Raw genomic sequence first — 57671 nt, 5'->3', positions numbered from 1 at the left:
CAGGCCACCGGCGGGGACCGCGGGCAGGCGGTCGCGGCCGCCGCGGCGGCCCGTCAGCTCGCCCAGGACCTGCGCGCGTCCGGCGCGTCCGCCGTGGTCGTGGCCCGGGCCGACGACTTCGCGGAGCGGATCCAGGGCGCCCTCACCAGCGGGGGCGACGTCGACCAGGCGCTCGCCGCGACCGCGCCGCCGCAGGGCGTCGCCGTCGGGCCGTTCCCCGCCCCGCCGACGGTCAGCACGCTGCCCTACGTGATCACTGAGGGCTTCCGGCGGACCGCGGGCGGCGCGCCCGGCATCCCCGGCGTCCCCTGGGCCCCGAGGAGCCCCACGGCCGCGCCCACCGCGTCGCCGGGCAGCTCGACCCCGCCCGCGGAGGCGCCCTCCAGCAGCGTCCCGGTGCCGTCGCCGTCCTCGACGGCCGTCGTCCCGGCGCCGCCGCGCTCGGAGCCGGCCCCCACCCGCACGGGCGGCGGTTCGTCCTCCTCCTCGGGCGGGTCGTCCGCGGGTCCCACGTCGCCCGCGCCGGCCCCGTCCTCGTCGTCGCCCGTCGTGACGCCTCCCACGCCCACGACGGAGGCGCCGGTGCCGACCTCGGAGCCGGTGCCGCCGACGTCGGACCCGGTGGTGACGCCGCCGCCGCTGGCGACGGAGCCGCCCCCGACGACGGAGCCCGAGCCGACGACGCCGACCGCCCCGCCGACCGCCGTCGAGCCGTCCCCCACGGACGCCCCGCCGGTCTCCTCGGAGCCGACCCCGTCGGAGGTCCCCGTGCCCACGGAGGAGCCCCCGGCGCCGTCGGAGGACGTCTCCACGACCTCCTGAGCGGGACGTACCATCGTCGGGTGAGCGAGCAGCCCCGCAGTGACGAGACGTCGGCCACCGGATCGCCCGCCGAGGGGGCCGGGCCCTTCGGGCTGATCGGCCTCACCTACGACGACGTGCTCCTGCTCCCGGGGGAGTCCGACGTCATCCCCTCCGAGGTCGACGCGTCCACGCAGGTCTCCAAGCGCGTCTCGCTGCGGATCCCGCTGCTGAGCTCCGCCATGGACACCGTCACGGAGTCGCGCATGGCCATCGCCATGGCGCGCCAGGGCGGGCTGGGCGTCCTGCACCGCAACCTGTCCGCCGAGGAGCAGGCCAACCAGGTCGACCTCGTGAAGCGGTCCGAGTCGGGCATGGTCACCTCGCCCATCACGACGACGCCCGACGCGACGCTCGCCGACGTCGACGTCCTGTGCGGGCGCTACCGCATCTCGGGCGTCCCGGTCGTCGACCCCGACGGCACGCTGGTCGGCATCGTGACCAACCGCGACCTGCGCTTCGAGTCCGACTTCAGCCGGCCCGTGCACGAGGTCATGACGCGGATGCCGCTGGTCACCGCGCCCGTGGGCGTCTCGCCCGAGGACGCGATGCAGCTGCTGCGCACCCACAAGGTCGAGAAGCTGCCGATCGTGGACGCCCGCGGCCGCCTCACGGGCCTCATCACCGTCAAGGACTACGTCAAGAGCGAGCAGTACCCGCTGGCCACGAAGGACGCCGACGGCCGGCTGCGCGTCGCCGCCGCCATCGGCATCTTCGAGGACGCCTGGAAGCGCGCGATGCTCCTGGTCGACGCCGGGGTCGACGTGCTCGTCGTGGACATGGCGCACGGGCACTCCCGCGCGGTGCTGGAGATGATCTCCCGCCTGAAGTCGGACAGCGTGGCCGCGCACGTGGACGTCGTCGGCGGCAACGTCGCGACGCGCGCCGCGGCGCAGGCGCTCGTGGACGCGGGTGCGGACGGCATCAAGGTCGGCGTCGGCCCGGGCTCGATCTGCACCACCCGCGTCGTGGCCGGCGTGGGCGTCCCGCAGGTCACCGCGATCCACGAGGCGTCGAAGGCGGCCCGCCCCGCCGGGGTGCCCGTGATCGGCGACGGCGGCCTGCAGTACTCCGGCGACATCGCCAAGGCCCTCGTGGCCGGGGCCGACACCGTGATGCTCGGCTCGCTGCTCGCGGGCTGCGACGAGAGCCCGGGCGACCTGGTGTTCGTCAACGGCAAGCAGTTCAAGTCCTACCGGGGCATGGGCTCCCTCGGCGCGCAGCAGACGCGCACGGGTGGCCGCTCGTTCTCGAAGGACCGCTACTTCCAGAACGACGTCGCCTCCGACGACCGCTTCGTGCCCGAGGGCATCGAGGGCCAGGTGCCCTACCGCGGCCCGCTCGCGGCCGTCGCGCACCAGCTGGTCGGCGGGCTGCGGCAGTCGATGTTCTACGCGGGCGCCCGCACCGTCCCGCAGCTGCAGGACGTCGGCCGCTTCGTCCGGATCACGCCCGCGGGGCTCAAGGAGAGCCACCCGCACGACATCCAGATGACCGTCGAGGCGCCCAACTACTCCGGCCGCTGACGCGGACGGGGCGCTCGCGGCCAGCGGGTAGCCTTCCCTCTCGTGCATGAGATCGAGATCGGCCGCGGCAAGCGGGGCAGGCGTGCGTACAGCTTCGACGACATCGCCATCGTCCCCAGCCGGCGCACGCGCGACCCCGAAGACGTCTCGACGGCCTGGCAGATCGACGCGTACCACTTCGAGATCCCGGTGCTGTCCGCGCCGATGGACTCGGTGGTCTCGCCCGCCACGGCGATCGCGATGGGCCGCCTCGGCGGTCTGGGCGTCCTCGACCTCGAGGGCCTCTGGACGCGCTACGAGGACCCCGAGCCGCTGCTGGCGGAGATCGCCTCGCTGGACGCCGCGGTCGCGACCCGGCGCATGCAGGAGATCTACGCCGAGCCCATCCAGCCCGAGCTGATCACCCGGCGCCTGGCCGAGGTCCGCGACGCGGGCGTCACGGTCGCCGGCGCGCTGTCGCCGCAGCGCACGCAGGAGTTCTGGAAGGTCGTCGTCGACGCGGGCGTGGACCTGTTCGTCATCCGCGGCACGACGGTGTCGGCCGAGCACGTCTCGGGCCGCAGCGAGCCGCTGAACCTCAAGCGCTTCATCTACGAGCTCGACGTGCCCGTCGTCGTCGGCGGCTGCGCGACGTACACCGCCTCGCTGCACCTGATGCGGACCGGCGCGGCCGGCGTCCTCGTGGGCTTCGGCGGTGGCGCGGCGCACACGACGCGCACCACGCTCGGCATCCACGCGCCCATGGCCAGCGCCGTCGCGGACGTGGCGTCCGCACGCCGCGACTACATGGACGAGTCCGGCGGCCGGTACGTGCACGTCATCGCCGACGGCGGCGTCGGGACCTCCGGCGACATCGTCAAGGCCGTGGCCTGCGGTGCGGACGCCGTGATGATCGGCGCCGCCCTGGCCCGCGCCACGGAGGCCCCCGGCCGCGGCTGGCACTGGGGCCCGGAGGCGCACCACGCGGTGCTGCCGCGCGGTGAGCGCGTGCACGTCGGCACGGTCGCCCCGCTGGAGGAGATCCTCAACGGGCCGGGCCGCGCCGCGGACGGCACGACCAACCTCGTCGGCGCGCTGCGCCGCTCGATGGCGACCACGGGCTACTCCGACGTCAAGGAGTTCCAGCGCGTCGAGGTCGTCGTCTCGCCCTACCAGCCCACCTGAGGCGCGTCAGCGCCCCAGCGCGGCGGGCAGCCGCCCGAGGTCGCTGACGACGACGTCGGGGGCGGTGCACACGGCCGGCCACGGCGCGCCCGCGCGATCCACCCACGCGGTGCGCAAGCCGACCTGCGCGGCGCCGTGCAGGTCCCAGGGGTGGACGGCGACGAGCAGCGTCTGCTCCGGGGTCGTCCCGCAGACGTCCAGGGCGTGGCGGTAGGCCGCCGCGGCCGGCTTCCAGGTCCCGGCCTCGTCGAAGACGCCGACCACGCGCTCGACGTGCTCGCGCACCCCGGCGCGCGCCAGCACGGCCTCGGCGACCGCGGGGGAGCCGTGCGAGAGCGTGGCCAGGCGCAGCCCGGCTCCGGCCAGGGCGCGCAGCCCGGGCGCCACGTCGGGGTGCGGCGGCAGCTCGCCCAGGGCCGCGACGAGGCGGTCCGCCGCGCCCGGCAGCGCCGCGTCGTCGACCACGCCGTGCAGGACGGTGAGCGCCGCGGCCCGGGCGACGTCCGCGAACGGCGCGGGCGTCCCCGCCGCGAGCAACGCGAACCCGTCGCGCAGGACCGCCGCGAACCACGTCGGGGCCAGGTGCGCGGAGGCGCCGAGCGCGGTCAGCGCCGCCCCCAGGGCCGCGGTGTCCGACAGCGTCTCGTTGACGTCGAGCAGGACGAGGCGGACGTCGCTCAGGGGGTTCACGCCCCCACCCCACCGCGCGGCGGGTCCTCCTGCCAGTCAGCCGCCGTGTCGCTCAGCCGCCGTGCCAGGACCGCCACAGCCGGGCGTACGGGCCGCCCGCGTCCACCAGCTCGTCGTGCGTGCCCAGCTCGGTGATCCGCCCGGCCTCGACGACCGCGATCCGGTCGGCGTCGTGCGCCGTGTGCAGCCGGTGCGCGATCGCGACGGTCGTGCGGCCCTCCAGCACCGCCGCGAGCGTCCGCTCCAGGTGCCGGGCCGCGTTCGGGTCCAGCAGCGACGTCGCCTCGTCGAGCACGAGGGTGTGCGGGTCGGCCAGCACCAGGCGGGCCAGGGCGACCTGCTGCGCCTGCGCGGCCGAGAGGGTCACGCCCTTCTCCCCGACCGGCGTCTGCAGGCCCTCGGGCAGCGCGCGCGCCCACTCCAGCGCGTCGACGGCGTCCAGCGCGGCCTCGACGGTCGCGTCGTCGGCGTCCGGCACGGGCAGGGCCACGTTGTCGCGCAGGGTCGCGGCGAACACGTGCCGCTCCTGGGTGACGAGCGCGACCTGGCGGCGCATCTCGTCCAGCGGCAGCCCGGTGACCTCGGCGCCGCCGACGCGCACGGAACCCCGCGTGGGCGGGGTGATGCCGGCCAGCAGCCGGCCCAGCGTGGACTTCCCGGCGCCGGTCGGCCCGACGACCGCGAGGCGCTCGCCGGGGGTCAGCCGCAGCGAGACGCCGTGCAGGACGGGGCGTTCCGGGGTGTAGGCGTAGCCGACCTCGTGGGCGGTGACCTCGTCGGAGACGGGGGAGTCGCCGCTGACCGTGCGGTCCGCGTCGACGGCCGAGAGCCCCACGACGCGGGCGAAGGACGCCTGGCCGACCTGCAGCTCGTCCCACCAGATGAGCAGCTCGTTGATCGGGCCGACGAGCTGGCGCAGGTACAGGACGACCGTCGTGACCTGCCCGACGGTCGCGAGGTCGTGGCGGACCAGGAACCCGCCCCAGACCAGCGCGGTCACGACGGGCAGCAGGTAGGACATCTCGATGGTCGGGAACCACACGGTCCGCAGGCGCAGCGTGTACCGCTCGCGCGCCACGGTCCGGCCGATCACCCGGTCCAGCAGCCCGATGCGGTGCTCGGCGAGGGACAGCGCCTCGACCGTGCGCACGTTCTCGACGTTCTCGCCGAGGGTCGTGGAGATCCGGCCCCACGACGCGCGCTCGGCCGCGTAGGCCGGCTGCGCCCGGCGCAGGTACCAGCGGGTGCCCAGCAGCAGGCCCGGCACGCCCGCCACGATCGCGAGCGCCACCAGCGGCCCGGACAGGAACGCGGCCACGACCGTGAGGGCGGTCGTGATGGACGCGACGAGGATCGCGGGGGCGCCGTAGCGCACGGTGTAGCTGAGCGCGTCGACGTCGTTCGTGGTGCGCGAGACCAGGTCACCCGTCCCGGCCTGCTCCACGACCGACAGCGGCAGCGTGGTGGCGCGGTTCAGGAACTCCTCGCGCAGCTGCGCGAAGACCTGCTCCGCGAGGACGAGGGAGCGCTTCCGGGCGACACGGGCCAGGACGGCCTGGACGACGACGGCGGCCACGAGCAGCGCCACGGCGACGTCGATCGCGCGCAGGACGCCGTCGGCGTCGGCGCCCGGACGGCCCGACCGGACCGCGCCCACGACGTCGTCGACGAGCCCGCCGAGCAGCCACGGCCCGGCGAGGCCCGCGAGCGCGGCGGCGGAGTGCAGGGCGAGCATGACGAGCCCCGCCCGGCGGTGCTGGCGCACCAGCCGCCGGACGTCGCGCAGGACGTGCGCCCGGTCGGCGACGGGCAGGGTCGTCGCGTCGGGGGTCAGGTCGAGCGGGTCGGAGTTCCTCTGGTCGGCGGTCTTCGGGTCGGGGGCGCTCACGCGTGCTCCTCGGTGCGGGGGCGGCGGGCGGCCTGCGCGGGGACGGGGGCGCCGGCGTCGCGGGTGACGAAGCGCCGGTAGTCGGGGCGGGTGGCGAGCAGCTCGTCGTGGCGGCCGGCCGCGACGACGTGGCCGTCGCGGACCCACTGCACGAGGTCGGCGTGCGGCAGGACCAGCGGGCTGGCCGTCGCCACGACGGTCGTGCGGCCGGCGCGCGCGGCCCGCAGCCGGGCCGCGATCCGGCCCTCGGTGTGGGCGTCGACCGCGCTGGTCGGCTCGACGAGGACGAGGTTCTCGGGCTCGCGCAGCAGCACGCGGGCCAGCGCGAGGCGCTGCCGCTGCCCGCCGGACAGCGACCGCCCGCGCTCGGTGACGGCGGCCGCGAGCCCGCCGTCGACGGCGTCGAGGACGTCGGTGCCGTCGGCGACCTGCAGGGCCCGCAGCACGTCGGCGTCGGGGTGGGCGTGCTCGGGATCGACCTGCTCGCGCAGGGTCCCGCTGAACAGCTGGGCGTCGTCCTCGGCGAGCAGGACGCGGCTGCGCACGGCGGCGACGGGCAGCTCCCGCAGCGGGACCCCGCCGAGGGTGGCCTCGGTGTCGTCGTCGAACCGCGTCAGCCGGCGGCCCAGCTCGGCGGCGAACTCGGGCGGGTCGCTGACGACGGCGGTGAACCGGCCCGCGGGCGCGCTGACCCCGGAGACGGGGTCGGCGAGCGCTCCCGCGGGGGCGGTGGCCATGCCGGTGTCGGCGAGCAGCGGCGCCACCCCCAGCAGGGTCGTCAGGCGCCGGGCGGCGACGAGGGCGCGCGCGTACTTGTCGGCGGCCTCCACGAGCATCCGCAGCGGCGAGGTGAGGAACGCCGCGTAGCCGTAGAGGGCCACGAGCTCGCCGGGCGTGACCTCGCCGCGCACGGTCGCGCGCGCGCCGGCCCACACGAGCGCGGCGACGAGCAGCCCGGGGACGAGGATCTGCAGCGCCTCCAGCGACGCCTCCCAGGTGGCGACGCGGACGCCCGCGGCCCGCACGCGCTGGCTCTGGCGGTGGTAGCGGTCGAGGAACATCTGCTCCCCGCCGACCCCGCGCAGGATCCGCAGGCCGCGCACGGTGTCGGTGCCCAGGGAGGTGAGCTCGCCGCTCAGCGTGCGGTGCAGGCGCTGCCGGGCCTGCAGCGGGCGCAGGACCAGCAGCAGCACGACGAGCACGACCGGGATCCCGACGAGCACCAGCAGCCCGAGCGGCACCGAGGTCTGCAGGACGAGGACGGCGACGACCACGACGGCCGCCAGCGAGGCCACGGCGCGCTGGGTGACGTCGTAGGCGTCGGCCAGGCGCGGCCCGTCGGAGGCGATGCTCGCGAGGACCTCGCCCTGCGGCAGCTCGTGGGAGACCGCGGTGCCGGAGCGCGCGGTGTGGCGCCCGACCTGCTGCAGCGTCCGGAAGCAGGCGGTCAGCCAGTTCGTGACGCCGTAGCGGTGCCGCACGACGGCGGAGACGGTGGTGACCACGGCGAGGGCCAGGACGACGCCCGCCCAGCGCAGCAGCGCGCGGTCGTCGCCCGTCAGGACGCCCTCGTCGAGCGCGCGGCCGATCGCGGCGGGCAGGACCGCCTGCGAGAGCAGCCAGACGACGCCGAAGAGGGTGCCGACGAGCAGGGCGCCCCACTGCTGGGCCGCGGTGCGCAGGAGCAGGCGCACGGGGGAGCGGGCGTCGGGGACGCCGGGGTCGATCAGGGGGAGGTGCCGCACGTGCATCGACGGTAACCGTGTTCCGCCGCCGCCTCCACGCGGTTTCGCGCCGCCCCGTCCCCTCCGCGATCATGCAGGTAGTACCTGCATGATCACGGAGGGAGCGGGTGGGACGGGGGGCCGGTGCCGGGCGGATAACCTGGGGCCCGTGACCCAGGACGCCGGACGCGCCGCCGAACCCCCGAACTTCGACCCCCCGCCCGGGTCCAGCCCGGAGGACGTGGGCCGGGACCTGCCGGTCGTCGGGGAGGCCTCCGCGGAGGCCGCGGCCGAGCGGGAGCACCGCCCCGTCCTGGTCGTCGACTACGGCGCCCAGTACGCGCAGCTCATCGCCCGCCGGGTGCGCGAGGCGGACACCTACTCCGAGATCGTGCCGAGCTCGATGTCGGTGCAGGCCATGCTCGCCAAGGACCCGGCCGCGGTGATCCTCTCCGGCGGCCCCGCCAGCGTGTACGCCGAGGGCGCCCCGCAGGTCGACCCGGCGCTGTTCGAGGCCGGCGTGCCCGTGCTGGGCATCTGCTACGGCTTCCAGGCCATGGCGGCCTCCCTCGGCGGCGAGGTCGCGCAGACCGGCCGCCGCGAGTACGGCGGCACGACCGCCCGCGTCGCGGACTCCTCGGCCTCGACCCTGCTGCGCGACCAGCCCGCCGAGCAGTCGGTGTGGATGTCGCACGGCGACTCCGTCGCGCGCGCCCCCGAGGGCTTCCGCGTCGTCGCGCAGTCCGAGGGCGCCGAGGTCGCGGCGTTCGAGGACGACGAGCGCCGCCTCTACGGCGTGCAGTGGCACCCCGAGGTCAAGCACTCCGCGCACGGCCAGGACGTCCTCGTGAACTTCCTGCGCCACGGCGCGGGCATCCCCGCGGACTGGACGACCGGCAACGTCATCGAGGAGCAGGTCGCCCGCATCCGCGCCCAGGTGGGCGACGGCAAGGTCATCTGCGCCCTGTCCGGCGGCGTCGACTCCGCCGTCGCCGCGGCGCTGGTCCAGCGCGCGGTGGGCGACCAGCTCACCTGCGTGTTCGTCGACCACGGCCTCCTGCGCGCGGGCGAGGCGGAGCAGGTCGAGCAGGACTTCGTCGCCGCGACGGGCGTGAAGCTGCACGTCGTCGACGCGGTGCAGCGCTTCGCGGACGCCCTCGCCGGGGTCAGCGACCCCGAGCAGAAGCGCAAGATCATCGGCCGCGAGTTCATCCGCGTCTTCGAGGTCGCGGCGCGCGACGTCGTCGCGGAGGGCGCGGCCGACGGCGGCGAGGTGAAGTTCCTCGTGCAGGGCACGCTCTACCCCGACGTCGTGGAGTCCGGCGGCGGCGAGGGCGCGGCGACGATCAAGAGCCACCACAACGTCGGCGGCCTGCCCGACGACCTGGCGTTCTCCCTCGTCGAACCGCTGCGGGCGCTGTTCAAGGACGAGGTCCGCGCCGTGGGCGTGGAGCTCGGCCTGCCCGAGGCGATGGTGTGGCGCCAGCCGTTCCCTGGCCCGGGCCTCGCCATCCGCATCGTCGGCGCGGTCACCCCCGAGCGCCTCGCGACGCTGCGCCTGGCCGACGCGATCGCCCGCGAGGAGCTGACGCGCGCCGGCCTGGACCGCGAGATCTGGCAGTGCCCGGTCGTGCTCCTCGCGGACGTCCGCTCCGTCGGCGTCCAGGGCGACGGCCGCACCTACGGCCACCCGATCGTGCTGCGCCCCGTGAGCTCCGAGGACGCGATGACCGCGGACTGGACGCGGCTGCCCTACGACGTGCTGCAGCGCATCTCGACCCGCATCACCAACGAGGTGCCCGAGGTGAACCGGGTCGTCCTCGACGTCACGAGCAAGCCGCCGGGCACCATCGAGTGGGAGTAGGCGCCGCAGGCGCTCAGGCGTCAGGCGTTCCGGCGGCAGGCGGTCAGACGGCGACGAGCAGGTCGTCCATCTGGTCCATGGCGAGGCGCATGCCCTCGGCCATGCCCATCTCGACGAGCTGCTGCATCTGCTCCGCGTTCGCGAAGCGGGAGACGCCGGTCATCCGGCAGCCCTCGTCCGTGGCCTCGAGGTCGACGCGCGTCCGGGTCACGGGCATCGCGTCGTCGCGGGTGCCGTCGGGGTGGGCGAAGCCGTCCTCGAACTCCAGCGAGCGCGGTTCGTCGACGGCCGTGACGTGCCACCACCCGTGCGCCTCGCGCCCCTCGGGCCCGGTCATCCAGTAGTGCGACCGCCCGCCGACGGCGAGGTCGTGCTCGGCGAAGGTGGCGGGCCACGTCGGCGGCCCCCACCACCGCTCGAGCCGGCGCGGGTCGGCCCACAGCCGCCAGACGGCCGCCGGTGGCGCGGCGAACTCCGCGACGATCGTGAACGTCAGGGATTCGGGGTCGGGGGTGGTGCTGAGAACGGTCACGGCGCGTCCCTCCGGGTCGGTGGTGCTGCGGGTGCGGTGCGGGCCTCCTCGGCGAGGAGGCCCTCCATGCGGTCGATCCGGCTGCGCCACAACGCCTCGAACTCCGCGAGCAGGTCCGCGGCGGAGCGCAGGGTGCCCAGCTCGGCGCGCACCACCTGCTCGCGGCCGCGGCGGGTCTTGGTGACGAGGCGGGCCCGCTCGAGCACGGCGACGTGCTTGGCGACGGCGGCGAAGCTCATGGCGTAGCGCTCCGCGAGCACGGAGACCGAGGCCTCCTGCTGCGTCAGGAGGCGGCGCACGATGTCACGCCGGGTGGCGTCGGCCAGGGCGGCGAAGACGCGGTCCACGGCCTGCGGCCCCTCGGACCGGTCGACCCCATGTACAACCATGCGGTTGAACGTAGCCCTGCGGGCTCGTCGGGACAAGGCCTCGGCGCCCGCGGGAATGTTTGAACCTGCAAAGATGCTGGTCCGGCCATGAGCGCACCGAGCACCACCGCCACCGCCGTCGTCGCCACCGCCTTCGGAGGGCCCGAGGTCCTCGCCGTCGTGACCCGGGACGTCCCTGCGCCCGGCCCGGGCGAGGTCACCGTCGAGGTCCGCGCGATCGGCACCAACCCGATCGACTACAAGCTGTTCAGCGGCGCGATGGGCGCCGACCCCTCGACGCTGCCGCGGCCCGTCGGCCTGGAGCTCGCCGGCGTCGTCACGGCCGTCGGTGACGAGGGCGGGCCGGTCGCCGTGGGCGACGAGGTCATCGCCTCGGGCGTCCGCGGCGCCTACGCCTCGGCGGTCACCGTCCCCCTCACGGCGCTCACCCCCAAGCCCGCGTCGGCCTCGTGGGAGGAGGCCGCGGGCGTCCTGCTCGTCGGCGGCACCGCGGCCCACCTGCTCGCCGCGACCTCCGTCGCCGCGGGGGACACCGTGCTCGTGCACGGCGTGGCCGGGTCGGTCGGGCTCGCCGCCGCCCAGCTCGCGCTGCGCGCGGGCGCCACCGTCGTCGGCACCGCGGCCCCTCACCGCCACGAGGCGCTGCGGGGGTTCGGCATCGTCCCGGTCGCCTACGGCGACGGGCTCGCCGACCGCGTGCGCGCCGCGGCGCCGCAGGGCGTCGACGTCGCGCTGGACACCGTCGGCACCGACGAGGCCGTCGACGTCTCGCTCGAGCTGGTCGCCGACCGCACCCGCATCGCGACGATCGCCGCCTTCGGCCGCGCCGCCGAGGCCGGCATCGCGCTGCTGGGCAGCGGCCCCGGTGCCGACCCGGGCACCGCCGTCCGCGACGCCGCCCGCCCCGCCCTGGCCGCCGCGCTGGGCGCGGGGGAGCTGCGGGTCGTCGTGGCGCGCACCTTCCCGCTCACCGAGGCGGCCGCCGCGCTGACCTTCCTCGCCGAGGGCCACGCGGGCGGCAAGGTCGTGCTCGTCCCCTGAGGCGGGTCCGCTCAGGAGGAGGCGCGGCTCAGGCGGCGTGGAACGCGCGGGCCAGGCGCTTGACGGCGTCCGGCACGTGCGCCGCGTCGAGCCCCGCGACGCACAGCCGCAGGTGGGCCGCGTCCTCCTCGGCGACCACGTAGTGCCGGCCCGGCCCGACGGCGACGCCCTCGGCGAGCGCCCGCCGGGCCAGGTCGGCGTCGTCGGTGCCGCGCGGCAGCCGCAGCCACAGGGAGAACCCGCCGCGCGGGCGGCGGTAGGTGCACTCGGGCAGGTCCCGGGCCAGGGCCGCCGTCAGCGTGTCGACGCGGTCGGCGAGGGTCGCGGCCAGCGTGCGCAGGTGGGGACCCCAGCCGGCGCCCGTGACCAGCTCCACGGCGGCCTCCTGCAGGGGCCGGGAGACGAACAGGTCGTCGACGATGCGCAGCGCCGCGATGCGCTGCATCACGGGCCCGCGCGCGACGACGCAGCCGATGCGCAGGCTGGGCGCCGCGCTCTTGGTGAGCGAGTTGATCGTGATGACGCGGCCGTCGGCGTCGTCGCGCAGCAGCGACGGGGGCGGGGTCGGGCCGTGGCCCAGCCAGCGGGCGAAGTCGTCCTCCACGACGAAGGCCCCCGCGGCGGCGGCGATGTCGAGCACGGGCCGCCGCCGCTCGGCCGCGAGCACGTGCCCGTCGGGGTTGGCGTAGGTGGGCTGCAGGTACAGCACCCGCGCCCCCGTCGTCGCGAACGCGCGCTCGAGCAGCTCCGGGCGCACGCCGTCCGCGTCGGTCGGCACGGGCACGGGGACGAGCCCGGCGCTGCGCAGCAGCGAGATGACGCCGGGGTAGCCGGGCACCGCGACCAGGACGGGGCTGCCCGCGGGCACCAGCGCCCGCAGCACGGTCGACAGCGCCCCCTGCCCGCCGGGGGTGACGAGGACGTCCTCGCGGTCGGCGCCCAGCTGGCGCGCGAACCACGAGCGCAGCTCGCCGAGGCCCTGGTGCGGCGGGACGGACCACGCCTGCGGGCGGCGCGCGGCGCGGGCCGTGGCCGCGGCCAGCCGCGAGGTGGGCTGCAGGGAGGCGTCGAGGTAGCCGCGGGCCATGTCGTGCACGTCCTCGGGGGGCTCCGACAGCGCCGCGACGATGCCGGCCGCCTGCACGGGGGAGGCGCCGAGCGCCACCCGCTGCCAGTCGGTGTCCGCGGCGCCGGTCGCGGCGGGGCGGGCCACGAAGGTCCCGGCCCCCGGGCGGGTGGACACGGTGCCGTCGGCGACGAGCTGGTCGATGGCGCGCTGCACGGTCACGGGACCGACGCCCAGCTCGGTCACGAGGGCCCGGCTGCTGGGCAGCTTGGCGCCGGCCGGCAGCGTCGTCGCGCGGGCCCGCAGGGTGGCGACGACGCGGTCGACACTGCTACTGTTGTCCATGAACAGAGACAATAGCGCTATCACCCGCCACCACGATAGCGGTCAGCGGTGAGCGCCCTGGTCGTCCTCGCGGTCCTCGTGCTGATCGCGGTGCTGGCCCCGCGCCTCGGTGCGGACACCCGGTGGGACGGGGCCGGTGTCCACCCCGACCGCCCGGTCCGCGCCCACCGCCGTCCCCGGCAGGCCGCGGCCGCCGCGCCCCGGAGCGCCCGCCGCGCGGCTCCCGCGCTCCGCGACGTCTGAGGCCGGCGACCCGGCTCCGGGTCGCCGCGCCACGGCCACGTAGCCTGGGGTCCGTGACCCCGACCGCCGGTGCGAGGGTGACGGCCCGCTCCGTCACCCTGACGCTCGTCACGGTCCTCGTGGTCTGCGTCCTCGTCGCGCTGGGCATCTGGCAGTGGCAGCGCGGGCACGTCATCGTCACCGAGCCCCCCGCGCGGGAGGCCGCCGTGCCCGTCGGGCAGGTCGTCTCCGGCGCCGCGGCGTCCGGCACCCCGCAGGCCGCGCTGACGGCCGACGAGGTCGGCCGGCACGTCACCGTCGGCGGGACCTTCGACCCGCAGGCCGACCTCCTGGTGGCCTCGCGCCGCCTCGACGGCCGCCCCGGCTCCTGGGCCCTCGGCATCGTGCGCACGCCCGACGGCTCGGGCGTCCCGGTCGTGCGCGGCTGGGTCCCGCAGGGCACCCCCGCCCCGCCCCTGCCCACCGGGCCGGTCGTCGTCGACGGGGTCGTGCAGGCCCCCGAGGGCAGCGACATCGCCGAGACGACGAAGGCCCTGCCCGCGGGCGAGGTCAGCGTCGTCAGCGCCGCCCTGCTGGTCAACGTCGTCGACTACCGCCTCGCGAACGCCTACGTCACCGACAGCGCGCCCGCCGCCGGGCTGCTCGCCGTCCCGCCGACCGACCCCGGGCAGGCCAGCCGCCGCCTGGACTGGCGCAACCTCGCCTACGCGGCGCAGTGGTGGGTGTTCGCGGCCTTCACCGTCGTCGTCTGGCGCCGCGCCCTGCGCGACGACCGCGAGCTCGCGGCCGAGCGCGCCGGGGACGTCCCCGGCGGCGAGCCGCTCCCCGACGAGGCGACGCCCGACGAGGGAGTGCCCGCCGCGGGGGCGACCCCCGACCCGATCCGCACCACCGGTCCTGGAGGACGAGACGACATGAGCAGCGCCCGATGACGACCGGACCCGCGACCGACGCGGGCCTGCGCAGCCACCCCAAGATCGCCTCGGCCCTGGTGCGCTACCGCGTCATGGCCTGGCTGACCGGGGTGGGGCTGATCGTCCTGACCTACGCGCTGCTGCGCTACGTCCCGGGCCTGGAGGGCCTGCCGCACGCCGAGGCGATCAGCCGCGTGCTGGGCCCGATCCACGGCACGTTCTACATCCTGCTGCTCATCACGACGTTCGACCTCGGCACGCGCGTGCGCTGGCCCTGGACGCGGATGCTCCTGACGGCGCTCGCGGGCACGATCCCGTTCCTGTCGTTCTACGCCGAGCGCAAGAACCAGGCCGCGGTCAAGAAGCAGCTGGCCCGGTGACGCGCCGGTGACCGCACCCGGGACGACGTCCGGACCCGCTGCGCTGCAGCGCGTCGCCGTCCACGTCGCGCTGCGCTCGCGCGACGAGCTGCTGGTCGGCGCCGACGGGGTGCTGCCGTGGGCCGTGCTGCGCCACGGCGAGTCGCCGGCCGCGGGGGCGCAGCGCGCGCTGACCGCGCTGGCCGCGCCGCCCGCCCGCACGGGAGCCCCGCTGGAGATCCGCGACGCGGTGCGCCGGGTGGTGCACGCGGGCGCCGACGTGGACGTCCACACCGTGCACGTGGTGCTCGGCGCCGAGGTCACCGACCACTCGGTGCGCGACGCCGCCCGGCCCGCCCGCTGGGTCGCGGCCGCCGGTGAGCGCCCGCTGGTCGCCGACGAGCTCGTGGAGGTCGGGGAGGCGGAGTTCGCCCGCCTGGCACCCGCGGGCGACGGCGTCGAGCGCCCGGTGCTGCGCCAGCGGCTGGCCGCCTACGCCGTCGTCGTGAGCGCGCGCGACGAGATCCTCCTGACCCGGCTGTCCACCGTGACCCCGAGCCCCGGCCGCTGGACGCTGCCCGGCGGCGGCGTCGACCACGGCGAGCACCCCGTGGCCGCGGCCGTGCGGGAGGTGCACGAGGAGACGGGCATGGACGTCGACGTCGACGCCCTCGTCGACGTCGGGTCGGAGCACTTCACGGGCCGCTCGCCGCGCGGGGTCCTGGAGGACTTCCACGCCCTGCGCGTCCTCGTGACGGCCACGGCGCGCGAGGTCCGCGTCCCCGAGGTCCTCGACGTGGGGGGCAGCACCGACCTCGGGTGCTGGGTCCCGCTCGACGAGGCCGCCGGCCTCGGGCTCGTGGGGGTCGCCCACCGCGGCGTGCAGATCGCTCAGCGTCGACGGAGCGCCACGCTGCGTTCATGAAACACGGAGTTCACGTCCAGCGCATTCCCCGCGACGGGTAGTGACTGGCAGACTCCGCCCGCGTGACCCTCCGCACCCCCCCTCCTGTCCGCACGCGCGCCGCCGGATCGCTGGCCGCCGCGACCCTGGCCGCCGCGGCGCTCGCGGGCCTCGGTGCCGCGCCGGCCTCGGCGGCGACCGCCGCCCCGCCCGCGGCCGGCGTGGTCGCACCGGTGCTGCCGGCGCCGGCCGCGGGCCAGACGCAGATCCAGATCGGGGCCTTCAACGACCTGCACGGCCGGCTCGAGGCGCCCGAGGAGACCGACGACGGTCAGCCGATCGGCGGGACCGCCCAGCTGGCCGGGGCGCTGGACGCGATGCGGGCGCAGCAGCCGAACACCCTCGTCCTGTCGGCGGGCGACAACATCGGCGCCTCGACGTTCACGTCGTTCATCCAGCAGGACGCCCCGACGCTCGCGGCCCTGAACGCCATGGGCGTCGTCGCCTCCGCCGTCGGCAACCACGAGTTCGACCGCGGCTACGCCGACCTCGTCCAGCGCGTCGGCGTCGAGGGGCAGCCGGGGGCCGCGGGCGCGCCGCCGCTGGCGGACTTCCCCTACCTGGGCGCCAACGTCCTCGTGCGCAGCACGGGCCGGCCCGCGATGCCCGGCTACGCCGTCACCGACGTCGGCGGGGTGCGCGTCGGCGTGGTGGGCGTCGTCACGCAGCAGACGCCGAGCCTCGTGGCGCCGGACGGCATCGCCGACCTGCAGTTCACCGACCCGGTCGCGGCCGCGAACGCCGTCGCGACCCAGCTCTCCGACGGCGACGCCGCCAACGACGAGGCGGACGTCGTCGTCCTGCTGGCCCACGAGGGCTCCTCGGGCACCGACTGCGCAGGAGTCGGCACCGAGGGCGCGTTCGGGCAGATCGTGCAGGGGGCGTCCCCGCAGATCGACGCGATCGTCTCCGGGCACACGCACATGCTCTACGACTGCGAGTTCCCCGTGGCCGGCAAGGCCGTCCCGCGCCCCGTCGTCTCGGCCGCCTCGTACTCCACGGCCGTCGACCGCCTCGTGCTCAACGTCGACGACGCCACCGGTGACGTCGTCGCGCAGGCCCACCAGGTGCTGCCCGTCGAGGGGTTCACCCCGAACGCCACCGTCGCGGGCATCGTCTCCGACGCGGTCGCGTTCGCGGCCACGGTGGGCGCCCAGCCCGTCGGCCGCATCACGGCCGACATCACCCGCGCGTTCGCGGGCGGGGAGACCGACCGCGGCACGCCGTCGCCGCTGGGGAACCTCATCGCCGACGCGCAGCTGCAGCAGACCGCCGGCGCGGACGCCCAGATCGCGTTCGAGAACCCCGGCGGGATCCGCGACGACCTGCTGTTCAAGGCGTCCGGGTCCGAGGGCGACGGGGTCGTCACCTACGCCGAGGCGGCTGCCGTGCAGCCGTTCGCGAACTCCGTGGTGACGCTGTCGCTGACCGGGGCGCAGGTGCGGGAGGTGCTCGAGCAGCAGTGGCAGCCCGCGGGTTCCTCACGGCCGTTCCTCGCGCTGGGCGTCTCGAAGGGGTTCGCGTTCACCTACGACCCGGCCGCCCCCGCGGGGGCGCACGTCGTCTCCGCGACCCTCGACGGCGCGGAGCTCGATGCGGCCGCGACCTACCGCGTGACGGTGAACAGCTTCCTCGCCGCGGGCGGCGACAACTTCACGACGCTCGCCGAGGGCACCGACCGCGCCGAGCTCGGCCGCACGGACCTCGAGGCGTTCACGGCCTACCTGGGCCTGCCGGAGAACCAGGGCCTCGCGCCCGACGAGACGCCCCGCGCGAGCGTGGCCGTCCCGGCGCCGGGCCCCGTGCCGTCGCCGTCGGCGCCCGTCGTGCCCGCGCCCGTCGTGCCCGCCCCCGCGCCCTCCGCGTCGGCGAGCGCGCCCGCCCCGGCGCCCGTGGCCGTGGGCTCGGGCGGCCGGCTGCCCACGACCGGCGTGGACGTCGCCCCGCTGCTCGCGGCCGGCGGTGCGCTCGTGCTGTCCGGCTCGCTCGTGCTCACCGCGGCGCGCCGCCGCCGCACCCGCGTCTGAGCGGGACGGCGGACCGCCGCGTCCGGCCCGCCCTCAGGAGCGGGTCGGCGCCGGGCCGGCCCCCGCGGAGCCCGCGGGGGACCGGCCGGCGCGCGGGGTGGGCGCACCGCGCTCCAGCGCCGCGCCCTCCACGTCCAGGGTCGGCAGCCAGTGCAGCCACCGCGGCAGCCACCACGCGGCCCCGCCCAGCAGGGCCAGCGCCGCGGGCACCGCGACCATCCGGACGACGACGGCGTCGGCGAGGATCCCGATGGCCAGCGCGAACGCGATCGGCTTGAGCGTCGCGTCGCCCTCGGGCACGAACCCGGCGAAGACCGCGAACATGATGGCCGCCGCGGCGAGCACCACGGGCGCGGCCTGCCGGAAGCCTGTGACGACGGCCTGGCGCGGCTCGGTGCCGTGCGCGTGCGCCTCGTGCATGCGCGAGACCAGGAACACCTGGTAGTCCATCGCGAGGCCGAAGAGGATCCCGACGACGATGATCGGCGCGAGGCTCAGCAGCGGCCCCGTCGTGTCGGAGAGGACCAGGTCCTTCAGCCAGCCCCACTGGAAGACCGCGGTCGTCGCGCCGAGCGAGACGCCGATGGTCAGCAGGAACCCGAGGACCCCGACGACGGGCACGAGGATCGAGCGGAAGACGAGCACCAGCAGCACGAACGCCAGCCCCACGACGAGCACCAGGTAGACGGGCAGCTCGTCGGCGAGCTTCGCGGTGACGTCGACGCTGACGGCCGTGGCGCCCGTGACGTAGGCGCGGGTGTCACCCGCGGGGTCGGCGGCCAGGCGCGCGCGCAGGGCCTTGACCAGGTCGGAGGTCTCCTCCGACTGCGGGCTCGTGATGGGGATGACGGTGACCAGGGCCGCGGTCCCGGTCGGGTTGGGCTGCGCGGGGGTGGCGAGGGCGACGCCGGGCAGGGTGCCCGCCTCGGCCGTGACCGCGTTCCCGCGGGCCACGGCGTCCGGGCCGTCGACGAGGACGACGAGCGGTCCCGTCACGCCGGGGCCGAAGCGGTCGGAGAGGATCTGCGTGGCCCGCGCCTGGGTGCTGCCGGGCGCCGGCGGCTGGTCGAGCGAGGTCTGCATCGAGAACACCGGCAGGGCGATGACGCCGAGGGCCAGGACGGCCACGACGAGGCTCGGCCAGCGGTGCCGCGTCACGGTGCGGCCCCAGTGGCGGAACAGCCCGCGCTCGGTGTCGGTGGCGAAGGCCACGTGGCGCCCGCCCCGGTGGGTCACCGCGCGGCGCGCGCTCGGCGGCAGCGCCTTCGGGCCCACGTAGCTGAGGACGGCGGGCACGAGGGTCAGGGCGACGAGGACCGCGATGACGACGGTGGCGGCCGCGGCCAGGCCCATCTCGGTGAGGAAGGGGATGCCCGCGACCGAGAGGCCCGCGAGGGCGATGACGACCGTGGTGCCGGCCGTGAGCACGGCGGAACCCGCCGTGCCGACGGCGACCGCGACCGCCTTCCCGACGTCGAGCGGCTCCTCGGGTTCGCGGTGCCTGAGCAGCTCGGTGCGGAAGCGCGTGAAGATGAACAGGGCGTAGTCGATGCCGACGGCCAGCCCGAGCATGACCGCGAGGATCGGGGTGGTCGACTGCAGGTCGACGAACCCCGTGAGTGTCGTGACGCCGAGGGCGCCGATGCCCACGCCGACGACGGCCGTCAGCAGGTTCATGCCCGCGGCGACCAGCGAGCCGTAGGTGATGCCGAGCACCACGAGCGCGGCGACGACGCCGACGACCTCGCCGATGCCCCCGACCTCGGTGACCGGCACGGTGGCCTCGCCCGTGACCTCGGCCTGGAAGCCCTGGGCGCGGGCGTCGGCGACGACGTCGAGCAGGGCCTCGCGCTGCGCGTCGGTGATCTCGGGGGCCTGCGCGGCGTAGGTGAGGCTCGAGTAGGCGGCGCGCTGGTCGGCCGAGACCGTCGGCGCGCCCGGGTCCAGCGGGTTCGTGGCGCTCGCCACCCCCGGCAGCGCGCCGAGCTCGGCGACGACGCCCGCGAGGGCCTGGGCGTTCGCGGGGGTGGTGATCTGCTCCTCGCCCGGCGCCTGCAGGACGACCTGGGCGCCCGCCCCGCCGCCGCCCGTGCCGAAGCGCTCGTCGATGAGCTTCAGCGCGGTCGTCGACTCCTGGCCGGGGATGTCGAAGGTGGAGATCGTCTTGCCGGACAGCGTGGCCGCGCTCACGCCGGTGCCGACGAGCACGAGCAGCCAGACGACGACGACGACCAGGCGGTGGCGGTGCGCCCCCAGCCCGAGGCGGTGCAGGAAGGTGGCCATCAGGTGGTCCTCTCGTGCCCGAGGGCGTCGTAGCCGGTGGCGATGATCAGGGGGCGCACGTCGGCCGCGGGGGCCTCGCCGCACGCCAGGGACGTGACGGCCAGCGCGCCGAGGGCGCCGACGACGCGCAGCGTGCGCTCGGTGGTGCCCTCCGACGGCGCGGCGAAGGCGCGGAACAGGCCCTCGGCGATCTCCTGCAGGCCGGTGAACACGGCGGTGTCCGGCCCGGCGCCGACCGCGCCGAGCATGAGGGCGACGTAGCCGGGGCGCCGCAGCGCGAGGTCGGTGACGGCCGTGACGACGGCGAGGTCGCGCGCCGGGCCCGGCGGCCGGTCCTCGACGTCGCGCGTGATGGCGCCCACGAGGTCGGCGCAGCGCGTCACGGCGGCGACCTGCAGGGCCTCCTTGGTGGGGAAGCGGTGCAGCAGGCCGGTCTTGGAGTAGCCGACCGCGTCGGCGATGCGCTGCACGGAGGTCTGGTCGAAGCCGTGGCGGGCGAAGAGCGCGGCGGCGGTCTCGACGATGTCGTCGTCGATCTGCTCGCGGGTCGGACGGGGCACGCCACCAGGGTAGACGCGTTCCGGACCGCCGCAGTCCGGAACGGACCGGTCCGGTCCACCCGGGCGCGCGCGGTGGGACCCTCCCGCGGAGCGCGGGCGGCCCGGGACACCAGTGAACCGCGCCGCGCCCGGGGCCGCGCGGCGGCCGGTGTCGTCCCCGCGGCCTACCCTGGGACCACGATGAGCACACTCTTCGACGACCTCCCGCTGGGTGGACCCGGCACCTCCGGCGCGCCCGCGTCCCCCTCCCGGCCCACCCGCCGCGGCCCGGACGCGGCGTCCCTGCTCGAGGGGCTGAACCCGCAGCAGCGCGAGGCCGTCGTGCACGCCGGCTCGCCCCTGCTCATCGTCGCCGGGGCCGGCTCCGGCAAGACCCGCGTGCTGACGCACCGCATCGCCTACCTGCTCGCCGAGCGCGGCGCGACGCCCGGGCAGATCCTCGCGATCACCTTCACCAACAAGGCCGCCGCGGAGATGCGCGACCGGGTCGCGGCGCTCACGGGCGAGCACATCGGCCACGGCGGCCGGAGCATGTGGGTCTCGACCTTCCACTCCGCCTGCGTGCGGATCCTGCGCGCCCAGGCCGCCCAGCTGGGGCTGCGCACGTCGTTCTCGATCTACGACTCGGCCGACTCGCAGCGCCTCATGGCGCTCGTCGGCCGCGAGCTCGACCTGGACCCGAAGAAGCACGCCCCGCGGGGCATGTCGGCCATGGTCAGCAACCTCAAGAACGAGCTGGTCGACGAGGAGACGTACTTCGACCGGGCCCACTCCGAGCAGGGCAACGAGACCGAGCGCAGGCTCGCGGCGGCCTACCGGCTCTACCAGGCGCGGCTGCGGCAGGCCAACGCCCTCGACTTCGACGACCTGATCATGTCGACCGTGCACCTGCTGCAGGCGTTCCCGGACGTCGCGGAGCACTACCGCCGCCGGTTCCGCCACGTGCTGGTCGACGAGTACCAGGACACCAACCACGCGCAGTACGTCCTGGTGCGCGAGCTCGTCGGCGGGTCGGTCAGCGAGGAGGCCGCGCGCTCGGGGCTCACGGCCGCCGACGGCAGCGTCGTGCGCGAGGGCTCGCGCATCGCCGTGCCGCCGGCCGAGCTCACCGTGGTCGGCGACGCCGACCAGTCGATCTACGCGTTCCGCGGCGCGACGATCCGCAACATCGCGGAGTTCGAGAAGGACTACCCCGACGCGCGCACCGTGCTGCTGGAGCAGAACTACCGCTCGACCCAGACGATCCTCTCGGCGGCCAACGAGGTCATCAAGCACAACGAGGACCGCCGGGCGAAGAACCTCTGGACGGCCGCGGGGGCCGGCGAGCAGATCGTCGGCTACGTCGCCGACGACGAGCACGACGAGGCCGCGTTCGTCGCGGAGGAGGTCGACCGCCTGCACGACGCGGGGCAGCTGAAGTACTCCGACGTCGCGGTGTTCTACCGGACGAACGCGCAGTCGCGGGCGCTGGAGGAGGTCTTCGTCCGCACGGGCCTGCCCTACAAGATCGTCGGCGGCACGCGGTTCTACGAGCGCCGCGAGGTCAAGGACGCCATGGCCTACCTCCGGCTGCTGGCGAACCCCGACGACACCGTGAACCTGCGGCGCGTGCTGAACGTCCCCAAGCGCGGCATCGGCGAGCGCGCCGAGGCGGCGATCGTCGTGCTCGCGGAGCGGGAGAAGGTCAGCTTCGCCCAGGCGCTGGAGCGCGCCGAGGAGGCCTACGGCCTCGTCACCCGGTCGCTGACGGCGATCAAGGGGTTCACCACCCTCGTCTCCGACCTGCGCACGCTGGCGGAGTCCGGGGCGGCGCCGGCGACGGTCCTGGAGGCGGTGCTCGAGCAGACCGGCTACCTGGCCGAGCTGCGCGCGAGCCACGACCCGCAGGACGAGAGCCGCGTCGAGAACCTCTCCGAGCTGGTCGCCGTCGCCGAGGAGTTCGCGGAGACCGACCCCGAGGGGACGCTGACCGACTTCCTCGAGCGCGTCTCGCTGGTCGCCGACTCCGACCAGATCCCCGACGCGGAGGCCGAGGCGCAGGGCGTCGTCACGCTCATGACGCTGCACACCGCCAAGGGCCTGGAGTTCCCGGTCGTGTTCCTGACCGGGATGGAGGACGGCACGTTCCCCCACCTGCGGTCCCTGGCCGACCCCGACCAGCTCGCCGAGGAGCGGCGCCTGGCCTACGTGGGCCTGACCCGGGCGCGCGAGCGCCTGTACCTCTCGCGCGCGACGACCCGCAGCGCGTGGGGGGCGCCGCAGCAGAGCCCGGCCAGCCGCTTCCTCGACGACGTGCCGCCGGACCTCGTGGACTGGAAGCGCGGTGCCGCCTCCGGCTTCGCGCCGGTCTCGGCGCCGTCCGCGGGCGCACGGCTGTCGCAGCGGCCCGGCGTGCGCTCGCCGGGCAACCGGCCCGTCATCGCCCTGGCCCCGGGCGACCGCGTCACGCACGACTCGTTCGGCATGGGCACCGTGGTGCGGATCGAGGGCGAGGGGGACAAGACCGTCGCCCACGTCGACTTCCGCACCGAGGGCGTCAAGCGGCTGCTGCTGCGCTACGCCCCCGTCACGAAGCTCTGAACGGGGCGCGAGTCGTCTGACGTCTGGGGGTCCCCTCTCGCCGGGAGCCGCCGGAGGGAGTTGGATGGGGCCCATGGACTTCCGCTACCTCGGGGCCTCGGGCCTCAAGATCTCCGAGATCACCTACGGCAACTGGCTGACGCACGGCTCGCAGGTGGAGAACGACGCCGCGATCGCGTGCGTGCGCGCCGCGCTGGACGACGGGATCTCCACCTTCGACACCGCTGACGTCTACGCCAACACGAAGGCCGAGACCGTCCTCGGCCAGGCGCTGAAGGGTCAGCGCCGCGAGTCGCTGGAGATCCTCACCAAGGTCTTCGGGCCGACCGGTCCCAAGGGGCACAACGACACGGGCCTGTCCCGCAAGCACATCACCGAGTCGATCAACGGGTCGCTGCGCCGCCTCGGCACCGACTACGTCGACCTGTACCAGGCGCACCGCTTCGACTACGAGACGCCGCTGGAGGAGACCTTCCAGACCTTCGCGGACCTCGTCCGCCAGGGCAAGGTCCTCTACGTCGGCGTCAGCGAGTGGACGGCCGACCAGCTGCGGGCCGGCCACGCGCTCGCGAAGGAGCTGGGGATCCAGCTCATCTCCAACCAGCCGCAGTACTCGATGCTGTGGCGCGTCATCGAGGGCGAGGTCGTGCCGACCTCGCGCGAGCTGGGCATCTCCCAGGTCGTGTGGTCGCCCATCGCCCAGGGCGTCCTGACCGGCAAGTACGTGCCGGGCGGGGAGCTGCCCGCCGGCTCGCGCGCCACGGACGAGAAGGGCGGCGCCAGCATGATCAAGCGGTTCATGGACGACGACGTCCTGACCCGCGTGCAGGCGCTGAAGCCCATCGCCAAGGAGCTCGGCCTGTCCATGGCCCAGCTCGCCATCGCCTGGGTGCTGGCCAACGACAACGTGGCGACCGCCATCATCGGCGCGAGCCGCCCCGAGCAGGTGCACGACAACGTCCGGGCCGCCGGTGTGCGCCTGAACGCGGAGACCCTGGGGCGCATCGACGACGTCCTCGGTGGCGTCGTGGAGCGCGACCCGGCGAAGACGCTCGAGAGCTCGCCGAAGACCCGCGAGGTCTGAGCCGCAGACGACGGGCCCGTCCCCCCAGGGGGGCGGGCCCGTCGTCGTCGGTCCGCGAGCGTCAGGCGGACGGGCTCTGCAGGACCGTGAAGGTGGTCTCGCGGCGCAGGTGGAACCCCAGCGCGGAGTAGAGCCGGATCGCGGAGGTGTTGTCCGCGGCCGCGTGCAGGAACGGCGTCTCGCCCCGCGCCCGGATCCCGGCCGCGACGGCGCGCAGCAGGTGCGAGGCGTACCCGCGCCCGCGCACCGACGGATCGGTGCAGACGGCGCTGATCTCCGTGGCCCCCGGCGGGTGCAGGCGCTCCCCGGCCATGGCCACCAGCCGGCCCTGCTCGCGGATGCCCAGGTAGGTCCCGAGCAGGCGCGTGCGCGCGCCGAAGGGCCCGGGCCGCGTGCGCTCCACCAGGTCGAGCATCGCGGGGACGTCCGCCTCGCCCAGCTCCACGACCGCGGGGTCGCCGGGACGGGCCGGCCCGGACGCCGGCGACCCGAACCCGGGCGCCGCGACCATCTGGACGCCCGGGATGGGCCGCGTCGTCGTCCACCCGGCGGGCGGCGGCCCGGGGAGCCCGACGAGCACCACGGTCGCCGCCGGGCCGGCCAGCGCCGCGAGCCCCGCCCAGCCGGCCGGGTCGGCGGGGTCGGCCAGCCCGGCGAACGGCGACACGTCGGCGGGGTAGCGCGCGGCCGGCCCCGCGAGCTCGGCGAGGTGCGCGTGCGCCGCACCGAGGGAGGCCCACACGGGGTTGTCCAGTCCGGGGTCGTCGGAGCCGGAAGGGGGAGCGGTCGTCACGCGGCGATCCTGCCAGGGGCCGGACGGCCACCCGGGTGGTGGTGATCGTCTGGCCGCGCCGGGCCGCCGGGGCGCGGCTACGGTGATCCGCGACGACGACGTCCAGCGAAGGAGCAGCAGGTGGCCTCGGTCCTCGACCGCGAACGCACGATCGCCCCACCGGGGTTCAACCGGTGGACCATCCCGCCCGCGGCCCTGGCGGTGCACCTGTGCATCGGGCAGGTCTACGCGACGAGCGTGTACAAGAACGCCCTCGTCAAGCACTTCGACGCGACGAACACCTCGATCGGCGTGGTGTTCTCCATCGCCATCGTCATGCTCGGGCTGTCCGCGGCCGTGTGCGGGACGTGGGTCGACCGCAGCGGCCCCCGCAAGGCCATGGCGACCGCGGCGGTCTTCTGGGTCAGCGGGTTCCTCATCGGTTCCCTCGGCATCGCCACCGGCCAGCTCTGGCTGCTGTACCTCGGCTACGGCGTGGTCGGCGGGATCGGCCTGGGCATCGGGTACATCTCGCCCGTCTCGACGCTCATCAAGTGGTTCCCCGACCGGCCGGGCCTGGCCACCGGCATGGCCATCATGGGTTTCGGCGGCGGCGCCCTGGTCGCGAGCCCGCTCTCGACGCGGCTGCTCGGCGTGTACGACCCGGCCTACGACTCCTCCGTCGCGGGCAGCGTCCCGACGGGGTCCGCGGTGGCGCTGCTGTTCCTCACGTTCGCCGTCCTCTACGGCCTGTTCATGAGCTACGGCGCCGCGACGATCCGCGTGCCCGCGCCCGGCTGGAAGCCGGACGGCTTCGACCCGGCGTCGGTGACGTCGAAGGCCCTCGTGACGACCGCGAGCGTCTCGGCGCGCAACGCGATCCGCACGCCGCAGTTCTACCTGCTGTGGGTCGTGCTGTTCTGCAACGTCACGGCGGGCATCGGCATCCTCGAGCAGGCGTCCCCGATGATCCAGGACTTCTTCCGCGGCGCGGACGGCACGTCGAGCATCGCCGTGGCCGCGGCCGGGGGTTTCGTCGGGCTGCTGTCGATGGCCAACATGGCCGGCCGCTTCGTGTGGTCCTCCACGTCCGACGTCATCGGCCGCAAGCCGATCTACATGCTCTACCTGGGCGTCGGCCTGGTCACCTACCTGCTGCTGGCGCTGTTCGGGCAGAACAGCACGGCCCTGTTCGTGCTCTTCGCCGTCGTCATCCTGTCCTTCTACGGCGGGGGTTTCGCGACCGTCCCCGCCTACCTGCGGGACCTGTTCGGCACGTTCCAGGTCGGCGCGATCCACGGCCGGCTGCTGACGGCGTGGTCCGCGGCGGGCGTGGTCGGGCCGCTCATCGTCAACGGGTTCCTCGACGCGGAGGGGACGCCCGGGCGGCTCACCGCGGAGGCCTACCGGCCGGCCCTGCTGACCATGGTGGTCCTGCTGGCCGTCGGGTTCGTCGCCAACCTCCTGGTGCGCCCGGTCGCCGAGCGGTTCCACGAACCCGTGGGGGAGACGTCGCAGCGCGAGGGGAGTGGTCAGGCGTGAACGGCACCGGACGGGTCGTGCTCGGGTGGGCCCTGGTGGGGGTCCCCCTGGTCTACGGGGTCATCGAGACGCTCGCGCGGGTCTCGAAGCTCTTCGCGGGCTGAGGCACCCGCGACGCCGCCGTCAACCCGCGGGTGGGCGGCGGCGTCGTGCTACCCCGGCACGACCACCGCGACGGCGACGACCACCGCCCACACCAGCCAGAGCGCGGCGGGGCGGCGCAGGTCCGGCACCACGGGGGCGCGGTCCGGCCCGACCGCGCCGGCGCGGGCCTGGAGCAGCACCGCCCGCAGCTGCGGGCCCGTGCGCCAGCCGCAGCGAAGCACGGTGGGCAGGCGGGGACCCGCCGCGCTCACCAGCAGGTCGTCGCGGCCCTCGACCGTGACGGTGACGGCCCCCGGCGGGGTCTCCTGCACCGCGAGGACCCGCGACCACGGGTCGGCCTCGACCCCGCCCCACGACCCGAGCGACCAGAACCCGCGGTCGTCCCACCCGACGCGCGGGCGCAGAGTGCCGCGCCAGGCGAGCTCGAGGGCCAGCAGGCCGACGAGGCCGGCGCTCACCGGCTGCGGCAGGAACCCGCCCGTCAGGTCCCCGACCCAGGACAGGCCGACGGCGCTGATCACCAGCGCCGGCAGGACGAACGGCCAGGCGAGCGGCCACGGCAGGTGGTGGCGACCGCCCGCGGCCACGGGGCCGTCCAGCGGCGCGACGTCGCGCGGGGCGAGGTCCGCCACCGGGACGGGGCCGTCCACCTCCGGCTCCGGCAGCACCAGCGGTGGTCCGTCGTCGGCCGCGAGCGCCGGGCCGGCCGGCGACAGCCACGCGCCTTCGTGGCGCACCGTGCACCAGGACCCGTCGGCCGGCACGCCCGCCACCTCGACGTCCACGACGTCCGGCAGGTCGCCGGACCAGTCGTCGTCGAGCAATTCTTCCTCGTCGTCGTCCTCGTCCACGGCCTCCTCGAAGGGGTGGCCGGCCCAGACGAGGGGGACGGCGACGACGGGCGGTGTGCCGGGCCCGCCGTCGGCGGGGTAGACCAGCGCGACCCCCGGCAGGAGGCGGGCGCGGGCGCGCAGCAGCGGCTGCGGGCGGGTCCGGAAGCTCGCCGCCCGGTGGCGGGCGCTCCGGCGCGCGGCCAGGGCCGCGGCCGCGAGGCCCGCGAGGACCCCGGCGCCGGTGCTCGCCCCCCAGCCGTCGTAGGGCTCGGCGACGGCCCGGAAGTCGTCCGGTCCCAACTGCCACAGGGCCGTCCGGGAGGCGAGGGGGTGGTCGACGTCGTCGTAGACCTCGACGTCGACCCGCCGGCCGCTCCCGGCCAGCTCCACGGTCAGCGTGAAGCCCTCGTCGCCGGGGTGCGCGACCACCGTGCCGCTGACGACGGGCGCGGACCGCTCCCGCGCCCCCTCGTGCGCCTGCAGGCCCACGGACAGCAGGGTCAGCAGCGCGGCGCCGGCCAGGGCGGCGACCGCGAGCGGCCCGACGCGCCCCGGCAGGTGGGGGAGGTCGTCGGGGCGCACCGCCACGGTCGGCGCTCCGGGGCCCAGCAGCCGCTGCTGGTCGGCGGGGCGGGCGGCGCGGCGGAGCACCAGCGCCGCCTGCAGCGCGACGTGCCCCAGGAGGAGCAGCGGGACGAGGGGCCCGGTGCCCGTGTCCCACCCGATGGTCACGAGGCCCCCGAGCAGCGTCGCGGCCAGCGCGACGGCCCGGACAGGGCCGTCAGGCAGGCGCCCGCGATCAGCAGCCCGAGCGCCGCGTTCCACCCCGCGTCGGGCGTGCAGGGTACGGCCGCGGTGCAGGCGTCGGCAGGCGCGTCCAGGACCGCGGCGACGACGACCACCAGGCTCACGAGGGGCAGGGTGGCGTGCGCCCACCACGGCCGGCGGCCGGTGCGGGTCAGGGCGGCCGCGAGGCCGGTGTCGAGGGGTGGTGCGCTCACCTCCCGACGTCGTCCCACCGCCCCCGGGTGTTACGGGTGAGGGCGGTGGGACTGCGCCGGTCAGGCGGTGACCCGCTGTTCAGGCCGTGACGTCCACGAGGCGCTCGAAGAGGAACTCGTAGGGCAGGTAGGAGGTCTCGTACTCCTCGCCCGTGGTGTGCGGGTGCAGCTGCGACATCTGCAGCAGCCGCCAGCCGTCCAGCAGCGCCGCCAGGCCGGTCTCGTAGGGCGGGGTGTCGCTGTCGCCCGTCGTCGGGTGGGAGCGGCCCGTGCCGTCGTAGCGGGTCCAGCCGATGACGGTCGAGTCCAGCGCGGACGTGCCCAGGTAGAGCACGAGGACCTGCTGGCGCAGGTGCGGCGTCGCGGACGGCGTCGCGAAGGACTCGTCGACGCCGAGGGCGGGACGGGTGCCGGTGGTGGTCATGCGTGCCCTCCCGGGGACGGGGTTCTGCGGTGGGGGGTGCGGTCTCGGGGCGCGGTGGTGCTCACGCGACGCCCCAGCCGTCGGACGGCGCGTGCGAGCCCAGCCGGACGTCGGTGGCGCCGGGGGCGATGAACTGCGGGGACAGCGTCTCGCGGGTGAGGTAGTAGTCGATGTCGAACTCCGCGTCGCCCGTCAGCGTGCGCCAGAGCTTCGCGCGGTTCACGAGCTCCAGGCGCCCCTCGTTCGCGTCGGTCCACCCGAAGGAGGCCCGCAGCTCCTCCCGGACGCCGGGGGAGTCGATGTCGTCGGTGTTCCACAGCCGCAGCTGCCGCACGGTCGGGTTGAACCGGATCTTGAACATGTAGCGGGGGACGTCGGAGTCGTTGCGGCGCCCGCCGTGCCAGATGCCGTGGTGCAGGAACACCACGGTGCCCGCCGGGCACGTCAGCCGCGTCTGGCCCGCGAGGTTCTGGTAGCGGCCGATCCCGGTCTGGTTGATCCGGCGCAGGTGCGTGCCGGGGACGCTCAGCGTGCCGCCCTGGTCGAGGGTCACGTCGCGGGGGTAGTACATGAGCTGGACGTCGAACGCCGTCGTGCGCGTGTCGAGGATCGCGTCGCCGTGCATGTTCTGCGCCTCGCCGCCGCGCGGCGGCCGCACGTGCACGGCGTGGTGGTCGATCGCCGGGTCCGGGCCCACGAGGCTCTGGATCGCCCCGGCCACGGCGGGCAGGGAGATCAGCTCGCGCACGAAGGATCCCGGCGGGAACGCGGTGTCCAGCGGGGTGCCGTACGGGTGTCGCGGGATCCCCGCGTCGAGGACCTCCACGGCGCGCTCGTTCACGGCCGCCGGGACGACGGCCTCCAGCGCGAAGCTGCCGTGGGAGACGAAGTGCGCCATCTCCACGGACGTCATGAGGTTCTTGCGGTCGACCAGGGTCGTCACGGGCCTGCTCCTGTCCTCGCCTCGGCCTGCGGGTGGCGTCCGGGGCCCGGACGCCGCAGTCCTTCCCCGCCACCGTGGCGCGCCGGAACCCCGCCTGTCGTGGTCGCAGGCGCGCAGGCACTGGTAGAAAACCTGCATGACGGCCCGACCGGTGCCCGCGCGGCCCGCCGCGGTGGCGCTCGACGTCTCGCAACCCCCCGAGGTGGTCAACCAGGGCCGGGGCACCCACGGCGTGCTGCGCTCGGAGGACGTCTTCCAGCTGCCGCAGCTGTGGTCGCTGCACCTGTACGGCTACGCGGCGGACCTCGAGGTGGACGGGACCCCGCACGCCATCACGCCGGGCTGCGTCACGCTCGTGCCGCCCGCGTCGCTGATCCGCTACCGCTACCACGGTCCCTCGCAGCACCTCTACGCCCACCTGCGGGCGCCCCGCCTGCCCGCCGCGGACAGTCGGGCCGCGGCGTCGCGGTTGTCGGTCCTCATGCACCCGGGCGCCGACCTGCCCCGGATCACGGAGCTGATGGAGTCGGCGGTCGCCTCGGCCGTCGCGCGTCCCGAGCGGACCCGCGCGGACGTCTGGACGGTGCTGCTGCGCCTCGCCGACCGGGTCGAGGCCGCGCCCGCCGACCCGGCCGGTCGCCCGGACCGGGTGCCGGACGTCCACCGGGTCCCGGACTACGTGGCCGCGACGGTGTCGGTGATCGAGCGGCGCCTCGCCGAGCCGCTCACCGTGCGGGACGTGGCGGCGGCCGTCGGGGTCTCGCCCGGCCACCTCACGCGGGTGTTCTCCGCCCGCACGGGCGAGACCGTGGTCGGGTACCTGCGCCGCCGGCGCGTCGAGCACGCTCGCCACCTGCTGACCAGCAGCACGATGTCCATCAGCGCGGTCGCGGCGTCTGTGGGCATCCCGGACCTGCAGGCGTTCAACAAGACCTGCCGCGCGGTCACCGGCTCCTCGCCGCGCGGCCTGCGGGCCGGGGTGTGAGCCCTTGCGGGGGAGCAGGAGTCAGGCGGCGGCGTCGCGGCGGCGGGTGCGCGCCCCGCTGACGACCAGCACGACGACGGCCAGCGCGGCGCCCCCGGCCGCGCCGTAGGCGAACCCGCCGGGGAACCCGTCGTCCGGGGCGGCCCGCACCACGCCGGCGAGGAACGCCGCGAGGAGCAGCAGGTAGGGGACCAGCCGCGGGGTGAGGACCCGGGCCGGCGCCTCGACGGCCACGCCCAGCCTGCGGGCGTAGACGAGGCTCACCCAGCTGACCGCCCCGACGAGGCAGAACAGGGTGATCGCGTACGGCAGCGACTCCTGCCCGCCGATCCAGACCATGGCGGTCGAGGCGGCCAGGCCCAGCCAGAGCATGAGCTGCAGACCGACCGCGGACGCCTCGTTCCAGACGTCGCGCTGCCGCTCCTCCCGGTAGAAGGGGCTCGTCAGGTCACCGACGCGGGCGGCCGCGCGCAGGAACCAGTCGTCCTGCACGTCGTCGACGTCGACGTCGTGGATGTCGTCCTCGTGCTTCACGAGTGCACCTCCGTGTCGTGGGAGCGGCCGGACGGGGCCGCGGGGTCGTGGCCGAACAGCTCCTCGACGCTGCGGCCCAGGTGGGCGGCCACGGCGAGGGCGAGGTAGACGGACGGGGCGTAGTTCCCTGCCTCGACGGCCACCACGGTCTGGCGGGTGACGTCGACGGCGGCCGCGAGCTCGGCCTGGGTGAGCCCCAGGGCCGACCGGGCCGCCCGGACGCGGTTCGCGCGTCCCGCTGCGGAGGTTCTTCCCATGCCCCGAGTGTCAAGGCTACCGGACACGATGTCAAGGGAACCAGACACGGCGGGCGAGGCGGGTCGGCGATCTCCCCGTCACCGGGTGGCCGCCGGGCGTGACGCGCAGTACGTTCCGCGCGCCCTCACGACGACGTGAGCGCGCTCGCACGACGACGTGAGGAGGACGACCATGCGCATCTCCCGGAGGCTGGCCGCTGCGGCGCTCGCAGTACCGCTGGCCCTGTCGATGACGGCGGGTTCCGCGCAGGGAGGTTCCCGGCCCGGCCACCCCCACCCGGGGGGCTGCCGGCAGTGGATCGCCCTGACGTTCGACGACGGCCCCAGCTCCTACCGGACGCAGACGCTCGAGACGCTGCGGGAGAAGCAGGTCCCCGCGACGTTCTTCGACGTCGGCGTGCGGGTGGCGGCCAACCCGCAGTTCGCGGGGTTCGAGGCGCGCGAGGGGCACCTCGTGCTCAACCACACCTGGGACCACCCGCGGCTCACCACCCTGACCGCCGAGGAGGTCCGCTCGCAGCTCGCGCGCACGGAGCAGGTGCTGGCCCGCGCCGGGGCCCCGCTGCCCTTCCGGCTCGTGCGCCCGCCGTTCGGCGCCACCGATCCGGCCGTCGAGAGCGCGTTCACGGCCGAGGGCTACGCGTTCGTCACCTGGGACGTCGTCGCGGTCGACTGGGACGTCGCGACGACCAGCGAGGAGGTGCGGGACACGATCGTGCAGGCGCTGCGCCCCGGCCTGGTCGTCCTCATGCACGACGGCCCGATCGACTCGGCCGCGGGCGCCGCGGACGAGGCCGCCCTGCCGCAGGTGATCGACCGGGCCCGGGCGCAGGGGTACTGCTTCGGGCAGCTCGACGCCGAGGGGGAGGTCGTGCGCGCCCGCTACCGCGGAACCCGGGCGCCGGTCCCCGAGGTCATCAACCCCGTGCCGTACCTGCCGCTGACGGAGACCAGTCGCGGGCAGCTCCCGCCGGAGCCCTACGTCGTCGTGGACCCGGCGGCCCAGAACTGATCGTGCAGACCTGATCGCGCGGATCTGCTCTTGCGGGCGTGATCGTGCGGGCGTGGACGCCGCGTCGGAAGGGCGGGAGTTCCGGGGACCGGCCGCCGGCGGTTACCGGGTTCCCGCCTGCCCGGCGGCGGTTCGCGGGCCGCGGCGGGCCCGGGTGCCGAGTTCCGCGTTCCCTGGAACTCGGCTGGACAGCGGCCCGGGTTCGGGGAAGCATCCGGGTCCACCGGCCGGACGGCCGGATCTGCCAACGGAGGTGGACATGACTCGTCCCGGCCGGAACCCGCGTTCCGCGATCGCCACTGCTGCCCTGCTCACCGCGTCGCTCGTCGCCGCCGGGACCGGCGCCGCTGCGGCCGCGAACTCCACCGGGGACTCGGGGACGGCGGGTCACGGCCGCCACCGGGCCACCGGGAACTGGGTCTCCGGGTGGCAGGGCAGTCCCACCGCCGGCGGCACGTTCGACCCCGCGAGCTGCCCCGCCGACACGGGCCTGGCGGACCAGACGGTGCGGGACGTCGTCCCCGTCAGCGTCGACGGCGACCGCGTGCGGGTCCGGGTCTCCAACGCCTTCGGGGCCGCCCCGCTGCGCGTGGGTTCCGCGTCCGTCGCCCTCTCCGCCCGCGGCGCCGAGGCCGTGCGGGGCACGGTGCGCCCGCTGCGGTTCTCGGGCAGCGCCTCCGTCCTGGTGCCGGCCGGGGGCGAGGCGCTCAGCGACCCCGTCGACCTGAGCGTGCAGGCGCTGCAGCGCCTCGCGGTCAGCGTCTACCTCCCCGAGGCCACCGGCCCGGCCACCCAGCACAACAACTCCCGGGAGACGAACTACCTGGCGGCCGGCGACCACTCCGCCGACCGGACCCCGGCCGCGTTCACGACACCCGTCACGTGCTGGATGTTCGCCTCCGGCGTCGACGTGGAGGCCGCCCGCCGGGTGGTGGGCACCGTCGTCGCGCTGGGGGACTCCATCACCGACGGCGACCAGTCCAGCATCGACGCCGACGCCCGCTACCCCGACTTCCTCGCCCGCCGCCTCGACGCGCGGCGCGGGCCCACCCTGGCCGTCTCCAACGCGGGGATCGGGGGCAACGAGCTGCTGCGCAACCGCGTCCCCGAGCTGTTCGGCGTCTCGGCCGCCGGCCGGCTGCCCCGCGACGTCCTCGCGCAGGCCGGGGCGCGCTCGGTGATCCTCGTGGAGGGCATCAACGACATCGGGGCCGAGGCCGCGCGGGCCGAGGACCTGATCCAGGCGGACCAGCAGATCATCGCGCAGGCCCGCGCGGCGGGGCTGCGCGTCTACGGCGCCACCCTCGTGCCGTTCGGCGGGTCGAACGCCGTCTACGGCGCGGACTACGGGACCCCCGCCGGCGAGGCCGAGCGCCAGCGGCTCAACGCGTGGATCCGCACGTCGGGTGCCTTCGACGCGGTGTTCGACCTGGATGTGGCGCTGCGCGACCCCGCCCACCCCGACCGGCTGCTGCCCACCTACGACAGCGGTGACCACCTGCACCCCAGCGACGCCGGGTACGAGGCGATGGCGGCCGCGATCGACGTCGACCGCCTGGTGCGCGACGCCCAGGGGGCGCAGGGCCGGCCCTGACACCTCGTCCTCCCACCGGGTCGCCGCACCTCGTTCCCGCCCGCCGTCTCCGCCCCGGCTCCGACCGTGCGCCGCCACCTCGACCGGGGTGGCGGCGCGCGGTGCGACGGCCGGGGGTGGCGGGCCACCGCGTCCGGGCTGAGGGGCAATGCCCCGCGGGGCGGGTCTAGGGTGCTGGACGCCCGGGTGCGGCCTGGCGCCACGCCTGGCACCCGACCCCGACGACGAGGAAGACGAGGATCGCTGGTGGACCTCTTCGAGTACCAGGCGCGCGACCTGTTCGCAGCGCACGGAGTGCCCGTGCTGGACGGGAGGGTCGCGACCACCTCCGAGGAGGCCCGCGCCGCGGCCGAGGCCATGGGCGGCGGCACGGTCGTCGTCAAGGCCCAGGTGAAGGTCGGCGGACGCGGCAAGGCGGGCGGCGTGAAGCTCGCCCACTCACCCGAGGAGGCGGCCGAGAAGGCCGGCGAGATCCTCGGCATGGACATCAAGGGCCACACGGTCCACCAGGTGATGATCGCCGAGGGCGCGAAGATCGCCGAGGAGTTCTACTTCTCCGTCCTGCTGGACCGCTCCAACCGCACCTACCTGGCCATGGCCAGCGTCGAGGGCGGCATGGAGATCGAGCAGCTCGCGGTGGAGCGCCCCGAGGCGCTGGCCCGCGTCGCCGTCGACGCCCTCACCGGCATCGACGCCGCGAAGGCCGCCGAGATCGTCGAGACCGCGGGCTTCGCGCCCGAGCTGCGCGAGCAGGTCGCCGACGCGATCCAGAAGCTGTGGACGGTCTTCGTCGCCGAGGACGCGACGCTGGTCGAGGTGAACCCGCTGGTGCGCACCGAGGACGGTTCGATCGTCGCGCTCGACGGCAAGGTCACCCTCGACGAGAACGCCGACTTCCGGCACCCGGCCCACCTCGAGCTGGTCGACGCCGCCGCGGCGGACCCGCTGGAGGCCAAGGCCAAGGAGATGGGCCTGAACTACGTCAAGCTCGACGGCGAGGTCGGCATCATCGGCAACGGCGCCGGGCTGGTCATGTCGACCCTCGACGTCGTCGCCTACGCCGGCGAGGCCCACGGCGGGGTCAAGCCCGCCAACTTCCTCGACATCGGCGGCGGCGCCTCGGCGCAGGTCATGGCCAACGGCCTCGACGTGATCCTCAACGACGCCCAGGTGAAGAGCGTGTTCGTCAACGTCTTCGGCGGCATCACCGCGTGCGACGAGGTCGCCAAGGGCATCGTCTCGGCGCTGGGCATCCTCGGCGACGAGGCGACCAAGCCGCTCGTGGTCCGCCTGGACGGCAACAACGTCGAGGAGGGCCGCCGCATCCTCGCCGAGGCCGCGCACCCCCTCGTCACCGTGGTCGACACCATGGACGGCGCGGCCGACAAGGCCGCCGAGCTCGCAGCGACCGGAAAGGCCTGATCCGTGGCGATCTTCCTGACCTCTGACAGCAAGGTCCTCGTGCAGGGGATGACGGGCTCCGAGGGGCGCAAGCACACCCAGCGGATGCTGACCTCCGGCACGAAGATCGTCGGCGGCGTGACCCCCGGCAAGGGCGGCCAGAGCGTCGACTTCACCGGCGCCGACGGCTCGCCCGTCGCGGTCCCCGTCTTCGGCTCGGTCGGCGAGGCCCGCGAGGCCACCGGCGCCGACGTCACCGTGATCTTCGTGCCCGCCAAGTTCACCAAGGGCGCCGTCATGGAGGCGATCGACGCGGACACCCCGCTCGTCGTCGTCATCACCGAGGGCGTCCCGGTGCACGACTCCGCGGAGTTCTACGCGCACGCCGCGGCCAAGGGCACCTCGCGCCTCATCGGCCCGAACTGCCCCGGGCTCATCAGCCCCGGCAAGTCGAACGCGGGCATCATCCCGGCCGACATCACCCCGCCCGGGCGCATCGGGCTGGTCTCGAAGTCGGGCACGCTGACCTACCAGATGATGTACGAGCTGGCCGACATCGGCTTCTCCTCGGCCGTCGGCATCGGGGGCGACCCGGTCATCGGGACGACCCACATCGACGCGCTGCAGGCGTTCCAGGACGACCCCGAGACCGACGTCATCGTCATGATCGGGGAGATCGGCGGCGACGCCGAGGAGCGCGCCGCGAAGTACATCGAGGAGCACATCACCAAGCCGGTCGTCGGCTACGTCGCCGGCTTCACCGCGCCCGAGGGCAAGACCATGGGCCACGCGGGCGCCATCGTCTCCGGCTCGGCCGGGACCGCCCAGGCCAAGAAGGACGCCCTCGAGGCGGCCGGGGTGAAGGTCGGCAAGACGCCGAGCGAGACCGCGCGCCTGGCCCGGGAGCTCGTCCAGTCCCTCTGAGCCACCGCAGCACCTGATCGACCGCAGCACCTGATCGACCGCACCACCACGGGCCCGCCGGGTCCGGGCCGGCACACCCGGCCCGGCCGGCGGGCTCCGTCGTGGGGGGAGTCCTCCGCCGGGGGTCTCGTCGTCGGCGCTCCGGGGGGCGGTGGGCCGGCCGTGCGCGGGAGTACCGTCCGAGTTCCGGGGAGCGGACCGGCGACGGCGCCACCACGCCCGGCTGAGACGAGGGTGATCGCATGTTCGTGCCCGGCGTGGACGAGGCGGTGGCCGAGGGGCCGCTCGCCGACTGGTACCGGACCCAGCGAGCGGCCTGGGGGTTCCTGCCGAACTACGCCGCCGCGTTCTCCACGCGGCCCGACGTGGCCGCGGCCTGGCAGGCGCTCAACGCGACCGTGCGGGAGGGGATGGACCGCCGGCGCTTCGAGGTCGTCACGATCGCCGCCGCCCGCGCCCGGCGCTCGACGTACTGCACCGTGGCGCACTCGACGTTCCTGCGGGACGTCTGCGGTGACGACACCACCCTGGCGGCGCTGGACCGCGACCCGAGCGGTGCCTCGCTGGAGCCGCAGGACCGCGCGGTGTACCGCTTCGCCACGAAGGTCGCGACCGACGCGGCCTCCGTGCAGGAGCGCGACGTCGAGGAGCTGCACGCCGCCGGTCTCTCGGACGCCGACGTCGCCGACGTCGCCGACGTCGTCTGCGCCGTCGCGGCCCGCAGCTTCTTCACGACCGTGCTCGACGGCCTCGGGGCGCAGCTGGACGCGCGGACGGCGCAGACGTTCCCGCCGGACCAGCTCCGCAGCATGGTGGTCGGCCGCCCCGTCGCGCCCTGAGACCGAGGCGCGACCGCCGCCCGCGGCGTCCGGGGGCGGCGCGTCGGTCCGCCGTCCGGGGAGGCGGGCGCGGGAGCATGGCGGGGATGTCCGAACTCCTCGACCGCCCCTCCCGCGACCGCTCCGACGTGACGGCCGCGGACCTGCTGCCGCTGCTGACCGCCGCCGTGCGCGCGGTCCTCCTCGTCCTCGTCCCGCTGCTCGTCGCGGCGGTCGTCGGCTGGATCGCCGCCGTCCGCTCGACGTCGTCGATGGCCGCCGTCGTGCGGGTCGGCGCGGACGTGTGGCTGCTCGGCCAGGGCAGCCCGCTCGCCGTCGTCGGGACCACCCCGGTCAGCGTGGTGCCGCTGGGCGTCACGGTGCTGTCGGTGCTCGCCGGGCGCCGGGCCGTGCGCTTCTGGGTGCGCGACCAGCGGGAGAACGAGCGGGGCGTGCCGTTCTGGCGCGGGGTGGGCACCTTCGCCGGCGCCTACGGGGTGCTCGCGCTGCTCGTCGCCCTCCTGTCCCGCAGCTCCGTCGCCGCCCCCTCGCCGCTCGCCGCGCTCGCCGGGGGCGCCGTCGTCGGGGGACTGGGTGCCGCGGCCGGGGCGTGGGCGCACCGCGGCGGGCTGCCCGCCGCGCTGCCGCCGTGGGTCGCGGCGGCCCTGCGCCCGGCCGTCTCGGCGACCGCCGTGCTCGTCGCCCTCGGCTCGCTCGCCGTCCTCGCCGCGCTGGCCGTCCACCACGACGACGTCCTGCTGCTGCACCGCGCGCTCGAGCCGGGCCTGCTCGGCGGGGTCCTGCTGACCGCGGGACAGGCGCTGCTGCTGCCGACGCTCGCGGTGTGGGCCCTCGCCTGGATCAGCGGCGCGGGCTTCGCCGTGGGGGTCGGCACCTCGGTCGCCCCGGGCGGCACGTCGCTGGCGACCCTGCCGACCATCCCCGTGCTGGGCGCGCTGCCCACGCCGGGCGTCAACCCGGTGGCCGCGCTGGCCGTGGTGCTGCTGCCCGTGCTCGTCGGCGCCGGGGTCACCCTCCTGGAGACGCGGCGCACGCCCCGCACCGACGGGCTGCTGCACCGCTGCGGCACGGCGGTGCTCACCGCCGCCGGGGCCGGGGTCCTCGTGCTCCTCCTGGCGGCCGCGGCGAGCGGGGCCGCCGGGTCCGGCCGGATGGCCGACCTCGGCCCGGCGCCCGTGCTCACGGCGCTCGCGGTCGCCGGTGAGGTCGCCGCCGGTGGTCTCCTCGCCGTCCTGATCGCCCGCGGGGTGCGGCGCCTGCGGGGCCAGACCGTCGACGTGCGGCTGCCTCCCGGTGCGGCCGGGCGCAGCTTCCTCGGTGGCGACCGGCCGGAGCGCGGCGGGGAGTAGGCGCTCCTCAGGCGGCGCGCAGCGCGGCCAGCGTCGAGCGCACGCGCTCGTACGTCGTCTCCGGCACCGGCCCGTCCAGGCGCAGGGCGAGCACGGCCGCACCGAGCAGGCCGTCGTCGGCCGCCCGCAGCCGCAGCCCGGTGAGCGCCTCGGTGAGCGCGGCCGAGCGCGGCACACCCGCCCCCGTGAGCCCGCGCCGCCAGGTGCTGCCGCCCGCCACGAGGGTGGTTCCCGGCTCCAGGCGCAGGGCCCGCAGCAGGGCCGCGACCGCGTCGCCGGCCTGCTCGACGAGGCCGGCGGCGACGGGGTCCGGGTCGGGGCCCGCGGCCGCGGCGAACGCCGCCGGCGCGAAGCGCGACAGCAGCAGGGGCGGCCGCGCGTAGAGCGCGTCGAGGAGCCGGTGCAGGTGCTCGGGGCGGCCGTACCGCGCCTCCTCGCCGGGCACCACGCCCTCCGCGGCGAGGACGGCGGCGGTCAGCGCGGTCGGCGGGCCGGACCCGTCGAGGTGGGCCACGACGGCGCGCACCACGTGCAGGCCGGTCCAGTAGCCGGAGCCCGCGTCGCCGAGCAGCCAGCCGCTGCCCCCCACGACGCGCAGCAGGTCGCCGTCGGCGATGCGCCCGGCGACCGATCCGGTGCCCGAGACGAGCCCGGCCCCGGCGGCCTCGGCCGTGCCGGAGGAGTACATGGCGAGCAGGTCGCCGACGCGGCGCAGGCGCGCGGCGGGGCCGGTGTAGCCGACCGCGGCGCCGAGCTCGGCCACGGGCAGCGGCCCCTCGCCCCCGGCCAGCGCGACGACGACCCCGCCGACGTCCGCGGTGCCGAGGCCCGCCTGGGCGAGGGCGTCGCGGGCGGCGCCGGCCAGGGAGGCCAGGGCCGTCGCCGTCCCGGCGGAGGTGGGGTTGCCCGGGCCGGCGCGCCCGCAGCCGCGGCAGGTGCCGTCGGCGTCGAGCACGACGGCCCGGGTGCTCGTGCCGCCGGCGTCGAGGGCGAGGAGGTGATCGCTCACCCCCGCCTCACTTCAGGCTGCCCGCCGCCACCGAGCCCTGCAGGCGGCGCTGGAAGATCACGTAGACGACCAGGACGGGCAGGATCGTCATCACCGCGGCCGCGAACAGCGCCCCGAAGTTGACGTTGTACCCGGCCTGGGAGGAGAAGGAGGCCAGGCCCTGGGTCAGCACGAACTTGTCGGGGACCGTGTTGAGCACCACCGGCAGCAGGTACTGGTTCCACAGCCCGACGAGGTTGAGGATCGCCACCGAGGCCATGCCGGGGCGGGCCATGGGCAGCATCACCTGGAAGAAGGTGCGCCACTCGCTGGCCCCGTCGATGGACGCCGCCTCGGCGATCTCCGCCGGCAGCTCCTCGAAGAAGCTGAGCAGGAAGAAGACCGTGAACGGGTAGGCGTAGGCCGAGTAGGCCATGATCAGCCCGGGCAGGGTGTTGAGCACGCCCAGCTGCTGCAGGACGAAGAACAGCGGCACCACGGCCAGGAAGATCGGGAAGGTCAGCCCGGCCAGGATGAGGTTGCGGATGAGGCTGCGCCCGGGGAAGTCGAAGCGCGACAGGACGTAGGCGCTCATGGCGGCCGTCAGCATGGTGATGACCAGCGCGCAGGCGACGACGACGACCGAGTTGAGGAAGTACTTGCCGATCCCCGCCGTCGTCCACGCGTCGGCGTAGTTCTGCCACCGCCACGTCTCGGGCAGCGAGAACGGGGAGGCGAAGATCTCCCGCGAGGTCTTGAAGCTCGACATGAGCGTCCACAGCAGCGGCACGGCGATGACGACCGTCCAGATGCTGAGGACCGTGTGCGACGTCGCGCTGACGGCCCGCTCGGCCGGGGGTGACCGGCGCTCGGGCGCGGGGGTGCCGGCGGCCGGGGCCGTGGGCGTCGTGGTCAGGGTCACCGCAGGACCTCCGCCTTCTTCTCTCTGCCGAGGAGCTTGCCGACCGCGAAGACGATCCCCACGAAGACGAACGTGATGACCGCCAGCAGCACGCCCATGGCGCACGCCAGGCCGAACCGGCCCTGGCGGAAGGCCGTCGAGTAGATCTGCTGGGTGATGACGAGCGTGGAGTTCTGCGGCCCGCCTCCGGGGTTGAGCACGGACACGAAGACGAACGCGTCGAGCGCGAAGATGCCCAGGTAGATGTAGGCGCTGCGCAGCGCCCCGGTCATGCTCGGGGCGGCGATGGACACGGCGGTGCGGAAGCGGCCCGCGCCGTCGAGGCGGGCCGCCTCGAAGAGCTCCGCGGGGATGCCCTTGATGGCCGCGACGAAGAGCACCGTGTAGAAGCCGACGAAGGTCCAGACGATGACGGCGACGGTGGCCGCCATCGCGGTGGACGCGTCACCGAGCCACGGGTAGTCCTCCGCGCTGCCGAACCCCAGCGACGTGAGGATGCCGTTGAGCAGCCCCGCGCTGGGGTCGTACACGGCCGCGAAGATGATGCCCGTGGCGATGGCGGGGACGATGTAGGGGAAGAAGGACACGACGCGGTAGAAGCTGGAGCCGCGCAGCCCCCGCACCCCGCCCGTCGACGAGCCGCCGAAGGTCACCAGGCAGGCCAGCGCGAAGCTCAGGACGAGCGTCAGCAGCGGGACGACGACCAGCAGGGTGAGGCTGTTGCCGACGGCCTTGAGGAACGTGGCGTCCCCCAGCAGCCGGGTGTAGTTGTCCAGCCCGATGAAGTCCTGGGTGGCGGTGAAGCCCGACCACGACGTCAGCGAGTAGTACGCCGCCTGCAGGAACGGGTAGATGACGAGGGTCAGGTACCCGAGGAAGGGCAGGACGAGGAACACGACGAACAGGCTGATCCGGTCGAAGGTCCAGCGTCGCCGCCCCCGGACCGGGGGCGTCTTCCGGCGCCCCGTCGCGGGGGCGGCGCCGATGATCGTCAATCAGCTCACCGAGACCTTCACCACGGAGTCGTCCTCGCGCACCTTGTCGGTGATGTCCTGCATGCCCGAGGTGAGGCCCGCGACGTCCAGCTCGCCGGACAGGAAGCTGTTCCAGACGACGAGCATGTCGGTGTTCAGACCGTAGATGTCGACGAAGTTGTGCGTGAACGAGTCCTCGCCGGCCTTGTCCAGCATGGCCACCTGCGAGGCCAGCGCCGTGGAGCCGAACGCGTCGGAGGGCACGGTGTCCTTGACGATGGTCGAGGACAGCTTGGTCTTGGCGAAGTTCGTCGCCGCCTCCTTCGACAGCATGATGCGCAGCGTCTCGAGGCCGCCGGCGGCGTTCTTCGCCTTGCTCGGCACGACGAAGGGCTCACCGGCGCTGGCGTGCAGGGCCTCGGCGGGCTTGGAGGCCGACGCGGTGGCCGCCGGGGCGGGGATGCCGGTCATCTGGAAGTCGGCGGCCGTCTGGTCCTTCATCTCGTTCTCGATCCACGAGCCCGAGGGGTAGAGCACGGCCTCCTGGGCCTGGCTCCACTGCGCCTGCGCCGCGGTGAACTGCGTGCCGGCGCCGCCCGGGCGGAAGTAGCCGGAGGAGACGGCCGTGCCCATGGCGGTCAGGACGGCCTGCACGGCGGGCAGGCTCCAGCAGTCGGCCTCGAGGTTGCCCAGGGCCTTGCGGACGTCGTCGCCGCCCTCCTTGATGGCGGAGTCGATGGCCAGCGTCAGGTAGTACGTGGCCGCCTCCTTGCCCCAGCAGAAGAGGTACTTGCCGGCGGCCTTGACCTTCTCGCCCAGTGCGAGCGCCTCGGCCCACGTGGTCGGCGGGGTCCAGCCGTTGGCGTCGAAGAGCGTCTTGGAGTACCAGAGGCCGTAGACGGTGAGGACGTAGTTCAGCTGCACCATCTTGCCGTCGTACATGTCGTCGGCGAGCATCCCCGGGTACAGGGAGTCCTTGATGACGGTGCCCTCGAGGTTCTTGGCGTCGACCAGCGACGTGAGGTCCGTGAGCTGCGCGGCGATCGTGGCCAGGCCGATGAGGTTCGCCCCGGAGTTGTCGAGCAGGTCCGGCGGGTTGCCGCCGACGAAGCGCGGCTGCATCTGCTGCGAGATCTGGGTGGACGGGGTGACCTTCACCTCGCCGCCGTGGGCGGCGGTGTACGCGGCCGAGGCGAAGGTGACGTAGTCGGTGCCGTAGCCGCCGTCGAAGATGACGGCGTCGACGGTGGAGTCCTTCGCGACACCGAAGGGGTTGTCCTCGCTCACCTCTCCGGCCGGCGGGGCCGACGACGCGTCGCCGGAGGAGCTGCCGCCCGCCGCGCAGGCCGAGAGGCCGACGGGCAGGGCGACGCCGAAGGTCGCCAGTCGCAGGAAGCGACGGCGGGCGACGGCGGTGGGGACGATCTCGGTCTCGCGGCTCACGGTTCTCCTCGTTTCGATCGGTTCAGCAGGGACGGGTCAGGCGGAACGACGGATGCGGGTCCCGTAGCGGGCCTCGAACCCGAGGTTGCGGTCGTGGCCGCCGGGCACGTTGGCGGAGACGTACAGCGGGGCCTCGGCCCCGGCGGCCGTGAGGGCCGCGGTGGTGGCGATGGTCAGCAGCTGCGCCAGGTAGGCGGAGGTGATGGAGGAGACGGCGCCCACGGTCACGTCCCCGATCGAGTCCAGGGTCGCGTCGCCCAGCGGGGCCCGGTTGTCGAGCACCACGTCGGCGACCTCGCTGAGCCGCAGCCCGCTGGGGTGCAGGGCCGGCACGGCCGCCGTGTGCAGCAGGCTGGTCACGGCGATGACGGGGTGCCCGTGCTCCTTGGCCAGCAGGGCGAGACCGACGATCGAGCCGTTGACGCCGGAGTTCGAGGCGATGACGAAGACGTCGTGCTCCTCGCGCTCGACCGTCGCGAACAGGTCCGCGGCGATGTCCGGGTCGCGCTCCAGCGGCGGCTCGCCGAACAGCTCGCGCAGCTCGTGGGAGCCGACGAGGACGGCGTCGCGCAGGGCGATCTTGTTGGTCGGGATGAGCCCGCCGGCGCGCCCGGCCATCTCCATGGCGAACGCCTCGGAGTGCCCGGTGCCGAAGGCGTGCACGACCCCGCCTGCGGCGACGCAGTCCGTCAGCAGCCGGACGGCCTCGTCCAGGCCGCCGGCCGAGGCGTCGTCGGTGATGTCGGCCAGCCGGCGCGCGACCTCCCCCTGGAACGCCTGGAAGTGCGGTGCGGAACCGGTCACGGGAATCCTCCAGACGTGGTCACCGGGGCGCCTGCGGAGCAGCCCCTGCGTGGTCGTTGCGTTGCGCTCATTCACGCTCTAGCGTGGTGGTGGATGAAGCATTCAAGTCTCCGGATGCCGTGTCAAGGACTTCAGGCTTCTGTAACCGGAGCGTCATGTGGCGGGGCGCCTCATCCGGCTCCCGGCCCGGTGGTCGTGGCGCGGGGCGCAGTCGCGGGACGAACCGGAGGTGGGCGTCGTGACGCAGGTGCACGTGCGCGAGGAGGACCCGGTCCAGCTCATCGAGCGGGTGCGGCCGGCGCTGTCGCCGTCCCTGCGCCGGGTCGCCGACCTGGTGCTGGCCGAGCCCGGGCTCGTCGAGGAGTGCTCCGCGGCGGAGCTCGCCCGCCGCGCGGGTTCCTCGCAGGCGGCCGTCACGCGGTTCTGCCAGGCGCTGGGCCTGGACGGCTACCAGTCGCTGGTGCTCGAGTTCGTCCGCGAGCACGGCCGCCGGGCCCGCGACTCGTTCCTGGGCGGTTCCCCGCTGGGCGGGGAGATCCTCCAGGGCGACGACCTCGACCGCGTCGTCGCCGTCGTCAGCTCGGCCGACATCCGCGCGCTGCAGGAGACCGTCCGCTCCCTGGACCACCGCGCCCTCGAGCGCGCGGCGCAGGCGATCGCCCGCGCCGGCCGCATCGACGTCTACGGCGTGGGCGGCAGCTCCACGATGGCCGCCGACGCGGAGATGCGGCTGTTCAGCATCGGGTGCACGGCCCGCAGCTGGAGCGAGGTGCACGCCGCCACCACCTCCGCCGCGCTGCTGACGGCCGCCGACGTCGCCATCGGCATCTCCGACTCGGGCTCGACGCGCGAGGTCTGCGAACCTCTCGAGACGGCGGGGCGGCGCGGCGCGACGACCATCGCGCTCAGCCGCGACCCGGGCTCGCCGCTGGCGATGCTGGCCGACGTGAGCCTCACCGTGACGGGGTCGTCGACGGGGTTCCGCGACGGCCCCATGGCCAGCCGGCACTCGCAGCTGCTCATCGTCGACTGCCTCTACGTGCGGGTCGCGCAGCTGACCCACGGCCGGGCCACCGCGGCGCGCCGGCTCACCGAGCACATCCCGCTCGACCACGTCGTCGCGGGCGGCCGGGCCCAGCGCCGGCGCCGCGGCTGAGGGCCCCCGGCTCCGGTCGGGCGGCTGCGCCCCGTCGGATGTCCACGGTCCGGTGGCCGGGCCGCGGGCGACTATCGTGTGCGCACGTGCCGCCCCCCGAGGACCAGCCCGACGCCCCCGTCCGCGTCGTCGTCCTCGCCTCCGGGTCGGGCTCGACGCTGCAGGCCCTGCTCGACGCGCACGACCCCGCCTTCACCGTCGTCGCCGTCGGCTCCGACCGGCCCGACGCGGTCGCGCTGCGCCGGGGCTCCGACGCCGGGGCCGAGACCTTCGTCGTGCCGCCGCGCGAGCACGCCGACCGCGCCGCGTGGGACCGCGCGCTGACGGAAGCCGTCGCGGCGCACCGCCCGGGGCTCGTCGTGCTCGCGGGGTTCATGCGGATCGTCGGCGCCCCGCTGCTCGACGCGTTCGGCGGGCGCATCCTCAACACCCACCCGGCGCTGCTGCCCGCCTTCCCCGGCGCGCACGCCGTCCCCGACGCGCTCGCCCACGGCGTGCGGGTCACCGGCTGCACCGTGCACCTCGTCGACGCCGGCGTCGACACGGGCCCGATCCTCGACCAGGCGGCCGTCCGGGTCCTGCCCGGCGACGACGAGGCGAGCCTGCACGAGCGCATCAAGCAGGCCGAGCGCGTGCTGCTCGTCGAGGTCGTCTCCCGGCTCGCCCGCGAGCGGCGCGACGACCCCGCGCTCCGACGCTCCTGAGCGCACCCCCGAACCGCACGACCGCACCGCACGACCGACCTGCAACACCGACCCGAGAGGACCACCCGGAGCCGATGGCGGACACCGCGAGCACCGAGAAGCAGCCCGTGAAGCGGGCGCTGGTCAGCGTCTACGACAAGACCGGGCTGGAGGACCTCGCCGCCGGGCTGCACGCCGCGGGCGTCGCGATCGTCTCGACCGGGTCCACCGCCTCGCGGATCGCCGCGACCGGCGTCCCCGTCACCCCGGTGGAGGAGCTCACGGGCTTCCCCGAGTGCCTGGACGGGCGGGTCAAGACCCTGCACCCGCGGGTGCACGCCGGGATCCTCGCCGACCGGCGGCTGCCCGACCACGTCCGCCAGCTCGCGGACCTCGGGATCGAGGCGTTCGACCTCGTCGTCGTGAACCTCTACCCCTTCGCGGAGACCGTCGCCTCGGGCGCGGAACCCGACGCCGTGGTCGAGCAGATCGACATCGGCGGGCCGTCGATGGTCCGCGCCGCGGCGAAGAACCACCCGAGCGTGGCCGTCGTCGTCGACCCGGCCCGCTACGGCGACGTGCTCGCCGCGGTCGCCGCGGGCGGTTTCGACCTGCCCGCCCGCCGCCGCCTCGCGGCCGAGGCGTTCGCCCACACCGCGGCCTACGACACGGCGGTCGCCGGGTGGTTCGCGGAGCAGACCCTGGCCGACGACGAGCAGGGCTGGCCCGCGGTGACGGGCAGCGCGCTGACCCGCTCGGCCGTCCTGCGCTACGGGGAGAACCCCCACCAGCAGGCCGCCGTTTACTCCGACCCCACCTCGGTGCCCGGCATCGCGCAGGCGGTGCAGCTGCACGGCAAGGCGATGTCGTACAACAACTACGTGGACGCCGACGCCGCGCTGCGGGCGGCGTTCGACTTCACCGGCCCGGCCGTCGCGATCATCAAGCACGCCAACCCCTGCGGCATCGCCGTGGGTTCCGACGTGGCCGACGCGCACGCCAAGGCCCACGCGTGCGACCCGGTGTCCGCCTACGGCGGCGTGATCGCCGCCAACCGCGAGGTGTCCGCGGCGATGGCGGCGCAGGTCGCCGACGTGTTCACCGAGGTCGTCATCGCGCCCGGGTTCTCCGCGGAGGCCCAGGAGGTGCTGCAGCAGAAGAAGAACGTGCGCCTGCTGCAGCTGCCGGAGGGCTACGCCCGGCAGGCCACCGAGTGGCGCCAGGTCTCCGGCGGGGTGCTCGTGCAGACTCTGGACCGGATCGACGCGGTCGTCGAGGCGGCCGAGGGTGAGCCGGGCGGCGACGAGCCGTCCCGGTGGGCGCTCGTGAGCGGCGAGGCCGCCGACGAGGCCACGCTCGCCGACCTGGCCTTCGCCTGGCGGGCCGTGCGCTCGGTGCGCTCCAACGCGATCCTGCTCGCCGCGGGCGGTGCCTCCGTCGGCGTCGGCATGGGTCAGGTCAACCGGGTCGACTCCTGCCGCCTGGCGGTCGACCGGGCCGGGGCGGAGCGTGCCACGGGCGCCGTGGCCGCCTCCGACGCGTTCTTCCCCTTCGCCGACGGGGCGCAGATCCTCATCGACGCGGGCGTGAAGGCGATCGTCTCGCCCGGCGGGTCCATCCGGGACGCGGAGGTCGTCGCGGCCGCCGCGGCGGCCGGCGTGACGCTCTACTTCACGGGGTCGCGGCACTTCGCGCACTGAGACCGCCTGCCACGCAGCACGGGCCCGTCCGCGGCAGCGGACGGGCCCGTGGTGCGAGCGGAGGTGGGTCAGTCGGTCGTGGACCCACCGGTCGGCGTGACGCCCGCGGCCGCGAGCAGGAACGCCGTGCCGTTGGGCTGGCCGACGCCGGTCACGTCGTCGTAGCCCTTGCGGACGAAGATCGACTGCTTGTCGTTGATCGAGCGCAGCGTCGTCGTCGTGCCGCCCGAGGCGTCGACCCCGTTGGTGAAGTCGACCCGGACCACGGCGCGCAGCTTCTTCGACGCCGAGTCGTGGTAGGCCGAGGTGCCCGCCAGGTCGTAGAGGAAGTAGTTCGCGAAGCCGCGCGGGCGGCCGGCGATCTGGTCACCCAGCGCCATGATCCCGGCGACGACGGGGGAGGCGAGGCTGGTCCCGCCGATGCGGTACTCGCCGTACTTCACGGAGCCGTCGGGGAAGGTCTGGGTCTGGCCCACGAGCATGCCGGTGTTCGGGTCGCCGATGGCGGAGACGTCGGGCACCGCGCGGCCGGGCTGACCGCCGAAGTACTCCGAGATCGAGGCCGGGACGACGCCCTGCTGGTAGGACGGCTGCGCGAACAGCTGGCTCACGCCTCCGCCGCCGCCGTACTGGTAGGTGCCGGGGAACGCGGGCGTCCAGTTCTTCCCCGTCGCGTCCAGCGCCGAGCGGCCGGTCGACCAGCCGGTCTCGAAGCTGCGCTTGCCGGCCTTGTCGATGCCGATCGAGGTGCCGCCGACGGCGGTCACGAACGGGTCCGAGGCGGGGTAGTCGACCTGGCGGGAACCGGTGTTCGCCGTCTCGTCGCCGTTGTCGCCCGAGGAGAAGTAGACCCCGATGCCCTCGATCGCGGCCTGCACGAAGGTCGCGTGCTGGGCCCCGATGCTCGCCGGGTCGAGGTCTTCGCCGGTGTCGCCGTAGCTGTTGCTGATGATCGAGGCGAGGTGGCCGTCGACGACCTTGCGCACGGCCATGTCGATGTCGGCGTCCTGGCAGCTCGCGGCGCCGGAGAACAGCACCTTCGCGCCGGGGGCCAGGCCGTGCACGGCCTCGACGTCGAGGGTCTCCTCGCCGTACCAGCCGGACTCGCCGCAGGGGTCGTCGCCGTTGACCGGGTCGGAGTAGCCGTAGCCGTAGGTGTAGGACGCGGGCTTGAGCTCGGAGAACTGGCCCTTGGCGAAGGGCTTGTCGCCGTGACGGGTCGCGTAGGTGTTCGCGTCGGCGAGGATCGTGGGGGAGTTGTAGGCGTCGACGATGGCGACGGTGACCCCGCGGCCGTCGATCTTCGCGGACGAGTTCTGCACCTTCTGCACGTCGTAGGCCGAGCGCAGCTGGGAGGGGACGTAGCCGCAGGGTGCGTACGGCACGACCTGGCCGTCCGCCGTCGGCAGCGTCGTGGCGAGCTTCTCGCCGAAGTAGGTGCTGCAGGGTCCGGAGTTCACGAAGGCGGGGCTGGGCGGGGCGGGGGAGGACTTCGTGACCGGGGCCTGCGTGAGGCCCTGCACCGCACCGACGAGCGGGGCCAGCTGCGTGGGCAGCTTCACCTCGGCCGCGTTGGCCCGCACCACCTTCCCGTCGACCTCGTACTGCTTGAGGTCGACGCCGAACAGGGACTCGGCCTTGGCCGCGGTGACGGCGATGCTCACGTAGCGGTTGGTCGGCGAGGTCGCGGTGACGTGGACGCCCTTCGACGTCAGGTAGCTGACGACGGAGCGGACGGAGGCGTCCGTCGCCGCGAAGCGCTTCGCGTACTCGGCGGGGGACAGGAACGCGCCGTGCTGGGCGCTGGACGGGTCGGACACCGCGGCGGCGAGCGCCTCGGCGCCGGCCGCGTCGCGCAGCCGCAGGTCCAGCGTGAGGGACAGCGGGGTGGCGGCGGGGGTGTCCGCGACGGCGCGGCTGGTCTCGGTGAAGGAGGCCCGGGAGCCGGAGAGCAGCGTGACCCCGGGGGTGTCGGCCGCGACGGCGGCGGAGGCGAAGAGGGGGACGGCCAGGGCGGCCGCGGTGCCGGTGAGCACCGCACGGTGGAGAGGGCGCAAGAGGTGACTCCCGTGGAGGTTCTGCAGGGCAACTACTCGGTGCGCCGGACAGTAGGCGTTCCGCGGCCCCAGCTCTAGACCATCCGTCACGACACGTCGCAGCCCGTGCCCTCGTGTGGCGTTCGGGGGTGCCGGCGCCCCTCCGGCCGACCGCGCCGGGCACTAGCCTTCCCCCGTGGCCGACCCTGCCGAGCGCGTGCGACCCCCCGGCGGCGCGGTGCTGGTCGCCCTCGTGGCGGGGGTCGCGCTGGCGCTGGCGCTGACGTGGATCGCCGGGCCCACCGCGGGAGGCGTCGTGCTCGGCGCGGACCTCGCCACCGCGGCCGTCCTGCGGCTGGTCCTGCCCGTCCGGGTCGCCGGCGCGCTGGCCGTGCGCTCGCGGCCCGTCGACGTCCTCGTGCTGCTCGTCCTCGCCGTGGCCTGCACGTCCCTCGCGTGGGTGCTGCCCGTCGAGCCGTGAGGCCCCCCGGGCGCCGTCCCCGCGCCCGCCCGCCCGGATCTGCGGTGAGGACCCCCGGCGGCGCCGGCGGGGGCTATGGTGGTGCCCGCCATCCAGAGCGGCCGAGAGACCTGGCTCGTCGACGCCGCAGCAACCGTGGGAGACCACAGGTGCTACCGCCAGGACCGATGGGAGAGGAACACCATGTCCGAGCTGAAGTTCGCCTACTGGGTCCCCAACGTCTCCGGCGGGCTCGTGGTCTCGACCATCGAGCAGCGCACGAGCCACGACCCGGCCTACAACATCGAGGTCGCCAAGGCGGCCGAGCGCGTGGGTTTCGAGTACGCCCTGACGCAGGTCCGCTACGCGGCCTCCTACGGCGCGGACGCGCAGCACGAGTCCACCTCGTTCTCCCTCGCGCTGCTGCTGGCGACGCAGCGGCTGAAGGTCATCGCCGCGGTCCACCCCTACTTCTGGCAGCCCGGCGTCCTCGCGAAGTTCGCCGCGACCGCGCAGGAGCTCACCGACGACCGGCTCGCGCTGAACGTCGTCTCCGGCTGGTACAAGGGCGAGGCGACCTCGCTGGGCGTCCCGTGGCTGGAGCACGACGAGCGCTACCGCCAGTCCGAGGAGTTCATCGAGGTCCTCCGCGGCGTGTGGACCCAGGACGGGTTCAGCCACTACGGAGACTTCTTCCAGGCCCGCGACATCACCTTCCGCCCGCAGCCGCGGTCCCAGCCGGAGATCTTCCAGGGCGGCAACTCCGATGCGGCGCAGGCCATGGCGAGCCGGGTGAGCGACTGGTACTTCATGAACGGCAAGTCCGTCGCCGGGGCCGCCGAGCAGGTGCGTGACGTCCGCGCCCACGCCGAGCGCGCGGGGCGCACCCTGAAGTTCGGGCTCAACGGGTTCGCCGTCGTGCGCGAGACCCGCGAGGAGGCCGAGGCCGTCCTCGAGGAGATCATCGACAAGGCCGACGCCACGAAGGTCGAGGGCTTCCGCGCCTCGGTGCAGCAGGCCGGCAACGCCACCGGCAACCGCAAGGGCATGTGGGCCGACAGCGAGTTCCGCGACCTCGTGCAGTACAACGACGGGTTCCGGACGGGCCTGGTCGGCACGGCCGACGAGGTCGCCCGCCGGATCCTCGCCTACCGGCTCGTCGGCGTGGACCTGCTGCTGCTCGGGTTCCTCCACGTCAAGGAGGAGGTCGAGGCGTTCGGCGAGCTCGTCATCCCCCGCGTCCGCGAGCTCGAGGCCCGGCTCGTGGCCGGCGAGGACCTCGGCCTCGGCGCCGAGCTGGACGAGGCCGTCGCCGCGGCCGGCGGCCCCGCGGCCCCCGCCCTCGTCTGAGCGCGGCCGCCCGGCGGGGCGTGGTGGTCGTCGCGGCGGCGGCGACGTACGGTCAGGTCTCCGCCCCGACCCCCGGAGGTCCCGTGACCGCGCCGCTCCCGCCCTCGACCACCGCGCCCGCGACGGTCGAACTCGTCGTGCTGCTCGACGAGGACGGCACCCCGTGCGGCACCGCGCCCAAGGCCGAGGTGCACCACGCGGACACGCCCCTGCACTTGGCGTTCTCCTGCTGGATCCTCGACGCGGAGGGCCGCACGCTGCTGACCCGCCGGGCCGACGTCAAGAAGACGTGGCCCGGTGCCTGGACCAACAGCTTCTGCGGCCACCCCGGCCCCGGGGAGGACCCGGTGGACGCGGTGCACCGCCGCGCCGCCGACGAGCTGGGGGTCCGCGTCACCGACGTGCAGCCCCTCGTGCCGGACTTCCGCTACCGGGCGGTCATGCCCGACGGGACCGTCGAGAACGAGATCTGCCCCGTGTTCAGCGCGCGGCTGCTCGACGAGCCGGCCCCGGACCCCGACGAGGTCGGCGACTGGCGCTGGTCCCCGATGCACGAGCTGCGCCGCGACGTCGCGGCCGACCCGGCGCCCTTCAGCCCGTGGCTGCTGGAGCAGCTGCCGCAGCTCGACGCCTGACGCCGGGGGTCCGGCGCGGCGGGCCTGACCCGGCGGGCCCGAGGCGGCGGGCATGACCCGCCGGTGGGTGGGCAAGGGGACGGCACACCCCCGCTGAAGGAGACCCCCGTGCAGACCCCCGCCACCCGACCGTTCGCCGTCGTGACCGGTGCCTCCAGCGGCATCGGCCTCGAGCTCGCCAAGCAGTTCGCCGAGGGCGGCTACGACGTCCTCCTCGTCGCCGAGGACGAGGCCGTCCACGACGCGCCCGCCCAGCTCGCCGGCACCGTCTCCGCCGAGGTGCTGCGCACCGACCTCCGCACCGCGGAGGGCGTCGAGCAGCTCTGGCAGGTCGCGACCGCCGGCGGCCGGGCCGTCGACGCCGTCGCCCTGCACGCGGGGGTGGGGGTCAGCGGCACGTTCGTGGACACCGACCTCGACGACGAGCTGCAGATGATCCGGCTCAACGTCGACTCCGTCGTCCGGCTCGCCAAGCACGCGGCCCGGCACATGGTCCAGCGCGGCGAGGGGAAGCTGCTCTTCACGTCCTCCCTCGCGGCCCGGGTGCCCGCCCCGCACCAGGCGGTCTACGGCGCCAGCAAGGCGTTCGTGCAGTCCTTCGCGCAGGCGCTGCGCCAGGAGGTCGAGGGTTCGGGCGTCGTGGTGACCGCGTTCCTGCCCGGCCCGACCGACACGGAGTTCTTCGACCGCGCCGGGGCGCAGGACACGAAGATGGGCCAGACCTCGCTCAAGGACGACCCCGCGAAGGTGGCGAAGCAGGCCTACGCCGCGCTGCAGAAGGGGCGCGACCACGTCGTGACCGGGTCGCTGGCGACCAAGGTCCAGGGGGCCGTGGCCAACCTGCTGCCGAACGCGCTGACCGCCAAGGGCCAGGGCAAGCTCGCCGAGCCCGGTTCCGGCGACTGACCCCCGACCCGCCCCCGCCGTGATCGTGCAGGTGGTCCCTGCACGATCACGGCGGGAGGGTGGGTCAGCCGGGCAGCACGCGGCGCAGGACGCCCTTCGCCGTGGCCCCGGCGCGGTAGGACTGCACGAGCTGGGCGTTGCAGACGATGTTCGCGGCGGCCAGCCCCGGGACGAGCAGCTGGCTCCAGCGCTGCCGGCGCTGCCAGCGGGCGAGCCGGTCGGGTGTGGAGGCGGCGGGACGCGAGATGTCCCGCACCTCCAGCGGCTGCCCGCTCGCCTGGATCTCCTCGGCGATGCTGCCGATGCGGCGCCCGCAGTAGGCGGCGTAGCCCGTGGCGACCGCCCCGGTCAGGACGAAGCCGATCTTCAGCGCCCCCACGCTGCCGTAGCCCTGCTGCGCGGCGATGCGGTTGCCGGACGCGGCCGTGAGCTGGGCGCCGGCGACGAGGACCGCGCCGATGCCCGCCCACTGCGCCGGGGCGAAGCGCCGCCACGCCGACGTCGCGACGCGGATGCGGTCGTAGGGGTCCGGGAGGTCGTTGCCGGCCTTGTTGGCCCCCGCGACCCCCATCACGGACCCCCCGAACCACAGGGCGGAACCCAGGTCGTGCACGGCCTGGGCGGTGGTGTGGTCGTCGGCGCTGCTCATGGGGTCTCCTCGTCTCGCACGGCTGATCGGGTCGTGAGTACCCGCGCGCCCGGCGCCGAAACGGCGGGCACGTCAGCCGCGGCCGTCGGCCTGCCGCTCCTCGGCGATGCGGTGCGGCACCCGCAGCAGGCGCACGGCCGTGACCAGCACGAGCCCGCCGGCGAGGTTGCCGAGCGCGGACCAGCACAGCAGCCCGAACCAGTGCGCGTAGCCGAACGGCGCCCCGACGTGCAGCGCCGCGAACAGCAGCAGCGAGTCCAGGACGCAGTGGAACAGCTGCGCGCCGGCCAGCAGCGCGCCGAAGAGGACCGCCGGGACGAGCTTCACGCCCATGCTGTCGGTCGCGTGCTGCATGCGGGTCATGAGCGTGATGACGGCGCCGGCGAGCACGGCGAGGCAGAAGGACCGCAGGTCGTAGCCCAGGTCGGCGTAGTGCTGCGCGCTGGTCAGGACGGTCGGGTGCAGGTCCGGCAGCGCCTGCACGATGAGCCACGTGATGACCCACCCCGCGAGCAGGTTCGCCACCAGGGTGACGCCCCACAGCCGCAGCAGCTTCGCGACGCTCCCGCGCCGGGCGACCAGCGCGGTCACGGGAACGAGGAAGTTCTCCGTGAAGAGCTCGCTGCGGGCCAGCAGCAGGGCCACGAAGCCGAGGGAGAAGGCGAGCCCCGCCAGCAGCGTGCTGCCCGTCTGGTGCTCGACGACCAGGTAGGCCAGCACACCGGTGCCGACGTCGATGCCGCCGAGGAGGCCGACGCTGACGAGCGGGAGCAGCGGGCGCTCGAGCCGGTCCTCCCCCTCCTCGACCAGGCGGTCGAACGCGTCCTCGACCTCGGGTTCGGGCTCGGCGGGACGCTCGGTGGGGGAGGACGGGCCGGCGGAACCGGTGGGGGTCACGGGTGCTCCTCGGCAGGGGGTCTGACCGCCGTGAGGTACCCGCACCGGGCGCCGGCATGCGGGTGCCCGCGCGCCGGCGTCTAGGGTCAGCCGATGGGGGCCGCGTACTCCTCGTCGGTGACCGGGGTCATCCAGTGCACGACGGCGTGGTCGTCGTCGCCCTCGTTGATGGCCACGTGGACCATGAGCCGATCCGGGCTCGCGCCGTGCCAGTGCTCCTCGTCGGCCTCGAACAGGACGCGATCACCGGGGCGGATCACCTCGACGGGCCCGCCCCGGCGCTGGCAGAGGCCGACGCCCTCGGTGACGAACACCGTCTGGCTCAGCGGGTGGCGGTGCCAGTGCGTGCGGGCGCCGGGCATGAAGTGCACGAGGTTGGCGCTGACCCGCGACGGGTCGGGGGCGCCGGCCACGACGTCGATGTACACGTCGCCGGTGAACCAGTCGGCGGGCCCCTTGACGGTGGCGACGGAGCTGCGGGTGATCTGCACGGTGTTCCTCTCGTGACGGCCCCCGCGGGGGCCGGGTCGGTGACGTCGGGACGACGGGATCAGGCGGCGGGGACGCCCGCCCGGGTGGTGCGGGGCCGGGCCAGGGCCAGGCCCGCGATGGAGACGACGGTGCAGACGATCATCAGCACCGCCATGGGCACCGCGCTGCGCTCACCGCCGAGGCCGGCCAGGGGGGCGACGAGCCCGGCGGCGAGCCACTGCACGAAGCCCAGGACGGCGGAGCCGGTGCCGGGGTGCTCGGGCACCTCCGCCGAGGCCAGCGCCCCGGCGTTGGGCCCGATCAGGCCCGCCGTGGTCATCAGCACGAAGAAGGCGACGACGGCCACGACGAGGGGGGTGTCGAAGAGGAGCGCGCCGGCCAGCATGGCCAGCCCCGCCGCGAGGGCGGGTCCCTGACCCGCGGCGATGACCCGGCGCGTGCGCACCCGGCCGGCCAGGCGGGCGGCGACGAGGGCGGCGAGCGTCATCCCGAGCGCGTTGGCGGCGAAGTCGAGCGAGTAGACCACCGGGGACAGCCCGTTCATCGACTGCAGCACGAAGGCCGAGGTGGAGACGTAGGCGAAGATCGCCCCCATCGAGGCGCCGGCGACCAGGACGTAGCCGACGTAGCGGCGGTTGCGCAGGACCTGGCGCCCGGCCCCCGCGAAGGCCCGCAGGCCGCCGCCGCGCCGCCGGGCGGGGGGCAGGGTCTCGGGCACGACCACCAGGACGGCGAGGACCATCGCCACCCCGAGGCCCGCGAGGGTCCAGAACGAGACCCGCCAGTCCGTCAGCTGCAGGATCGCCGCGCCCAGCAGGGGCCCGGCGATGGGGGCGATCCCGCCGACGGCGGCGATGACGTTGAGCACGCGAACGAGCTGCGCACCCGACGCGAGGTCGACGACCACGGCGCGGGCGACGACCATCGCCCAGCCCCCGGCGAAGCCCTGCACCGCACGGGCGGCCATCATCACGCCGATGCCCGGGGCCAGGGCGCACGCGACGGACGCCGCGGTCAGGACGACCACCGCGGCGACCAGGGGCCGCTTGCGCCCGCGCTGGTCGGAGACGGGGCCGCCGACGAGCTGGCCCAGGGCCATCCCGACGAAGAAGGTCGTCAGCGTCAGCTGGACCTCGGTCGCCGTCGCGGCCAGGTCGTCGGCCACCGCGGGGAACGCCGGGACGTACATGTCGGTGGCCAGCGGGGCGATGGCCGTCAGGAAGACGACCGTCGCCACCAGGGCCGGGGCGATCGCGCCCGTCCCGGCCGGGGCTCCCGCCCGGGAGGCGACGCGCGGCCGGCGCCCCTGCGCGGGGACTCCCGGTGGGGCCTGCTGACCTGCTCCACGCACGCGGACGTTCTCCTCCCTCGACGGCGGGCGACTCCCGGACGGGAGGCCCACGGCACCAGGGAACACCAGGGCCCGGGCGGCCGGGAGTCCCTGCGGGAGCAGGTACCGGCAGGGCACCCCTGGGCACCGCGGCGCGAGGCGTGCCCTGCCGGTACGCCCCTGCTCCGGGACTCCCGCGCCGTGCGCCCGGCACGTTGACTGGCCCGCGGGGCGGCCGCAGCCGCGACTTCCCCGGGCCGACGAGAGGAGTGCCGCCGTGCGAGAGGTCGCCGGGAACACCGACGGGGAGCACGGCCCACCGGTCCGCCCGCCCACCGGTCGCCGGGGGCCGCGCCGGCGGCTCGCCGCGACGTCTCCCGCCGCGGCGCTGGTCGCGGTCCTCGCCGCCGGCTGCGGTGCCGCGTCCCCCGCGTCCCCGGCCGCGGCTCCCGGGACCACCTCTGCCGCGACCACCCCAGGATCCGCGACGACCCCGGGACCCGCGGCGAGCGGGGTCCGGTCCCCGGACCCCGGCGCGGAGGGCGACGTGCGGGTGCGCCTCACCGTCGGCGACGAGGAGCTCGGCGCCACCCTGACCCCGAGCGCCGCGACGCGGGACCTCCTCGCCCAGCTGCCCGTCACGGTCGAGATGGGGGAGCACGGCGGGGTCGAGAAGACGGGTCCGCTGCCGTCGCGCCTGTCCCTGGACGGTCAGCCCGCGGAGGCGGACCCCGACGTGGGGGACGTGGGCTACTACGCGCCGGGTCAGGACCTCGTCCTCTACCACGGCGACCAGTCGTCCTACCCCGGCATCGTCGTGCTGGGGCGGCTGGGCGGCGATGCGGCCGCGCGGCTCGCCGCGCTGAGCGGGCCGGTGTCGGTGACCGTCGCCGCGGGGTGAACGCCCGGCTCAGCCGTCGGCGTCGAGGCGGAGGACGACCGCGCCCGGGATGGAGGCGTGGGCCCCCGGGCCGGGCGTCAGGAGCAGCACCTGCGCGGGTGGCGCGACGAGCCCGAAGACGGCGCCGAGGCGGTGCAGCCGGTCGGGGTCGGAGTGGCCCAGGACGTCGTCGAGGACGACCGGGACCCCGTCGTCGGGGTCGACCAGGGCGGCGCAGGCCAGCCGGGTGAGGACCGCGAGCTGCTCGCGGGTGCCCGTGGACAGGTTCTCGTAGCGCACGGTGCGGCCCGCGAGGGTGCGGCTGACGATGCGGAGGTCGTCGTCGAGCTCGACGCGGAACGTGTCCCCGAAGACCACGGCGCCCAGCGACTCCAGGCGCTCGGAGAACGGCGCGACGTAGCGCTGCCGCGCGTCGGCGCGGTGGCGCTGCAGGACGTCGCGCAGCAGCCGGGCCGCCTCCGCGCGCCGCGTCAGGGCCGCCGCCTCGCGCGTCGCGACCTCGAACGCGGTCTCCGCGGCGTCGGCCGCGTCCTGCCTACCCTCCCGGCCGGCGAACTCGAGGCGGACCGTGACGGTGGCGAGGTCCTCCTCGGTGCGGGCGAGGTCGGCGCCCGCCCGCTCCAGGACCGCCTCGGCGTGGGTGAGCAGCGCGGCTGCGGACCCGCCGTCGGCGCCGGCGAGCTCGGCCGCCGCCGTCGCGGCCGCGGTGCGGGCGGCGGCCAGCGC

The 57671-nt window shown here is 75.2% G+C and carries 55 protein-coding genes and 1 riboswitch (1 of these 56 running past the window's edge); of the genes, 29 read left to right on the top strand and 26 right to left on the bottom strand.

The annotated features are described in order from the left end of the window. The 3 genes from F1544_RS13575 to F1544_RS13565 form a co-directional block, all read left to right on the top strand. Positions 1–822, top strand: the 3' portion of a protein-coding gene (locus F1544_RS13575) for a hypothetical protein (protein ID WP_167586217.1). It extends 693 nt beyond the left edge of the window; 822 of the gene's 1515 nt are visible here — the last part of the coding sequence; its start codon lies off the left edge, out of view; it ends in the stop codon at positions 820–822. Between the two features lie 92 nt (positions 823–914). Then, on the top strand, positions 915–2387 hold the full coding sequence (gene guaB, locus F1544_RS13570; RefSeq protein WP_208971849.1) for an IMP dehydrogenase: 1473 nt from the start codon (positions 915–917) through the stop codon (positions 2385–2387). 42 nt (positions 2388–2429) lie between these two features. Next, positions 2430–3551, top strand: a complete 1122-nt coding sequence (locus tag F1544_RS13565) for a GuaB3 family IMP dehydrogenase-related protein (protein ID WP_167586213.1) — start codon at positions 2430–2432, stop codon at positions 3549–3551. 6 nt (positions 3552–3557) lie between these two features. Here F1544_RS13565 and F1544_RS13560 read toward each other — a convergent pair whose 3' ends face one another. From F1544_RS13560 to F1544_RS13550, 3 genes are read right to left on the bottom strand one after another with little or no spacing between them, the layout of a single operon-like run. Beyond that, the gene (locus F1544_RS13560; RefSeq protein ID WP_167586212.1) at positions 3558–4241 is read right to left on the bottom strand and encodes a haloacid dehalogenase type II; all 684 of its coding nucleotides are present in this window, start codon (positions 4239–4241) and stop codon (positions 3558–3560) included. Between the two features lie 52 nt (positions 4242–4293). Next, a complete protein-coding gene (locus F1544_RS13555) occupies positions 4294–6075 on the bottom strand; it encodes an ABC transporter ATP-binding protein (protein WP_208971848.1) in 1782 nt (593 codons plus the stop codon). A gap of 50 nt (positions 6076–6125) precedes the next feature. Continuing rightward, positions 6126–7880, bottom strand: coding sequence for an ABC transporter transmembrane domain-containing protein (locus tag F1544_RS13550; RefSeq protein ID WP_167586210.1), 1755 nt, complete (start codon positions 7878–7880; stop codon positions 6126–6128). Between the two features lie 226 nt (positions 7881–8106). Between F1544_RS13550 and guaA the strand changes: the two genes are divergently transcribed. Next, complete coding sequence (gene guaA, locus F1544_RS13545) at positions 8107–9717, top strand: glutamine-hydrolyzing GMP synthase (RefSeq protein WP_208971847.1); 1611 nt, start codon at positions 8107–8109, stop codon at positions 9715–9717. A gap of 43 nt (positions 9718–9760) precedes the next feature. Here the strand turns inward: guaA and F1544_RS13540 are convergent, their stop codons facing one another. After that, entirely contained in the window at positions 9761–10249 is a 489-nt protein-coding gene (locus F1544_RS13540) for an SRPBCC family protein (protein WP_167586206.1), read from the bottom strand. Then, positions 10246–10638, bottom strand: coding sequence for an ArsR/SmtB family transcription factor (locus F1544_RS13535; protein WP_167586204.1), 393 nt, complete (start codon positions 10636–10638; stop codon positions 10246–10248). The genes F1544_RS13540 and F1544_RS13535 overlap by 4 nt, the downstream gene beginning before the upstream one ends. 87 nt (positions 10639–10725) lie before the next feature. Here F1544_RS13535 and F1544_RS13530 point away from each other — a divergent pair, with 87 nt between their 5' ends. Then, positions 10726–11679, top strand: coding sequence for a quinone oxidoreductase family protein (locus tag F1544_RS13530; protein WP_167586202.1), 954 nt, complete (start codon positions 10726–10728; stop codon positions 11677–11679). A 28-nt stretch (positions 11680–11707) separates the two neighbouring features. Here F1544_RS13530 and F1544_RS13525 read toward each other — a convergent pair whose 3' ends face one another. Then, complete coding sequence (locus F1544_RS13525) at positions 11708–13090, bottom strand: aminotransferase-like domain-containing protein (protein WP_167586201.1); 1383 nt, start codon at positions 13088–13090, stop codon at positions 11708–11710. A gap of 48 nt (positions 13091–13138) precedes the next feature. Between F1544_RS13525 and F1544_RS13520 the strand changes: the two genes are divergently transcribed. From F1544_RS13520 to F1544_RS13500, 5 genes are all read left to right on the top strand, one after another. Beyond that, positions 13139–13333 (top strand): hypothetical protein, encoded by a 195-nt coding sequence (locus tag F1544_RS13520; RefSeq protein WP_167586199.1) that lies wholly within the window; start codon positions 13139–13141, stop codon positions 13331–13333. A gap of 53 nt (positions 13334–13386) precedes the next feature. Continuing rightward, a complete protein-coding gene (locus tag F1544_RS13515; RefSeq protein ID WP_167586197.1) occupies positions 13387–14265 on the top strand; it encodes an SURF1 family protein in 879 nt (292 codons plus the stop codon). Next, a complete protein-coding gene (locus F1544_RS13510) occupies positions 14262–14627 on the top strand; it encodes a DUF3817 domain-containing protein (protein ID WP_167586195.1) in 366 nt (121 codons plus the stop codon). The genes F1544_RS13515 and F1544_RS13510 overlap by 4 nt, the downstream gene beginning before the upstream one ends. A 7-nt stretch (positions 14628–14634) precedes the next feature. Beyond that, a complete protein-coding gene (locus tag F1544_RS25855; RefSeq protein WP_167586193.1) occupies positions 14635–15531 on the top strand; it encodes an NUDIX hydrolase in 897 nt (298 codons plus the stop codon). A 62-nt stretch (positions 15532–15593) separates the two neighbouring features. After that, positions 15594–17597 carry a bifunctional metallophosphatase/5'-nucleotidase gene (locus tag F1544_RS13500; protein WP_167586191.1) on the top strand — a complete coding sequence of 668 codons (2004 nt, stop codon included), beginning with the start codon at positions 15594–15596 and terminating at the stop codon, positions 17595–17597. Positions 17598–17630: 33 nt separating this feature from the next. Here F1544_RS13500 and F1544_RS13495 read toward each other — a convergent pair whose 3' ends face one another. Further along, positions 17631–19880 carry an MMPL family transporter gene (locus F1544_RS13495; RefSeq protein WP_167586189.1) on the bottom strand — a complete coding sequence of 750 codons (2250 nt, stop codon included), beginning with the start codon at positions 19878–19880 and terminating at the stop codon, positions 17631–17633. Beyond that, on the bottom strand, positions 19880–20440 hold the full coding sequence (locus F1544_RS26380) for a TetR/AcrR family transcriptional regulator (RefSeq protein ID WP_167586188.1): 561 nt from the start codon (positions 20438–20440) through the stop codon (positions 19880–19882). The genes F1544_RS13495 and F1544_RS26380 overlap by 1 nt, the downstream gene beginning before the upstream one ends. 180 nt (positions 20441–20620) lie before the next feature. Between F1544_RS26380 and pcrA the strand changes: the two genes are divergently transcribed. Both pcrA and F1544_RS13480 read left to right on the top strand, forming a co-directional pair. Continuing rightward, on the top strand, positions 20621–23020 hold the full coding sequence (gene pcrA / locus F1544_RS13485) for a DNA helicase PcrA (RefSeq protein WP_167586187.1): 2400 nt from the start codon (positions 20621–20623) through the stop codon (positions 23018–23020). A 73-nt stretch (positions 23021–23093) separates the two neighbouring features. Next, positions 23094–24104, top strand: coding sequence for an aldo/keto reductase family protein (locus F1544_RS13480; RefSeq protein ID WP_167586185.1), 1011 nt, complete (start codon positions 23094–23096; stop codon positions 24102–24104). Positions 24105–24165: 61 nt separating this feature from the next. Here F1544_RS13480 and F1544_RS13475 read toward each other — a convergent pair whose 3' ends face one another. After that, positions 24166–24897: a GNAT family N-acetyltransferase gene (locus F1544_RS13475; RefSeq protein WP_167586183.1), complete on the bottom strand. Its 732-nt coding sequence runs from the start codon at positions 24895–24897 to the stop codon at positions 24166–24168. 120 nt (positions 24898–25017) lie between these two features. Here F1544_RS13475 and F1544_RS13470 point away from each other — a divergent pair, with 120 nt between their 5' ends. Together F1544_RS13470 and F1544_RS26895 are read left to right on the top strand one after the other, a co-directional pair. After that, positions 25018–26418, top strand: a complete 1401-nt coding sequence (locus tag F1544_RS13470) for an OFA family MFS transporter (protein ID WP_167586181.1) — start codon at positions 25018–25020, stop codon at positions 26416–26418. Next, positions 26415–26522 carry an MFS transporter small subunit gene (locus F1544_RS26895; RefSeq protein WP_444546807.1) on the top strand — a complete coding sequence of 36 codons (108 nt, stop codon included), beginning with the start codon at positions 26415–26417 and terminating at the stop codon, positions 26520–26522. Before F1544_RS13470 ends, F1544_RS26895 begins: the two co-directional genes overlap by 4 nt. A gap of 48 nt (positions 26523–26570) precedes the next feature. Here F1544_RS26895 and F1544_RS13465 read toward each other — a convergent pair whose 3' ends face one another. From F1544_RS13465 to F1544_RS13450, 4 genes are all read right to left on the bottom strand, one after another. Continuing rightward, entirely contained in the window at positions 26571–28088 is a 1518-nt protein-coding gene (locus tag F1544_RS13465) for a hypothetical protein (RefSeq protein ID WP_167586179.1), read from the bottom strand. Continuing rightward, complete coding sequence (locus tag F1544_RS13460; protein WP_167586177.1) at positions 28085–28357, bottom strand: hypothetical protein; 273 nt, start codon at positions 28355–28357, stop codon at positions 28085–28087. The genes F1544_RS13465 and F1544_RS13460 overlap by 4 nt, the downstream gene beginning before the upstream one ends. A 79-nt stretch (positions 28358–28436) precedes the next feature. After that, positions 28437–28709 (bottom strand): hypothetical protein, encoded by a 273-nt coding sequence (locus F1544_RS13455; protein ID WP_167586229.1) that lies wholly within the window; start codon positions 28707–28709, stop codon positions 28437–28439. 133 nt (positions 28710–28842) lie between these two features. Further along, the gene (locus tag F1544_RS13450; protein WP_167586227.1) at positions 28843–29679 is read right to left on the bottom strand and encodes a phytanoyl-CoA dioxygenase family protein; all 837 of its coding nucleotides are present in this window, start codon (positions 29677–29679) and stop codon (positions 28843–28845) included. A 181-nt stretch (positions 29680–29860) separates the two neighbouring features. Between F1544_RS13450 and F1544_RS13445 the strand changes: the two genes are divergently transcribed. After that, complete coding sequence (locus tag F1544_RS13445; protein ID WP_167586175.1) at positions 29861–30709, top strand: helix-turn-helix domain-containing protein; 849 nt, start codon at positions 29861–29863, stop codon at positions 30707–30709. Between the two features lie 21 nt (positions 30710–30730). On the opposite strand, the gene F1544_RS13440 is transcribed toward F1544_RS13445, so the two are convergent. Together F1544_RS13440 and F1544_RS13435 are read right to left on the bottom strand one after the other, a co-directional pair. Beyond that, positions 30731–31243 (bottom strand): hypothetical protein, encoded by a 513-nt coding sequence (locus F1544_RS13440; protein WP_167586173.1) that lies wholly within the window; start codon positions 31241–31243, stop codon positions 30731–30733. Then, positions 31240–31500, bottom strand: coding sequence for a helix-turn-helix transcriptional regulator (locus F1544_RS13435; RefSeq protein ID WP_167586171.1), 261 nt, complete (start codon positions 31498–31500; stop codon positions 31240–31242). The genes F1544_RS13440 and F1544_RS13435 overlap by 4 nt, the downstream gene beginning before the upstream one ends. A 172-nt stretch (positions 31501–31672) precedes the next feature. Between F1544_RS13435 and F1544_RS13430 the strand changes: the two genes are divergently transcribed. From F1544_RS13430 to F1544_RS13405, 6 genes are all read left to right on the top strand, one after another. Further along, the gene (locus tag F1544_RS13430; protein ID WP_167586169.1) at positions 31673–32512 is read left to right on the top strand and encodes a polysaccharide deacetylase family protein; all 840 of its coding nucleotides are present in this window, start codon (positions 31673–31675) and stop codon (positions 32510–32512) included. Positions 32513–32771: 259 nt separating this feature from the next. After that, positions 32772–34106, top strand: a complete 1335-nt coding sequence (locus F1544_RS13425; protein WP_167586167.1) for an SGNH/GDSL hydrolase family protein — start codon at positions 32772–32774, stop codon at positions 34104–34106. A 246-nt stretch (positions 34107–34352) separates the two neighbouring features. Continuing rightward, positions 34353–35528, top strand: coding sequence for an ADP-forming succinate--CoA ligase subunit beta (gene sucC / locus F1544_RS13420; protein ID WP_167586165.1), 1176 nt, complete (start codon positions 34353–34355; stop codon positions 35526–35528). Positions 35529–35531: 3 nt separating this feature from the next. After that, positions 35532–36431, top strand: coding sequence for a succinate--CoA ligase subunit alpha (sucD, locus tag F1544_RS13415; RefSeq protein WP_167586163.1), 900 nt, complete (start codon positions 35532–35534; stop codon positions 36429–36431). A 242-nt stretch (positions 36432–36673) separates the two neighbouring features. Then, entirely contained in the window at positions 36674–37270 is a 597-nt protein-coding gene (locus F1544_RS13410; protein ID WP_167586161.1) for a carboxymuconolactone decarboxylase family protein, read from the top strand. An 86-nt stretch (positions 37271–37356) separates the two neighbouring features. Then, on the top strand, positions 37357–38619 hold the full coding sequence (locus F1544_RS13405; protein WP_167586159.1) for a cell division protein PerM: 1263 nt from the start codon (positions 37357–37359) through the stop codon (positions 38617–38619). Positions 38620–38626: 7 nt separating this feature from the next. Here F1544_RS13405 and F1544_RS13400 read toward each other — a convergent pair whose 3' ends face one another. Genes F1544_RS13400 through F1544_RS13380 form a run of 5 tightly spaced genes read right to left on the bottom strand, consistent with a single transcriptional unit; the run spans position 38627 to position 43750 of the window. Then, positions 38627–39628, bottom strand: a complete 1002-nt coding sequence (locus F1544_RS13400) for an N-acetylglucosamine kinase (RefSeq protein ID WP_167586157.1) — start codon at positions 39626–39628, stop codon at positions 38627–38629. Between the two features lie 7 nt (positions 39629–39635). Beyond that, positions 39636–40523 (bottom strand): carbohydrate ABC transporter permease, encoded by an 888-nt coding sequence (locus F1544_RS13395; protein ID WP_208971842.1) that lies wholly within the window; start codon positions 40521–40523, stop codon positions 39636–39638. A gap of 2 nt (positions 40524–40525) precedes the next feature. Continuing rightward, entirely contained in the window at positions 40526–41524 is a 999-nt protein-coding gene (locus F1544_RS13390; protein WP_167586155.1) for a carbohydrate ABC transporter permease, read from the bottom strand. Then, positions 41525–42946: an N-acetylglucosamine/diacetylchitobiose ABC transporter substrate-binding protein gene (gene ngcE / locus F1544_RS13385; RefSeq protein WP_208971834.1), complete on the bottom strand. Its 1422-nt coding sequence runs from the start codon at positions 42944–42946 to the stop codon at positions 41525–41527. It abuts the gene before it with no gap. 36 nt (positions 42947–42982) lie between these two features. After that, positions 42983–43750, bottom strand: coding sequence for a sugar isomerase domain-containing protein (locus tag F1544_RS13380; RefSeq protein WP_167586153.1), 768 nt, complete (start codon positions 43748–43750; stop codon positions 42983–42985). A gap of 238 nt (positions 43751–43988) precedes the next feature. Here F1544_RS13380 and F1544_RS13375 point away from each other — a divergent pair, with 238 nt between their 5' ends. From F1544_RS13375 to purH, 3 genes are all read left to right on the top strand, one after another. Beyond that, a complete protein-coding gene (locus F1544_RS13375; protein WP_208971833.1) occupies positions 43989–44906 on the top strand; it encodes a MurR/RpiR family transcriptional regulator in 918 nt (305 codons plus the stop codon). Positions 44907–44992: 86 nt separating this feature from the next. Continuing rightward, positions 44993–45610 (top strand): phosphoribosylglycinamide formyltransferase, encoded by a 618-nt coding sequence (purN, locus tag F1544_RS13370; protein ID WP_308470061.1) that lies wholly within the window; start codon positions 44993–44995, stop codon positions 45608–45610. A gap of 74 nt (positions 45611–45684) precedes the next feature. Further along, positions 45685–47289: a bifunctional phosphoribosylaminoimidazolecarboxamide formyltransferase/IMP cyclohydrolase gene (gene purH / locus F1544_RS13365; RefSeq protein WP_167586149.1), complete on the top strand. Its 1605-nt coding sequence runs from the start codon at positions 45685–45687 to the stop codon at positions 47287–47289. Between the two features lie 68 nt (positions 47290–47357). Here purH and F1544_RS13360 read toward each other — a convergent pair whose 3' ends face one another. Further along, positions 47358–49325, bottom strand: a complete 1968-nt coding sequence (locus tag F1544_RS13360; RefSeq protein ID WP_167586147.1) for a S53 family peptidase — start codon at positions 49323–49325, stop codon at positions 47358–47360. Positions 49326–49521: 196 nt separating this feature from the next. On the opposite strand from F1544_RS13360, the gene F1544_RS13355 reads away from it, so the two are divergent. The 4 genes from F1544_RS13355 to F1544_RS13340 all read left to right on the top strand — a co-directional run bounded on the left by F1544_RS13355 (position 49522) and on the right by F1544_RS13340 (position 52676). Continuing rightward, the gene (locus tag F1544_RS13355; protein ID WP_167586145.1) at positions 49522–49806 is read left to right on the top strand and encodes a DUF3017 domain-containing protein; all 285 of its coding nucleotides are present in this window, start codon (positions 49522–49524) and stop codon (positions 49804–49806) included. A gap of 85 nt (positions 49807–49891) precedes the next feature. Beyond that, positions 49892–49980: riboswitch (SAM riboswitch) on the top strand. A gap of 9 nt (positions 49981–49989) precedes the next feature. After that, positions 49990–51135: a dimethylsulfone monooxygenase SfnG gene (gene sfnG / locus F1544_RS13350; RefSeq protein ID WP_167586143.1), complete on the top strand. Its 1146-nt coding sequence runs from the start codon at positions 49990–49992 to the stop codon at positions 51133–51135. An 83-nt stretch (positions 51136–51218) separates the two neighbouring features. Continuing rightward, the gene (gene idi / locus F1544_RS13345; RefSeq protein WP_167586141.1) at positions 51219–51770 is read left to right on the top strand and encodes an isopentenyl-diphosphate Delta-isomerase; all 552 of its coding nucleotides are present in this window, start codon (positions 51219–51221) and stop codon (positions 51768–51770) included. A 108-nt stretch (positions 51771–51878) separates the two neighbouring features. Continuing rightward, positions 51879–52676, top strand: a complete 798-nt coding sequence (locus F1544_RS13340) for an SDR family NAD(P)-dependent oxidoreductase (protein WP_167586139.1) — start codon at positions 51879–51881, stop codon at positions 52674–52676. A gap of 64 nt (positions 52677–52740) precedes the next feature. On the opposite strand, the gene F1544_RS13335 is transcribed toward F1544_RS13340, so the two are convergent. The 4 genes from F1544_RS13335 to F1544_RS13320 all read right to left on the bottom strand — a co-directional run bounded on the left by F1544_RS13335 (position 52741) and on the right by F1544_RS13320 (position 56065). Beyond that, complete coding sequence (locus F1544_RS13335; RefSeq protein WP_167586137.1) at positions 52741–53325, bottom strand: hypothetical protein; 585 nt, start codon at positions 53323–53325, stop codon at positions 52741–52743. 72 nt (positions 53326–53397) lie between these two features. Next, positions 53398–54222, bottom strand: a complete 825-nt coding sequence (locus tag F1544_RS13330) for a formate/nitrite transporter family protein (RefSeq protein WP_167586135.1) — start codon at positions 54220–54222, stop codon at positions 53398–53400. 86 nt (positions 54223–54308) lie between these two features. Then, entirely contained in the window at positions 54309–54713 is a 405-nt protein-coding gene (locus F1544_RS24555; RefSeq protein WP_167586133.1) for a (R)-mandelonitrile lyase, read from the bottom strand. A 59-nt stretch (positions 54714–54772) separates the two neighbouring features. Beyond that, positions 54773–56065: a multidrug effflux MFS transporter gene (locus F1544_RS13320; protein ID WP_167586131.1), complete on the bottom strand. Its 1293-nt coding sequence runs from the start codon at positions 56063–56065 to the stop codon at positions 54773–54775. Positions 56066–56321: 256 nt separating this feature from the next. On the opposite strand from F1544_RS13320, the gene F1544_RS25420 reads away from it, so the two are divergent. Then, positions 56322–56945 carry a cyclophilin-like fold protein gene (locus F1544_RS25420; protein ID WP_208971832.1) on the top strand — a complete coding sequence of 208 codons (624 nt, stop codon included), beginning with the start codon at positions 56322–56324 and terminating at the stop codon, positions 56943–56945. Between the two features lie 9 nt (positions 56946–56954). Here F1544_RS25420 and F1544_RS13310 read toward each other — a convergent pair. After that, the coding region (locus F1544_RS13310; RefSeq protein ID WP_244308559.1) for an ATP-binding protein at positions 56955–57671 on the bottom strand (717 nt) is incomplete at its 5' end.

The sequence above is a fragment of the Kineococcus rubinsiae genome (genome assembly GCF_011839805.1).
GTDB classification, from domain to species: Bacteria; Actinomycetota; Actinomycetes; order Actinomycetales; family Kineococcaceae; genus Kineococcus; species Kineococcus rubinsiae.
The sequence above is the reverse complement of the archived record's forward strand: the minus strand, read 5'-3'. Positions and strand labels throughout refer to the sequence as shown.

Coding starts and splice junctions, on each gene's coding strand:
- F1544_RS13550 (WP_167586210.1), bottom strand. CDS start 7,880: ATGCACGTGCGGCACCTCCCCCTGATCGACCCCGGCGTCCCCGACGCC.
- F1544_RS13535 (WP_167586204.1), bottom strand. CDS start 10,638: ATGGTTGTACATGGGGTCGACCGGTCCGAGGGGCCGCAGGCCGTGGAC.
- F1544_RS13530 (WP_167586202.1), top strand. CDS start 10,726: ATGAGCGCACCGAGCACCACCGCCACCGCCGTCGTCGCCACCGCCTTC.
- F1544_RS13525 (WP_167586201.1), bottom strand. CDS start 13,090: ATGGACAACAGTAGCAGTGTCGACCGCGTCGTCGCCACCCTGCGGGCC.
- F1544_RS13510 (WP_167586195.1), top strand. CDS start 14,262: ATGACGACCGGACCCGCGACCGACGCGGGCCTGCGCAGCCACCCCAAG.
- F1544_RS13495 (WP_167586189.1), bottom strand. CDS start 19,880: ATGGCCACCTTCCTGCACCGCCTCGGGCTGGGGGCGCACCGCCACCGC.
- pcrA (WP_167586187.1), top strand. CDS start 20,621: ATGAGCACACTCTTCGACGACCTCCCGCTGGGTGGACCCGGCACCTCC.
- F1544_RS13480 (WP_167586185.1), top strand. CDS start 23,094: ATGGACTTCCGCTACCTCGGGGCCTCGGGCCTCAAGATCTCCGAGATC.
- F1544_RS13450 (WP_167586227.1), bottom strand. CDS start 29,679: ATGGCGCACTTCGTCTCCCACGGCAGCTTCGCGCTGGAGGCCGTCGTC.
- F1544_RS13445 (WP_167586175.1), top strand. CDS start 29,861: ATGACGGCCCGACCGGTGCCCGCGCGGCCCGCCGCGGTGGCGCTCGAC.
- F1544_RS13435 (WP_167586171.1), bottom strand. CDS start 31,500: ATGGGAAGAACCTCCGCAGCGGGACGCGCGAACCGCGTCCGGGCGGCC.
- F1544_RS13430 (WP_167586169.1), top strand. CDS start 31,673: ATGCGCATCTCCCGGAGGCTGGCCGCTGCGGCGCTCGCAGTACCGCTG.
- F1544_RS13425 (WP_167586167.1), top strand. CDS start 32,772: ATGACTCGTCCCGGCCGGAACCCGCGTTCCGCGATCGCCACTGCTGCC.
- F1544_RS13410 (WP_167586161.1), top strand. CDS start 36,674: ATGTTCGTGCCCGGCGTGGACGAGGCGGTGGCCGAGGGGCCGCTCGCC.
- F1544_RS13405 (WP_167586159.1), top strand. CDS start 37,357: ATGTCCGAACTCCTCGACCGCCCCTCCCGCGACCGCTCCGACGTGACG.
- purH (WP_167586149.1), top strand. CDS start 45,685: ATGGCGGACACCGCGAGCACCGAGAAGCAGCCCGTGAAGCGGGCGCTG.
- sfnG (WP_167586143.1), top strand. CDS start 49,990: ATGTCCGAGCTGAAGTTCGCCTACTGGGTCCCCAACGTCTCCGGCGGG.
- F1544_RS13335 (WP_167586137.1), bottom strand. CDS start 53,325: ATGAGCAGCGCCGACGACCACACCACCGCCCAGGCCGTGCACGACCTG.